The 57,671-nt window shown below is 37.3% G+C and carries 58 protein-coding genes, 1 rRNA gene, 1 pseudogene and 1 riboswitch (1 of these 61 running past the window's edge); of the genes and pseudogenes, 34 read left to right on the top strand and 26 right to left on the bottom strand.

Annotation, left to right across the window (positions count from 1 at the left end; all coding sequences use genetic code 11):
* On the top strand, positions 1 to 251 hold the end of the coding sequence (locus tag FHY45_RS17635) for a DUF368 domain-containing protein (RefSeq protein ID WP_066108029.1). It extends 550 nt beyond the left edge of the window; 251 of the gene's 801 nt are visible here — the last part of the coding sequence; its start codon lies off the left edge, out of view; it ends in the stop codon at positions 249 to 251.
* 181 nt (positions 252 to 432) lie between these two features.
* Positions 433 to 1,140: a hypothetical protein gene (locus FHY45_RS17630; RefSeq protein ID WP_066108026.1), complete on the top strand. Its 708-nt coding sequence runs from the start codon at positions 433 to 435 to the stop codon at positions 1,138 to 1,140.
* Positions 1,141 to 1,221: 81 nt separating this feature from the next.
* On the opposite strand, the gene FHY45_RS17625 is transcribed toward FHY45_RS17630, so the two are convergent.
* From FHY45_RS17625 to FHY45_RS17615, 3 genes are all read right to left on the bottom strand, one after another.
* Positions 1,222 to 1,656: a ferritin-like domain-containing protein gene (locus FHY45_RS17625; protein ID WP_066108023.1), complete on the bottom strand. Its 435-nt coding sequence runs from the start codon at positions 1,654 to 1,656 to the stop codon at positions 1,222 to 1,224.
* A gap of 156 nt (positions 1,657 to 1,812) precedes the next feature.
* Positions 1,813 to 2,298 (bottom strand): QueT transporter family protein, encoded by a 486-nt coding sequence (locus tag FHY45_RS17620; RefSeq protein WP_066108019.1) that lies wholly within the window; start codon positions 2,296 to 2,298, stop codon positions 1,813 to 1,815.
* Positions 2,299 to 2,305: 7 nt separating this feature from the next.
* A riboswitch (PreQ1 riboswitch) is annotated at positions 2,306 to 2,350 on the bottom strand.
* A 167-nt stretch (positions 2,351 to 2,517) separates the two neighbouring features.
* Positions 2,518 to 3,048: a DoxX family membrane protein gene (locus FHY45_RS17615; RefSeq protein ID WP_066108017.1), complete on the bottom strand. Its 531-nt coding sequence runs from the start codon at positions 3,046 to 3,048 to the stop codon at positions 2,518 to 2,520.
* A 374-nt stretch (positions 3,049 to 3,422) separates the two neighbouring features.
* Here FHY45_RS17615 and nadE point away from each other — a divergent pair, with 374 nt between their 5' ends.
* A complete protein-coding gene (gene nadE / locus FHY45_RS17610; RefSeq protein WP_066108014.1) occupies positions 3,423 to 4,241 on the top strand; it encodes an ammonia-dependent NAD(+) synthetase in 819 nt (272 codons plus the stop codon).
* Positions 4,242 to 4,569: 328 nt separating this feature from the next.
* The gene (locus FHY45_RS17605; RefSeq protein ID WP_139892676.1) at positions 4,570 to 7,329 is read left to right on the top strand and encodes a GTP-binding protein; all 2,760 of its coding nucleotides are present in this window, start codon (positions 4,570 to 4,572) and stop codon (positions 7,327 to 7,329) included.
* Positions 7,330 to 7,396: 67 nt separating this feature from the next.
* On the opposite strand, the gene FHY45_RS17600 is transcribed toward FHY45_RS17605, so the two are convergent.
* The gene (locus FHY45_RS17600; RefSeq protein WP_066108011.1) at positions 7,397 to 8,461 is read right to left on the bottom strand and encodes an AI-2E family transporter; all 1,065 of its coding nucleotides are present in this window, start codon (positions 8,459 to 8,461) and stop codon (positions 7,397 to 7,399) included.
* Positions 8,462 to 8,661: 200 nt separating this feature from the next.
* Positions 8,662 to 9,516, bottom strand: coding sequence for an STAS domain-containing protein (locus FHY45_RS17595; protein WP_066108008.1), 855 nt, complete (start codon positions 9,514 to 9,516; stop codon positions 8,662 to 8,664).
* Between the two features lie 247 nt (positions 9,517 to 9,763).
* Between FHY45_RS17595 and FHY45_RS17590 the strand changes: the two genes are divergently transcribed.
* From FHY45_RS17590 to FHY45_RS17580, 3 genes are all read left to right on the top strand, one after another.
* Positions 9,764 to 10,582: a basic amino acid ABC transporter substrate-binding protein gene (locus tag FHY45_RS17590; protein ID WP_066108005.1), complete on the top strand. Its 819-nt coding sequence runs from the start codon at positions 9,764 to 9,766 to the stop codon at positions 10,580 to 10,582.
* Between the two features lie 71 nt (positions 10,583 to 10,653).
* Positions 10,654 to 11,310, top strand: coding sequence for an amino acid ABC transporter permease (locus tag FHY45_RS17585; RefSeq protein WP_066108002.1), 657 nt, complete (start codon positions 10,654 to 10,656; stop codon positions 11,308 to 11,310).
* Positions 11,307 to 12,029, top strand: coding sequence for an amino acid ABC transporter ATP-binding protein (locus tag FHY45_RS17580; RefSeq protein WP_066107999.1), 723 nt, complete (start codon positions 11,307 to 11,309; stop codon positions 12,027 to 12,029). Before FHY45_RS17585 ends, FHY45_RS17580 begins: the two co-directional genes overlap by 4 nt.
* Before the next feature lie 34 nt (positions 12,030 to 12,063).
* Here FHY45_RS17580 and FHY45_RS20665 read toward each other — a convergent pair whose 3' ends face one another.
* Entirely contained in the window at positions 12,064 to 12,231 is a 168-nt protein-coding gene (locus FHY45_RS20665) for a hypothetical protein (protein WP_175354307.1), read from the bottom strand.
* A gap of 63 nt (positions 12,232 to 12,294) precedes the next feature.
* Positions 12,295 to 12,528: a hypothetical protein gene (locus FHY45_RS17575; protein WP_066107998.1), complete on the bottom strand. Its 234-nt coding sequence runs from the start codon at positions 12,526 to 12,528 to the stop codon at positions 12,295 to 12,297.
* A gap of 281 nt (positions 12,529 to 12,809) precedes the next feature.
* Between FHY45_RS17575 and cls the strand changes: the two genes are divergently transcribed.
* From cls to FHY45_RS17560, 3 genes are all read left to right on the top strand, one after another.
* Entirely contained in the window at positions 12,810 to 14,264 is a 1,455-nt protein-coding gene (gene cls / locus FHY45_RS17570; protein WP_066107992.1) for a cardiolipin synthase, read from the top strand.
* 160 nt (positions 14,265 to 14,424) lie between these two features.
* Positions 14,425 to 17,187 (top strand): ATP-binding protein, encoded by a 2,763-nt coding sequence (locus FHY45_RS17565; protein WP_066107989.1) that lies wholly within the window; start codon positions 14,425 to 14,427, stop codon positions 17,185 to 17,187.
* 21 nt (positions 17,188 to 17,208) lie between these two features.
* Entirely contained in the window at positions 17,209 to 18,051 is an 843-nt protein-coding gene (locus tag FHY45_RS17560) for a CheR family methyltransferase (RefSeq protein ID WP_257469175.1), read from the top strand.
* 829 nt (positions 18,052 to 18,880) lie between these two features.
* Here the strand turns inward: FHY45_RS17560 and FHY45_RS17550 are convergent.
* The gene (locus FHY45_RS17550; protein WP_066107983.1) at positions 18,881 to 20,023 is read right to left on the bottom strand and encodes a SpoIIE family protein phosphatase; all 1,143 of its coding nucleotides are present in this window, start codon (positions 20,021 to 20,023) and stop codon (positions 18,881 to 18,883) included.
* 202 nt (positions 20,024 to 20,225) lie between these two features.
* Positions 20,226 to 20,558: pseudogene (locus FHY45_RS17545) on the bottom strand (hypothetical protein).
* Between the two features lie 159 nt (positions 20,559 to 20,717).
* On the opposite strand from FHY45_RS17545, the gene FHY45_RS17540 reads away from it, so the two are divergent.
* From FHY45_RS17540 to FHY45_RS17530, 3 genes are read left to right on the top strand one after another with little or no spacing between them, the layout of a single operon-like run.
* Entirely contained in the window at positions 20,718 to 20,966 is a 249-nt protein-coding gene (locus tag FHY45_RS17540; RefSeq protein WP_066107980.1) for a spore coat associated protein CotJA, read from the top strand.
* Positions 20,963 to 21,226, top strand: coding sequence for a spore coat protein CotJB (locus FHY45_RS17535; RefSeq protein WP_066107978.1), 264 nt, complete (start codon positions 20,963 to 20,965; stop codon positions 21,224 to 21,226). Before FHY45_RS17540 ends, FHY45_RS17535 begins: the two co-directional genes overlap by 4 nt.
* Positions 21,227 to 21,245: 19 nt before the next feature.
* Positions 21,246 to 21,815: a manganese catalase family protein gene (locus FHY45_RS17530; RefSeq protein ID WP_139892675.1), complete on the top strand. Its 570-nt coding sequence runs from the start codon at positions 21,246 to 21,248 to the stop codon at positions 21,813 to 21,815.
* 574 nt (positions 21,816 to 22,389) lie between these two features.
* On the opposite strand, the gene qoxD is transcribed toward FHY45_RS17530, so the two are convergent.
* From qoxD to FHY45_RS17505, 5 genes are all read right to left on the bottom strand, one after another.
* The gene (gene qoxD / locus FHY45_RS17525; RefSeq protein ID WP_066108542.1) at positions 22,390 to 22,677 is read right to left on the bottom strand and encodes a cytochrome aa3 quinol oxidase subunit IV; all 288 of its coding nucleotides are present in this window, start codon (positions 22,675 to 22,677) and stop codon (positions 22,390 to 22,392) included.
* Positions 22,678 to 22,681: 4 nt separating this feature from the next.
* Positions 22,682 to 23,278: a cytochrome aa3 quinol oxidase subunit III gene (qoxC, locus tag FHY45_RS17520; RefSeq protein ID WP_139892674.1), complete on the bottom strand. Its 597-nt coding sequence runs from the start codon at positions 23,276 to 23,278 to the stop codon at positions 22,682 to 22,684.
* Positions 23,275 to 25,218, bottom strand: a complete 1,944-nt coding sequence (gene qoxB / locus FHY45_RS17515; RefSeq protein ID WP_139892673.1) for a cytochrome aa3 quinol oxidase subunit I — start codon at positions 25,216 to 25,218, stop codon at positions 23,275 to 23,277. Before qoxB ends, qoxC begins: the two co-directional genes overlap by 4 nt.
* 21 nt (positions 25,219 to 25,239) lie before the next feature.
* On the bottom strand, positions 25,240 to 26,133 hold the full coding sequence (gene qoxA / locus FHY45_RS17510; RefSeq protein ID WP_066107965.1) for a cytochrome aa3 quinol oxidase subunit II: 894 nt from the start codon (positions 26,131 to 26,133) through the stop codon (positions 25,240 to 25,242).
* A 321-nt stretch (positions 26,134 to 26,454) separates the two neighbouring features.
* A complete protein-coding gene (locus FHY45_RS17505; protein WP_066107964.1) occupies positions 26,455 to 26,598 on the bottom strand; it encodes a BA3454 family stress response protein in 144 nt (47 codons plus the stop codon).
* 303 nt (positions 26,599 to 26,901) lie between these two features.
* Here FHY45_RS17505 and FHY45_RS17500 point away from each other — a divergent pair, with 303 nt between their 5' ends.
* Positions 26,902 to 27,531 (top strand): HAD family hydrolase, encoded by a 630-nt coding sequence (locus FHY45_RS17500; RefSeq protein WP_180350013.1) that lies wholly within the window; start codon positions 26,902 to 26,904, stop codon positions 27,529 to 27,531.
* Positions 27,532 to 27,636: 105 nt separating this feature from the next.
* On the opposite strand, the gene FHY45_RS17495 is transcribed toward FHY45_RS17500, so the two are convergent.
* On the bottom strand, positions 27,637 to 27,999 hold the full coding sequence (locus FHY45_RS17495; protein WP_139892671.1) for a VOC family protein: 363 nt from the start codon (positions 27,997 to 27,999) through the stop codon (positions 27,637 to 27,639).
* A 207-nt stretch (positions 28,000 to 28,206) separates the two neighbouring features.
* Positions 28,207 to 28,524: a DUF948 domain-containing protein gene (locus FHY45_RS17490; protein WP_066107955.1), complete on the bottom strand. Its 318-nt coding sequence runs from the start codon at positions 28,522 to 28,524 to the stop codon at positions 28,207 to 28,209.
* Between the two features lie 153 nt (positions 28,525 to 28,677).
* Here FHY45_RS17490 and FHY45_RS17485 point away from each other — a divergent pair, with 153 nt between their 5' ends.
* From FHY45_RS17485 to FHY45_RS17470, 4 genes are all read left to right on the top strand, one after another.
* A complete protein-coding gene (locus FHY45_RS17485) occupies positions 28,678 to 29,247 on the top strand; it encodes a general stress protein (protein ID WP_225983649.1) in 570 nt (189 codons plus the stop codon).
* A 561-nt stretch (positions 29,248 to 29,808) separates the two neighbouring features.
* Entirely contained in the window at positions 29,809 to 30,207 is a 399-nt protein-coding gene (locus tag FHY45_RS17480; RefSeq protein WP_066108539.1) for a ferritin-like domain-containing protein, read from the top strand.
* A gap of 106 nt (positions 30,208 to 30,313) precedes the next feature.
* Complete coding sequence (locus FHY45_RS17475; protein ID WP_066107947.1) at positions 30,314 to 31,453, top strand: zinc-dependent alcohol dehydrogenase; 1,140 nt, start codon at positions 30,314 to 30,316, stop codon at positions 31,451 to 31,453.
* A gap of 198 nt (positions 31,454 to 31,651) precedes the next feature.
* Positions 31,652 to 32,131 carry a metallophosphoesterase family protein gene (locus FHY45_RS17470; protein ID WP_139892670.1) on the top strand — a complete coding sequence of 160 codons (480 nt, stop codon included), beginning with the start codon at positions 31,652 to 31,654 and terminating at the stop codon, positions 32,129 to 32,131.
* Between the two features lie 174 nt (positions 32,132 to 32,305).
* Here FHY45_RS17470 and FHY45_RS17465 read toward each other — a convergent pair whose 3' ends face one another.
* Entirely contained in the window at positions 32,306 to 33,859 is a 1,554-nt protein-coding gene (locus tag FHY45_RS17465) for an ABC-F family ATP-binding cassette domain-containing protein (RefSeq protein WP_139892669.1), read from the bottom strand.
* Between the two features lie 228 nt (positions 33,860 to 34,087).
* Between FHY45_RS17465 and FHY45_RS17460 the strand changes: the two genes are divergently transcribed.
* Positions 34,088 to 34,594, top strand: a complete 507-nt coding sequence (locus tag FHY45_RS17460; RefSeq protein WP_139892668.1) for a hypothetical protein — start codon at positions 34,088 to 34,090, stop codon at positions 34,592 to 34,594.
* An 80-nt stretch (positions 34,595 to 34,674) separates the two neighbouring features.
* On the opposite strand, the gene FHY45_RS17455 is transcribed toward FHY45_RS17460, so the two are convergent.
* Both FHY45_RS17455 and FHY45_RS17450 read right to left on the bottom strand, forming a co-directional pair.
* A complete protein-coding gene (locus tag FHY45_RS17455) occupies positions 34,675 to 34,857 on the bottom strand; it encodes a YfhD family protein (RefSeq protein ID WP_139892667.1) in 183 nt (60 codons plus the stop codon).
* Positions 34,858 to 34,943: 86 nt separating this feature from the next.
* Positions 34,944 to 35,072 (bottom strand): YfhE family protein, encoded by a 129-nt coding sequence (locus tag FHY45_RS17450; protein WP_139892666.1) that lies wholly within the window; start codon positions 35,070 to 35,072, stop codon positions 34,944 to 34,946.
* Positions 35,073 to 35,203: 131 nt separating this feature from the next.
* Here FHY45_RS17450 and recX point away from each other — a divergent pair, with 131 nt between their 5' ends.
* Both recX and FHY45_RS17440 read left to right on the top strand, forming a co-directional pair.
* Complete coding sequence (gene recX, locus FHY45_RS17445) at positions 35,204 to 36,037, top strand: recombination regulator RecX (protein WP_139892665.1); 834 nt, start codon at positions 35,204 to 35,206, stop codon at positions 36,035 to 36,037.
* A 13-nt stretch (positions 36,038 to 36,050) separates the two neighbouring features.
* On the top strand, positions 36,051 to 36,368 hold the full coding sequence (locus FHY45_RS17440; protein ID WP_066107926.1) for a YfhH family protein: 318 nt from the start codon (positions 36,051 to 36,053) through the stop codon (positions 36,366 to 36,368).
* Between the two features lie 42 nt (positions 36,369 to 36,410).
* Here FHY45_RS17440 and FHY45_RS17435 read toward each other — a convergent pair whose 3' ends face one another.
* Positions 36,411 to 36,572: a small, acid-soluble spore protein K gene (locus FHY45_RS17435; protein WP_306821562.1), complete on the bottom strand. Its 162-nt coding sequence runs from the start codon at positions 36,570 to 36,572 to the stop codon at positions 36,411 to 36,413.
* Between the two features lie 84 nt (positions 36,573 to 36,656).
* Entirely contained in the window at positions 36,657 to 37,637 is a 981-nt protein-coding gene (locus tag FHY45_RS17430; RefSeq protein WP_139892663.1) for a metal-dependent hydrolase, read from the bottom strand.
* 185 nt (positions 37,638 to 37,822) lie between these two features.
* Here FHY45_RS17430 and mutY point away from each other — a divergent pair, with 185 nt between their 5' ends.
* Positions 37,823 to 38,902: an A/G-specific adenine glycosylase gene (gene mutY, locus FHY45_RS17425; protein ID WP_139892662.1), complete on the top strand. Its 1,080-nt coding sequence runs from the start codon at positions 37,823 to 37,825 to the stop codon at positions 38,900 to 38,902.
* A gap of 73 nt (positions 38,903 to 38,975) precedes the next feature.
* On the opposite strand, the gene FHY45_RS17420 is transcribed toward mutY, so the two are convergent.
* Positions 38,976 to 39,200, bottom strand: coding sequence for a hypothetical protein (locus FHY45_RS17420; protein ID WP_066107915.1), 225 nt, complete (start codon positions 39,198 to 39,200; stop codon positions 38,976 to 38,978).
* A 138-nt stretch (positions 39,201 to 39,338) separates the two neighbouring features.
* Here FHY45_RS17420 and FHY45_RS17415 point away from each other — a divergent pair, with 138 nt between their 5' ends.
* The 4 genes from FHY45_RS17415 to FHY45_RS17400 all read left to right on the top strand — a co-directional run bounded on the left by FHY45_RS17415 (position 39,339) and on the right by FHY45_RS17400 (position 42,630).
* The gene (locus FHY45_RS17415; RefSeq protein ID WP_225983705.1) at positions 39,339 to 39,533 is read left to right on the top strand and encodes a gamma-type small acid-soluble spore protein; all 195 of its coding nucleotides are present in this window, start codon (positions 39,339 to 39,341) and stop codon (positions 39,531 to 39,533) included.
* Between the two features lie 151 nt (positions 39,534 to 39,684).
* Entirely contained in the window at positions 39,685 to 39,939 is a 255-nt protein-coding gene (locus tag FHY45_RS17410) for a YgaB family protein (RefSeq protein WP_066107909.1), read from the top strand.
* 355 nt (positions 39,940 to 40,294) lie between these two features.
* Positions 40,295 to 40,825, top strand: a complete 531-nt coding sequence (gene ntdP, locus FHY45_RS17405) for a nucleoside tri-diphosphate phosphatase (protein ID WP_066107906.1) — start codon at positions 40,295 to 40,297, stop codon at positions 40,823 to 40,825.
* A 56-nt stretch (positions 40,826 to 40,881) separates the two neighbouring features.
* Positions 40,882 to 42,630, top strand: coding sequence for an ABC transporter ATP-binding protein (locus FHY45_RS17400; protein ID WP_139892661.1), 1,749 nt, complete (start codon positions 40,882 to 40,884; stop codon positions 42,628 to 42,630).
* 331 nt (positions 42,631 to 42,961) lie between these two features.
* Here the strand turns inward: FHY45_RS17400 and FHY45_RS17395 are convergent, their stop codons facing one another.
* The 3 genes from FHY45_RS17395 to FHY45_RS17385 all read right to left on the bottom strand — a co-directional run bounded on the left by FHY45_RS17395 (position 42,962) and on the right by FHY45_RS17385 (position 50,681).
* Complete coding sequence (locus FHY45_RS17395; RefSeq protein ID WP_139892660.1) at positions 42,962 to 44,044, bottom strand: FUSC family protein; 1,083 nt, start codon at positions 44,042 to 44,044, stop codon at positions 42,962 to 42,964.
* A gap of 539 nt (positions 44,045 to 44,583) precedes the next feature.
* On the bottom strand, positions 44,584 to 49,062 hold the full coding sequence (locus FHY45_RS17390) for a glutamate synthase-related protein (RefSeq protein ID WP_139892659.1): 4,479 nt from the start codon (positions 49,060 to 49,062) through the stop codon (positions 44,584 to 44,586).
* A 326-nt stretch (positions 49,063 to 49,388) separates the two neighbouring features.
* On the bottom strand, positions 49,389 to 50,681 hold the full coding sequence (locus tag FHY45_RS17385) for a glutamate-1-semialdehyde 2,1-aminomutase (protein ID WP_139892658.1): 1,293 nt from the start codon (positions 50,679 to 50,681) through the stop codon (positions 49,389 to 49,391).
* A 164-nt stretch (positions 50,682 to 50,845) separates the two neighbouring features.
* On the opposite strand from FHY45_RS17385, the gene FHY45_RS17380 reads away from it, so the two are divergent.
* From FHY45_RS17380 to perR, 6 genes are all read left to right on the top strand, one after another.
* Complete coding sequence (locus tag FHY45_RS17380; RefSeq protein WP_139892657.1) at positions 50,846 to 51,268, top strand: potassium channel family protein; 423 nt, start codon at positions 50,846 to 50,848, stop codon at positions 51,266 to 51,268.
* Positions 51,269 to 51,329: 61 nt separating this feature from the next.
* Complete coding sequence (gene bcp / locus FHY45_RS17375; protein ID WP_139892656.1) at positions 51,330 to 51,800, top strand: thioredoxin-dependent thiol peroxidase; 471 nt, start codon at positions 51,330 to 51,332, stop codon at positions 51,798 to 51,800.
* A gap of 119 nt (positions 51,801 to 51,919) precedes the next feature.
* A complete protein-coding gene (locus tag FHY45_RS17370; protein WP_139892655.1) occupies positions 51,920 to 53,029 on the top strand; it encodes an aminopeptidase in 1,110 nt (369 codons plus the stop codon).
* 456 nt (positions 53,030 to 53,485) lie between these two features.
* Positions 53,486 to 54,442 (top strand): D-2-hydroxyacid dehydrogenase, encoded by a 957-nt coding sequence (locus FHY45_RS17365; protein WP_139892654.1) that lies wholly within the window; start codon positions 53,486 to 53,488, stop codon positions 54,440 to 54,442.
* Between the two features lies 1 nt (position 54,443).
* Positions 54,444 to 54,995 carry a cob(I)yrinic acid a,c-diamide adenosyltransferase gene (locus FHY45_RS17360; RefSeq protein WP_066107883.1) on the top strand — a complete coding sequence of 184 codons (552 nt, stop codon included), beginning with the start codon at positions 54,444 to 54,446 and terminating at the stop codon, positions 54,993 to 54,995.
* Between the two features lie 129 nt (positions 54,996 to 55,124).
* A complete protein-coding gene (gene perR / locus FHY45_RS17355; RefSeq protein ID WP_066107879.1) occupies positions 55,125 to 55,568 on the top strand; it encodes a peroxide-responsive transcriptional repressor PerR in 444 nt (147 codons plus the stop codon).
* A 57-nt stretch (positions 55,569 to 55,625) separates the two neighbouring features.
* On the opposite strand, the gene FHY45_RS17350 is transcribed toward perR, so the two are convergent.
* The gene (locus tag FHY45_RS17350) at positions 55,626 to 55,982 is read right to left on the bottom strand and encodes a YgzB family protein (protein ID WP_066107876.1); all 357 of its coding nucleotides are present in this window, start codon (positions 55,980 to 55,982) and stop codon (positions 55,626 to 55,628) included.
* Positions 55,983 to 56,123: 141 nt separating this feature from the next.
* Between FHY45_RS17350 and FHY45_RS17345 the strand changes: the two genes are divergently transcribed.
* On the top strand, positions 56,124 to 57,005 hold the full coding sequence (locus FHY45_RS17345) for a nucleotidyltransferase-like protein (RefSeq protein WP_139892653.1): 882 nt from the start codon (positions 56,124 to 56,126) through the stop codon (positions 57,003 to 57,005).
* A 348-nt stretch (positions 57,006 to 57,353) separates the two neighbouring features.
* A 16S ribosomal RNA gene (locus FHY45_RS17340) occupies positions 57,354 to 57,671 on the top strand; the annotation flags it as partial.

The raw sequence follows: 57,671 nt of genomic DNA, 5'->3' as shown, positions 1-57,671 counted from the left end.
TATCAGATTTAAACTTTACAATTATTATACTTGTAGGGGCTGGAGCAGTGGTTGGCTTTATTGTGAGCAGTAAAGCAATTAGCTTTTTACTGAGGGCATATCCACATATGACGTTTGCAGTCATAATGGGGTTGATTATTGGATCTATATTTGTAATCGTTCCTGGATTGCCAACAGGAATAGGTACTATACTGCTATGTTGTATAACTTTTGTGGCAGGTCTTTTGGTAACGAAAATTTTTACGAAGTAATAATTGACTAGAAAGTATAAGGATTGTCTCGGACAATCCTTTTTTATTTTGTTTCGACTGCACTGTTAAAACAATTATGTGGGATAGATAGGAAAAGGGCGTTTATGCTTAGAATATTAAGACATAAGCAAATGTATAGATTAACTACAATTTTACAATAAAAAGTATTGGAGGTTGAATCGTGCAAAAGGGACTGAGGTTTATATTTTTGGCATGTCTTATTATAGGAGTATCAGCATGTGGAAGCGAAAAAGAAGAGACGATAAATAAGGATAATAAAAAGAATCAAACTACAGAAGATGTAAGTACGGATAATAAAGAAGGTACCGAAGATAAAGAAACAAAAAATGGCGTGGCATCAAAAGGAGAAGAGCCATCTGTATCCTCTGAGGTGTATCAAGATCGATTTACTTCTGGCAATATGGGTGTGAAAAAGATACTATATGAAAATTTAAAAATGTATGACACTAAAAATATTGAGGACGTAATCATTACGTTAGAAGGTATACAGTATGCTGAGATAACCCCATCAGAGGAAACTAAATCAAAGTTCAAAAATTTAAATGAAAGAGACCGTATCATACTTACCATGAAAATAAAGCTTGTGAACAATTTCAAACAACCATTAATATTTAAATCCATTCGTTCTTTTTTAAGAGGGAACGATAATCAAATAACCTATCTGCCAGAAACAAATCTGGAGCCGAGCCAACAAGGAGAAATTGCTGCCGGAACATCTAGTGAAAAGCTTCATGTCTTTTTAATAGACAAGGATTTGTTCTTAATTACACGAAATTTAAAATTGGAGTTTGGGCCATTCCTAAACAGTGAAGGTAAAGATTTATTTAATGGTAAAAAGACAGAATTTGAAATCCCATTACCGAAGTAATAGCTATAAAAAGAACCGTAATTCTGCTTGTCAGAATCACGGTTCAATCCCTGTGTTAAACATGTTGCAGATTGTTAAGAATTAATCAAATCTGGAGTCACTAAGAATGCGGCCAATCTCTTCCATATGGCCTGTTTCATCGGAGATAAGATCTTCTAGTTTGACAACTAATTCAGTTAAGCCTAATTCCTCAGCTTGTTTCTTGCGTGTTTCGTAGCGATCTATTGTATCTTTTTCTGCCTGATAGGCAGATTCAAGCATTACCTTAACATCAGTGGTTTGTTTAACTTCTGCTGGTGTTACAGTTGGTGTTCCACCCAATGTACTGATTTTTTCTGCAAGATATAAAGCATGTCCCTGTTCATCGGCTATTTCACCTTCAAAGAAAGGTTTCAGTGTTTGTCTGTATAAACCAGAAACCATTGCCGCATAGCTAGAATACATGATTGATGCAGCATATTCGTTTGCTAGATCTTCATTTAAACCATCTATTAATTCTTTTAATTTTTTTTCCATTCTATAATCCACTCCTTCTATATTCTATAATTCAAATGTACCCTACTTTACTACATATTAAGCATTTTTTTTGTGGCAGGATTTTGAAATGTTCAGGGAATATTTTTACATAATAAAAAGCCTGATCCGATAAAGGACCAAGCTTGGATTATTAAGTCAGATTAATTTTGAGAAATTAATACGTTTATTGAGAGCATACATAATTGGAGCACCAATTGTCATGACTGCTAATTCTCCAGCTGCGGTTGTTGCCCATGCAAACCAGAAAGGAAGTTTCAAAACAATATTTAACTCTATAGCAATTAAGAACATGGTAAAAGTAAAAACGAATGTATTAATAGCCATCCTTGCCCAAATATTGCGGACAAATCGGAAGGTTAGAATGGTGATTGTTAATGCTAGTATGGATTGGCCAACACCAAATATTAAATCATATGCACCCATTGATGAGAAAAAGAGGTTAGAGATAAATACTCCTATCACAATCCCATACATGTATTTTTTATTAAATACAATCAAGTGATTGAACATTTCAGGTACTCGAAACTGAATGTTCGAAAATGCGATTGGCTGTACGATTATAGTGACAGCAATATATAAGGCTGCCAAAACTCCATTTACAGCAAGCGTTCTAATATTCATTTTTTTCTCTCCCTTAGTTTTTTATCGTGGGATGGTTACGAACCACGTTTAGTATTTCCGAAGACACCAAATAATCATAAGCATAATAAGATGCCTAGTCAACAAAGAATTGTAGTTGCATCATGTTCGAAACATCATCGTATAGTTATGATCGACTGGCATAAATCAATAAAAGACGCCGAGAGAAATCTCGGCGTCGTCTCTTATTTAATCGTTAGTTTAACGACTTGGAGTTAATTTTTTTGTATTGATTGGTTTTATGTCATCCTTTTTGAAGATAGTTTTACGAATCCAGGGAAGAACGTAATAGTCTCCACCGAATCGGCCGGCATTTGCACCTGCTACAAGAATAACCATTCCCAGTATGATGTAGAGCGGGTTAGTAGATACTGTTCCGCCAAATAAAAACATAAAATTCATTAATAATCCAAAGAAGGCAGCTGTAGTTGTTAAGACACCAAGCAGTAACCCAAGCCCAACTAGAAATTCTCCCCATGGAATTAAGATGTTGATTAACCCTACGTTAGGAATCGCAAATTTTTCAATGAATGAACCATAAATCGGATACAGTGCCCCTCCGTCTGGCCCAGTTACAGGATTAGCAACAATATTTCCAAGGAATCCGGATGCATCAAATGCTCCGCCTTTAATTTTCTCAAATCCATGAATCATCCATTCATAACCAAGATACAGTCTTATAATCAATAATAGTCCGGAGGCATATTTATTAGTTCGTAACCAATTCATCATTTTAAATCACTCCCATATGGATTTAACTGGCTCTAATCCGCGGTTTTTAGTTCCAGTAACTTTCTATACCTTATTTATATACCATATGCTTGATAATGTGGTGCATTATCCCTGTGTTTCTTTTTTTGTACAAAAATATGTGAACCTTTTAAGTTAATACTAAAAACAACTTTACAAACGTGATATTGTTCGTTCATTCACAAACTTTTACATAATGAACCAATTAGTGTTGTATTAGAATGAAAAATAACACTCTTAATTAAATGAGCTATTTAAAAATTTATATATAAGAGTAAAATATATTTAATGATAAAAGGTTAGAAAGAGAACATTTAAGGAAAATAATAGTATAGGTGTTTGAAGGAGGAATGGGAATGAGCTTACAATCAGTTATTATTGAAGCATTACATGTTAAACCGGAAATAAACCCTAAAGAAGAAATCAAAGACAGAGTTGGGTTCCTAAAAAGTTACTTAAAGAAGAGCGGAGCAAAAGGATTTGTTCTAGGAATCAGTGGCGGTCAGGATTCTACATTGGCAGGACGTCTGGCTCAGATGGCTGTGGAAGAACTGCGTGAGGAAGGGGTTGCGGCTAAATTTATTGCTGTCAGACTTCCATATGGAGTACAGCAAGATGAAGATGATGCTCAGCGTGCTCTGCAATTTATTAAACCAGATGAAAGTATTACTTTTAATGTCAAGTCTACTGTCGATGTCATTACAGATCAATACAAAGAAGCAACTAATGAAGCATTAACCGATTTTAATAAAGGGAATGTGAAAGCAAGGCTTCGTATGATTGCGCAATATGCCATTGGTGGACAAAATGGACTTCTGGTAATAGGTACAGACCATGCTGCTGAGGCAGTGACAGGTTTTTATACAAAATATGGAGACGGCGGAGCTGATGTTCTTCCTTTATCGGGTCTCTCTAAGCGCCAGGGCAGAGAATTGCTTAAAGAATTGGGAGCTGAGGAAAGACTTTATATGAAAGAGCCGACTGCCGATTTGCTGGATAATAAACCGCAGCAAGCTGATGAAACAGAGCTTGGCTTAAAATATGATACGATTGACGACTATTTGGAAGGCCGTAAAGTCGATGCTGAAGCTGCATTAAAAATTGAAAAACAATATTTAAAAACAGAACACAAACGTCAAATGCCTGCATCCATTCACGATAATTGGTGGAAATAACTAACCAAAAAGTAAGCCTGTGATTTTCATAATCATGGGCTTATTCTATTGTAAGGTGAAATGAATCGTGATTAAGATAACGATATACTGGTATAATTAATTGGAGAAAAATAAAAAACACGAATTGTTTTAGTTAATTTTCTGAGGGTATAGGATATAATCTATTAATATATTTATTTCAAATATGACAAATGTTCCATTTTGCTATCATATTGTATTGAAGATGAAACTTTACCGAAACCGTTTTGCAATCAAATTTTATTACACTATATAAGTTATAAACTATTCTATTGAACAAATTTGTGTGAGAGAACCAGGGAGGGGTCGTATGATGAATAATGAAAATAACTTGATTGAAAAGTCCTTATATAAAACCTTATTAACAAACGATAATGCGGCGAATCCGTTGCTTATAATAAGTGAAGAATTTTTGGCAGAACAACAAAAGGAATTGCCTGAGCTATCAACGCTTAGATTTGCTCAGGGAGAGCTTTATTTCCATTATAAAGACTATGAGACATCCATTTTTAAATGGGAAAAGGTTAGCAATGACCTGGCGCCTTGGGCTATAAAGAATATGGCGGATGCTTACTTTGCAATGGCTATGTATAAAAACGCTGAAGAGCTATATAAATCTATCGAATCAGACTCGATTATATTGAATACCGAAGTTGGATTGCAATTATTTGCTCTATATACGAAATTGGATAAAACTGAACTGGCTGATAAAACGATTAAAAAGGTAGTTAAGTTGAATCCAGATGACTCTCAAGTAACAGAAATAGCACGTTCATTCTTTGAAGAGCAACGTGATTGGAATAGTGCAGTTGAACTTGCAGTAAATGAATCCATCCGTACGGAGTCATTGCTTTGGTATGATGTTCTGCAGTCCTATATTGATCAGGGTGTAACGAAAAATATGGAACCTGGCTATTTTTACCAAGTATTACATAAACTCTATTCCATAGATAGCGGTCAATTTGAACAACTTGCAGTATCTCTTTGGAACAGCTATAAGGGCGAACCGGCATATTTGCAATGGGTTCAGGGATTTAATGATTTACTGCAGGATCTGGAACTTGTTCATCCCGAACCATGGTCAGATTTATCTTTCTTATTTAAAGAGGGTTACTTCGAGTTAATTAATGGACATAAATTATTAAAAACATTAAAGGGCTTATTACCAAGTTTATTACGTAACTGGATTCGCATAACAGATAGGAAGCATGCTCTTTTAGCTTCTTCTGCTATATTGGCATGGAACGATAATTTTCCTGGTATGATAGGTCAAATAGATATTGATCATGCAGAGAGAGTATTAATGCAGGCTGAAAATAACCGGAATGGCTTGGAGGATAGCGTTCGATTATTTGAGGAAATTGATCAATGGGCAAATCAAAATAATTTATCTGTCAGCGAAAGACAAAAATGGATTATTGATGAATTATTAGATGTAAATGTACAGCATATTATGATTGCCGGAACTAGCGGTAGCGGTAAATCTGCCTTAATTCATTCTATTTTAGGAGAAGAGTTATTTGATAAACCAACTTCATCGGCTATCATGTTTAAAAATGCCGAAGAAGAAAGCATAATGGAAGTGACAGACTCTTCGATTAATCCACTAAATTTAGAGGAACTTGAAGATAAGGTTTCAAACAGAAACTTTGTTGATAACAAGCCAAGTATCATTGAATACCATCTTCCGAGTCAATTCTTGGCCGAAAATCAAATAGCAATCATCGATACTCCCGGATTCAGTATTGCAAATAATAAAATCCAGGAAGTACGCCGTTATTTGAATATGGCAGATGGTCTTTTACTTGTATTAGATGTAAATGATCCATTTACAAACAAAGAACGCGAAATTGTTATGGCCCTTCATGAACAAGTGCCAGATCTGCCAATTCATTTCTTATTAAATAAAATGGATCTTGTTCACAATGATCAGGAGGCTATTCGTATAGTGGATGAAGCTTGGTCCAGAATCAGTCCTTACCTGCCAAATGCTACAATTTTTGCTCATTCTGCTCATTATAGAAGCAATAGGCAGCTTTCAGATTTTGCTGAATTTATTAAAATGAATCTAACAAGCAAATATAAGGAAAGCGCTCGTACTGCTAAGCTGCTTCACTTTGTACGTGAGACTATATCAAGCTTGCTGGACCAACGATTGGAAAGGGAAGAAAGCTTGATTGAATCCATTCATTGGAATGAGGACCTTTTAGCAAAACTAAATGGTGCGAAGAATCAGATGGAGGATTTGGAGAAAGAAAAAGCAGTATTGTTGCGTAAGACGTTTAAACAAAGGAAGGAAGCCATTCGCCTTGATGTGGAGGCGGCGGTACCTAAAATTCTCCGAGCCAGCAAAGATTTAATTACAGAGGACAGTGATTTCCGCAAGATTCATATAGACTTAAATGAGAAAATGAATGTACGGATTCAGGAATACCTGGAGAATACGATTTTGCCTAAGTATTTTTATTCCTTAAAGGATTGGATTACCGAAGCGGAAGTAGAGTTAAAAGAGAGTCAGGCTTATTTAAAAGAAATGGCTGAAGGCTTCAATGCCATTTATCAGGAAGAACGAATGAAAATGGAATGTGATTTCAGAGTGCTGGATGACTGGCGCAGGGATGCAAACCGAATGACGAGCGGTGTACAAATGGAGACCATTAATATACTGCTTCGCCACACACCGCAACAATTATTATTGAAGAGTGCAGGCATGTTATTCGGATCGATTGCGAATAAAAGTGTTATGTACAATAAATATACAACGTTGATTGAAACACAGGATTATACAGAGGTTGCTCAATTGATTGCAGATAAATTCCTGCTGCAATTTGATATGTTTGAAAAATCGATTACTCGAGATGTTTCAATGTTCTTTGCAGATCCGACAGAAGTAATGAATGGTGCAATGTCAGATACGAATGAGAAAATTGCTGAACATAATGGCGTACTTGAGAAGATGCGTTCTCAGCCAGAATTGTATCGTGACCCATTAAAGCTATACGAATTGCGATTACGACAATACGAATGGATTTTAATTGGCCAAAAAGAAGTTCAAACTATTTCAAGGTAAAAAAAGGTGATTCAGGATGGTGGTTAAGCCATCCTGAATCACCTTTTTTATGTGAAGTTTAGGAGCTTTAAGATGTTCGCAGTTTATAGAATTTAATGAAATTTTTAACAATAACCTTTACTACTGAATAAGTAGGTATAGCTATGAGAATTCCTATAAATCCGTATAAGGAACCCGCTACAAGCAGCAATAATATGACCGTCAGCGGGTGGATATCCAGACGTTTTCCCATTACCTGAGGTGTAACGAGATGACCCTCAAGCTGCTGGACAATGACTAATAATATCAGAACTTTAAAGGCTGTAAATGGGCTGATTAATAGACCTGATATAATCGCAGGGATGGTTCCAAGGAACGGTCCAAGGAAAGGTACAACGGTCAGTAAAGTTGCAAAAATAGCTAAAATTAATGCGTTCTCAAGCCCAATAATTAGATATCCAATATACATAAGGATGCCATCGACTATTGCAACGATAAATTGACCGACGATATAAGTGGATAAGGTTTTATCAACATCCATTAAAATTCTGTTGCCCTCGTCCTCTACATTAGCAGGGATATGCTTTAATAAAAAGGGTCTGAGTTTATGCCCATCCTTAAGAAAATAAAAAACAATAAAGGGAACAATTAAAAGTACAGTGACTATGCTCGTAACTGTCGAAAATATGGTTACAGCATGATCGGATAATACTTTAGGAAAACTATCCGCATATTCTTTCCCGTATTGAGTGAGCTTGTCTACGGAAAAATAGGTTGAGGCGGCATTCTCATTTATAATTTCCTTTGACTGGGATGTGATTGTTTCTATTCTGTCCGGTATTTTATCGATGAGTTCTTCGCTCTGAGAAACAATGACGGGCCCCAAGAAATGGACAGTAGCATAACCCATTCCGCCGATTACTGCATAAATGAGAAGTATACTGATAGTAATCGGCATATACTTACTCAAAAAATGAACGACCGGCCTCAATATATAATATAAAAGCCCAGCTATTAAAATCGGAAAAAAGATGGTTATAATCAGTTTTTGAAAAGGCCATATAAAGTAATCAATCTTCCCTAATAAATAGATAATGATTAGTATTAAAATAGTGCCGGTTGCATATTTATAAAAAGGTTTATTAAACCACATAGAGCATCCCCCAAATGTATAATCAATGTATTCACAACTATACCCATAATAAGTTTAGTTTTAATCAAATGTCTGGTAAATAGTTGGCACCACATAACCTGAGAAAACAAACAGCGATTATCATAATAATAAAGTGATAACCGCTGTTTAATATTCTAATATATTAATTTGGTGAATTTTTCATCATCGATGATGAAAAATTATTGTTCTTTAATTATAATACCTAATTTAGTAAATGCCTGATTTACGCTGCTTTCTGTTTGGATACATGAAAAATCAATTCCAAGCTGTATGCTTGTTTGTGCCACCTCGGCACGAATTCCTGTCATGATTACCTCTACACCGATTAATTTGAGTGCTTCTATCATTTGAAAAAGGCGGTGTGCTACCAAAGTATCAACGATAAAAACCCCTGATAAATCAATAATTAATTTGGAGATTTGATTGTCTGCACTTTGCTGAAGGGTACTTTCGTTTATAGCTCTGGCTCTGGTGGAATCAATATCACCCACTATCGGCAGTAATCCGATATTTTCAGTCAATTTAATCACAGGAGAACTTAACTCATTGATTAGGTTGGATTGTGAGTGGATTCGCTTTATCAATATGTTTGTATAGTTTTCTGTATAGCTATGTGTAAGTTGATCTATTGTAGAATTAAACTTTTCCTCCCAGAAAAAAATATCTTTAAAGGTAATATCCAAGCTGGTAATATCGATAAATTTTTGGGTGTACTTCCATATAACTCTTCTTAAAAGCCCGGCAGCATTAATAGAATTACTTAGAGGTGTACCGGATTCAAGGCGTACCTCTGCAATAGATAATGTGCGTTCTTTTATTATATAATCTCTCTCTTCTTCTGATTGAAACAAGCTGTTTGCTATTAAAAACAAATATTCTTTAAACTGCTTCTTTAATGCATTAATTGTATGGATAGATCCGTTAAGAGAATAATCTGCTTCAGTACTCTTCGGCATTAGTGAATACCAATCTTCAATTATTTCATCTGAATGAGTAATCAAATAATCATATAAGGCTTTTGATTTAGTTTCCATAATGACCTCTTTTCTTTACCATTCTATATTCAATATTTTGCGTGTATTATGAGAAAAACACAATTAATTAATTACTATTTTTGGAAGAAAAACATGGTTTATTTTAAAGGAATTTGTAGTTTTGACTTTTAGTGTCATAAAATACAAAAAAATCAAAATTAAATTGCGTATTCTTGTAAGCAACCTTATAATGTTATTCATAGACTTTTCTGAATATTTAAAATATAAAACAAGAGGGGGCGTCATTTTGAAAAAGAAATCATTATTTATGTTTATTATGATAGCTATTATTACTGTCATTGCAGCTTGCGGTTCGAAAGAGGAAGAGAGTGCCGGCGGTGAAGGCGGTACAGATAAGACGTTGAGAGTCGTGACTGATGCGGCATATTCACCATTTGAATTCCAGAAGGAAGGTAAATTGGTTGGTTTTGACGTTGATATTGTGAATGCTGTGGCGAAGGAAGCCGGTTTTAAAGTGAATATTGAACATGTAGGATGGGATCCATTATTTGTCGAGATTAAAAACAAAAGGGCAGCGTTTGGGATGTCAGCGATCTCAATAAATGATGAACGGAAAAAAACATATGATTTCTCTGTTCCATATTTTTTATCAACCAATAAAATTCTTGTCCCGGAAGGCAGCGATATTAAATCTGCACAGGATTTAAAAGGGAAGAAAATTGCTGTTCAGGCTGGTACGACAGGTCAATTTGCGGTTGAAAAGGTAGTAGGCAAAAATAATAAAGACATCAAGAAGTTTGAAACAACTGTACTGGCGATTATGGATATGAAAAAAGGCGGTGCAAAAGCTGTTGTAGCTGATAATGGAGTTGTCGAGGAATACGCAAAAAATAATCCTAAGGATAAGTTTGTGGTAGTTAAAGACCCAAATGCATTTGACAATGAATACTATGGCTTAATGTTTCCGAAGGACAGTAAAGATAGGGCTACCGTGGATAAAGCTTTAAAAGCAATTATAGAAAATGGAACATATACTGAGATCTATAAAAAATGGTTTGGAGTCGATCCAGATCTTGAAACATTAAAAGCTCAGCAATCGAAATAATAAAGGTGTGAGAGGACTGCGTATCACAGGTGTTGCTGTGCTACGCAATCTTTGTCTAAGGGGGAACAGATGTGGATTTCAGGTGGGATATTATTGAAATTTATGCTCCATTGTTAATGAAAGGAACACTATATACAATTGGACTCTCAATAGCTGGTATTTTAATAGGTTCGATTCTTGGGTTATTAATCGGTCTTGGTAGATTGACCAAAAGGAAATGGTTATCTATTCCCCTAAATTGCTATATTGCTTTTTTTCGTGGGACTCCAATATTTGTCCAACTCCTATTAGTTCACTTTGGTGTTGTACCAGCATTGACAGGAGAGACAAATGCCATACTCGCAACTATTCTTGCCCTCTCATTAAATTCAGCTGCATACATAGCTGAGATATTTCGAGGAGGCATTCAGTCGATTGATTCGGGACAAATGGAGGGAGCCAGGTCGCTTGGGATGTCTCATGGACAGGCTATGAGGTACGTTATTTTACCACAAGCATTTAAGCGCATTATTCCGCCTCTGGGTAATGAGTTTATTGTATTGATTAAGGAGTCATCTATAGCCGCTGTTATCGCAGCTCCAGAATTAACGTATTGGGGTAGAGCTATGGCGACTGAATATTATCGGGTGTGGGAGCCTTATTTAACATCCGCTGTGATTTATCTCATCCTTACGCTTTCTCTTAGCTTGTTATTAAATCGATTGGAAAGAAGGATGGAGACAAAATGATAGATGTTAGGAATTTGAAAAAAAACTTTGGATCCAATGAGGTATTAAAAGATATATCTATTAGGATTGAACCTCAGGAAGTTGTAGTAGTGATAGGTCCCTCTGGTTCAGGGAAATCCACCTTTCTTCGTTGTTTAAATTTACTGGAGCAAATAACGGACGGACATGTCATTATAAATGGAGTAGATCTTGCCGATAAAAAAATTGATATTAATAAGGTACGAACCAAAACAGGAATGGTATTTCAACATTTCAATTTGTTTCCTCATAAAACGGTACTGGAAAATCTAATGCTGGCACCTACCAAGGTGAAAAAGGTTCCTGATGATGAAGCAAAAAAACATTGTTTGGAGCTCCTTCGAAAGGTAGGTCTATTAGATAAGGAAAATGCTTATCCAGATTCATTGTCAGGTGGTCAGAAACAAAGGGTCGCCATTGCACGTGCATTGGCAATGGAGCCGGAAATCATGTTATTCGATGAACCAACTTCAGCACTTGATCCGGAAATGGTTGGAGAGGTCCTTGAGGTTATGAAAGAGCTTGCGCACGAAGGAATGACAATGGTGGTTGTTACACACGAAATGGGATTTGCGCGTGAGGTGGGAGATCGGGTTGTTTTTATGGATGATGGATATATCGTTGAAGAAAATGAACCGACCAGTTTATTTGAAAATCCGCAGCACAATCGAACAAAGCTGTTTTTGAGTAAAGTTTTATAATGAAAAAGGGACTGCAATAGCAGTCCCTGAGTCGTTATACACCTGTACGTTTGCGTTGGTTGTTTGGTTTCTTTGTCAGTTGGCTTTGCAATTCTTTTGTTTTTTTGACAGGTCCGTTTACATGGCTGCCGGCTTGATTTGATTGTTGCTTAGAAGCAAGTTTTTGTTTAATCGCTTCTTGAAGACTTACTTTTTTAGACATATTATAATGAACTCCTTAAATGGATTTCCTTTATAATATCCCCAATAAGCCATAACATCAAGATTAGAACTCATCCAACTTTCTACCCTTGGTTAATTTTTCGAATTCTTCCATTGATTCTGGTGTTTCATCTTTATTGCTCACATGGTAAGGGTTTTGACTTTGGTTAAATCCGGGCTGCAGGCTGCCGGTGACAACTCCCATTTTAGTAGCTTTAGAATCATTTATGATGGATTCCTGTCTGCCATCTGGATTTGGTTCTGGGTTAACGTGGATTTGATCACTGTTTCTGGGCAATAGGAACATTCCCTTCTTTTTGTGTATTCATTCTATAAGTTCCCTAAACTTCTTTTATTCATACAATTTTATGGAGTAGTCAAGGTTGTTATTTAATGCCATTAACTGAATAATAACCTCAGATTATTGGCATATTATTGGATAAATATTCAGAAGCGAAAGGCAACCTTCAAAATTAGGTTGCCTTTTGATAATTGATATAGTTCAGTAGGTTTTTTAATACTTTATCGTTATAATATTTATATTAGGTTAGATAATGTTTCGGTTGGAGTTGTAGATGAATGGGAATAACTGATAGCTATGTATGGCAATTTTTAATAGCAATCAATTTGATATTTGCTATTACTATAACCTTTTTAGAAAGGCGTAATGTCAGCGCTTCATGGGCGTGGTTAATGGTTTTGAGCTTTTTTCCAATTGGAGGCTTTATTCTGTATATTGTTCTAGGGCAGAATTTAAGTAAAAGGAAAATATTCACATGGGATAAACGGGGCTATGATTACTTAGAGCAGCGTATCGCTGAACAAAAAGAGCACATGAAAAATATGGAAGAACCATTTAATACTTCTATTACACAGAGGTATAAGGATTTAATTTTAATGAATATGAAAACAGACCATGCTGTATATACCAATGATAATGAAGTTGAAATTTTCACAGATGGCAAGGAAAAATTCAATGCCTTATTTCAGGATATTGCTAGTGCCAAAAAACATATTCATGTTTTATATTACATTATCCAAAACGATACATATGGAAACAGGCTTCTGGATGCGTTGATTGAAAAGGCTAAAGAAGGTGTAGAGATACGGCTGATTTATGACGACGCCGGTTCCAGGAGAATCTCTAAAAAGCGAATAAAGAAATTAAGAGAAGCTGGCGGAAATGCAGAAGCGTTCTTTCCTGGGAAATTACCGCTTATTAATCTCAGAATCAACTTCCGAAACCATCGGAAGCTTGTCATCATTGACAGGAAAGTAGGATATCTTGGTGGATTCAATGTAGGTGAAGAGTATTTAGGACTTGATCCGAAGTTTGGTTATTGGAGAGATACCCATTTACGGATCATCGGAGACGCTGTGAATGATTTACAGTCTCGTTTTATGCTCGATTGGGCTCAGGCTTCAGGAGATAAAATGGAATGGACGGAAGATTACTTTAAATATAGCAAGCAACACAACGAAAAAGGGGTTGGGCTTCAAATTGTTACCTCTGGGCCTGATTCTGAGAGGGAACAAATTAAAAAAAGCTATATACGTATGATTTTGGATGCAAAAGAGTATATATATCTGCAGACGCCTTATTTTATACCGGATGACAGTTTGTTGGACGCCATCAGGATTGCATCCATGTCAGGGGTGGACGTCAGAGTAATGATACCAAATAAACCAGATCATTTATTTGTTTATTGGGCCACTTATTCATACGTTGGAGAATTATTAAAGGCTGGTGCAAAGGTGTTTTTATATGAGAATGGGTTCTTGCATGCGAAAACTATGGTGATAGATGATCGATTGGCAACTGTTGGAACAGCCAATATAGATGTACGCAGTTTTCGATTGAATTTTGAAGTGAATGCAATTATATATCATGCAGACACAGCTGTTCGCCTAAGGGATACATTTGCAGATGATTTAAAACAGAGCCATGAACTTACATCAGAAATTTATAATAATCGTTCCCTTTTAATTCGGTTTAAAGAGTCTTTATCCAGATTATTGTCTCCAGTTTTATGAATAGAAGTAAATATGTACTGTTTTTAAAGACACTAGGGCGAGTTAGTGTCTTTTTGTTATGGTAATGCAGTATAATATTGGTATGTTTTTTAAAACATTCTAATCATACTCCTTATTAATAGATAGTAGAGAGTTTGGAACCAGGGGGAGGGGTACACACATGACATTTAAGCAAAAAAATTTAGTGGGTTTTGGCTCAATACTAGTGATTATAATTATATTGATGGTCATAATTGACGGTAGATTGAGCAGCTCTAGAGAAGATTTACTTGAAATAGTGGATGATCGCTACCAAAAGGTTAGTTATATTAATGATATTCAAAGAAATTTTGCGGAATCGGAGCGTACTCTTAATTTATTGGGACAGGATTCGCGTACTCCAAGTAAAGAAGAATTGAGCGCAGCCTCTGAAACAATAGATCAAAATCATATATATATCGAAGACCGTTTTAGAAAATTAGAAAGCATTGCTAATACGGAAAAAGGCGAGGCCTTGTTGGCGGAGTTCCGTGCATCATATGAGAACTATACAAAGCTAGAAACACAATTAATCACTGATATGCAAAAAGGGGTATCAAACTATGATGTCGTAAGGGCAGAAAAAGATAAAGCAAGTGATAATGTACTTGCTGTCATTGCAAATTTCGTTGATTTTCAAGAAAACCTTATGGATGACGCACTGGTGCGTGCCGACGGTAAATATGAACAAATGCAGACGATTATTATCAGTTCTCTAATCGTTACAATTGTTCTAACGTTATTTTTGGCTTATTGGGTAATCATGACCTCTTCACGGGAATTAAATAGAATTACAAAGGTGATCACTAATGTCGATCTAAGTGATACCACGACTATGCCGAGGATTGAAGTAAAAGTAGAGGATGAAATTGGCCGAATTGCATCTGCTTTTAATAGGATGTCAGCTTCATTGGAGACATTTAGTAGAAACGAAAAAGAATATACTCAGGAAATTGAGAATCAAAGCTGGGTGCAAACACAAGTTGCCGAAGTTGCGGAGATGTATCAGGGTATCTTTAAAGTTGGACAGCTTGCAGATGAATTCATTAATAAAATTACTCCAATCATGGGAGCAGAACTGGGTGCTTTTTATTTAAAAAGTGAAACTGAGGATGACCATTTTTATAAGGCTGCTTCTTATGGTGACGGAGGACGTGATGGATTTAGTTTTGGAGAAGGCGTAATCGGCCAGGCGGTTGCTAATAAAGAAGTTGTATTACTTGATGATGTTCCGGGAGATTATAAACTTATTACAACAGGGCTTGGAGAAATTAAACCCAAATCTATTGTCATTGCTCCAGTATTATACGAGAATAAAGTTATTGCTGTTTTGGAATTTGCAAGTATTAAAGGCTTTACTGATTTAGAATTAAAAACGATTAATCATATGCTTGATAATCTTGGTATGGCTATTAAGAGTGTACTGAGCCGGATGGAAGTGGAACAATTACTAAATGAATCACAGGCGATGACAGAAGAATTACAGGTTCAGGCAGAAGAATTACAAACACAATCTGAAGAACTTCAGATGCAATCAGAAGAATTACGTATGATTAATGAACAATTAGAAGAACGCAATCAGGAAGCAGAGCAGAAATCGAGGGAACTTGAGATTTCTAAAGAGGAGCTTGAGGTTAAAAATGAACAGCTCCTTCAAAGTTCAAAATACAAATCTGAGTTTCTTGCGAATATGTCTCATGAATTGAGAACGCCTCTGAATAGTATTTTAATATTATCTGAAATGCTGGCCGATAAAGAGCCTGGTGAATATACAGAGGATGAAAGAGAATTTGCAAAAGTGATCCATACATCAGGTAATGATTTAATGGCACTCATTAATGATATTTTGGATTTATCTAAAATTGAGGCTGGTAAGCTGGAAGTCTTCTTTAATGAAACCAATGTTTGTGAGGTTATTGAGAGCTTAGAACGAGTCTTTTCTCCTCAGGCAGAACAAAAAGGTCTGGAACTGGTTATTGGAAAAGAAGATGACCTGCCTTCCATTTTTTATACGGATGAACAAAGAATGCAACAAATACTAAAGAATTTATTATCCAACGCTGTGAAGTTTACGGAAAAAGGTTCGGTTACTATGAAGATGGAAAAAGTGAGAAATACTCGAGAGAAAGAACTTCTTGATGGTATTACGGAAACCGACTTCTGGATGAAAATTGTTGTAACCGATACAGGTCCTGGTATTGCAGATGATAAACAACAAATTATTTTTGAGGCCTTCCAGCAAGCAGATGGAGCAACAGCCCGTAAGTATGGCGGAACTGGATTAGGATTATCGATTTGCCGAGAATTTTCAAAGTTACTTGGCGGATATGTAACTCTAGAAAGTGAAGAGGGCAAGGGAAGTACATTTACTGTGTACTTGCCGAATCTGCCGGATGGAATGACTAATAAGAACAGTAAAGTGAACGATGACATTATTCATTTGCCAATTGCAAATGATGTAATGGAGCAAATTGCTGTTCAAAAAGAAGTAATAGATCCTGAGGAAGAAGAATTATTAATTTTGGATGTCTTTAATGGGAAAAAGGTATTAATCACGGATGATGACCATCGTAATATATTTGCTCTACAAAAAGCCCTGGAAAGTAAAGGTGTTCAAATCATTGTTGCCCAAAATGGAATCGAATGTCTTGAAATCATTAAGGAGCAAGATGATTTAGATATGATTCTTATGGACATTATGATGCCTGAACTCGACGGTTATGATACGATGAGACATATACGTGCAAATCCTGAATTTACATCGATTCCTATCATTGCATTAACAGCTAAAGCAATGAAGGGAGATCGAGAAAAATGTTTGGAAGCTGGTGCAACAGACTATATCAGCAAACCAATCAATTTAGAACAGCTATATTCAGTGATGTCTGTTTGGTTAACGAAATAGGAAGAAGGGAGCTGCATAGTGTTGGGTTATCCATCATCTATAGAAGAACGCGAGAATTTAGAAATTGATTTATTGCTAGAGGCAATCTACCGGATGACAGGGTACGATTTCCGTGGTTATATGCGTTCATCAATTGCTCGCCGCATAAAAAATCGACTGAATAAGGATCACCTGACAACTGTTTCCGAGCTTCTAGTACGAGTGATTCATGAAGAAGGGTATGTAAATAATCTTCTGAGTGACTTTTCGATTAATGTTACAGACATGTTTAGAGATCCAGATTTCTTTTATGCTTTTCGCAAGAAGATTGTTCCTAGATTGAAGGACCTCCCAGAAATACGGATATGGCATGCGGGATGTTCGACCGGTGAGGAAGTATATTCGATGGCAATCCTGTTGGAAGAAGAGGGATTGGCTGATAAAACAAAGATTTATGCGACGGATATGAATGAAAAAGTTATTGAAAAAGCTCGCCAAGGGGCATTTCCCTTAAAAAGAATGCAATCTTATACGAAGAATTATTTGCAGGCTGGCGGATTGGATGCTTTTTCTAAATATTATAAGACCGATATGCAATATGCATATTTTCGTCCATCCCTATCAAGAAATATAGTTTTTGCCCAGCATAATTTAGTGACGGATGGATCATTTAATGAATTCCATGTGATTATTTGCAGAAATGTCATCATATACTTCACATTGGAATTGCAGGCGAAAGTATTCCAACTATTTGATGAAAGTTTAAGTCCTGGCGGCTTTTTGGGGCTTGGTAACAAAGAATCCCTAAAGATCATGGAGTTGGCTGATACGTATATGGAACTAGATATTAATCAGCGGCTTTATAGGAAAAAATTATATTCATAATAGGATTTATAAAAGGAAAAGGAGATCTTCAAACTGTTCTGACACAGGTTTTTTAGTGTCAGTCGGGTTTAAGGTCCCCTTTTTATCTATATAGCAGCATATAAAAATCCTTTTATTTTGACAGCCGTGATCTTCTGCTATTGCCTTTAGTTCGATAAGAAACTTTTCCAAACGGTTTTTTCCACCGTAAAGTATTCTTCGTGGGAGCATACAGCTAATATACATTTATCGTTATGGTAAAACATAAAGTCTTCTGGTAGCTCAGGACCAATCCAATCAAAAAGGGAATTACAACGTTCTTTCAAAAATTGTCTTGTAGCATTATTCATTTTAAAATAAAAAACGTATGCTGTATCTTCAGAAAGTCTTGTGATTTCTCATTCTTTTTGTATTCTTTTTTCGATTATATGTTCTTCAATGTCGGTTACCAAATTATCAATGAGAGTAAATCTATTTATTGCTTATAATCTTTGCCCTTTATATTTTTATTTACCATTAACATATTAATCTCCCCTAAATACTATATCTGCTTATTTACTACTCTTTACCTCTCTCTTACGGGGTATTTTCGGATGAAGCACTTGATATATTTATCGATTGACATTAATAGTTGGCTTCAAAGCTTGGTGATTTAAAAACAAGTGTGTAAAAAGGTTGATGTTGTCCGTAATCATCAATTAAGCAATAACAATTCCTGTATATGGTCTTGTCATCAATCCAAAAAGAGGACATTTTGATCTTTTGTCAGATGAGAATGCTTATATCAAACAAAAGATAAAGAACAGACTCCATTAGAATCTGTTCTTTATCTTTTTAGAAAAGTTGATTTTTATCCCCTTACAAGGATGACACACATATCATCATGCTGATTTGCCTGTTTCTCCTCAGGAAGGATAACATTTAAAGGAGCCACTGCTTCTTTTTCTGACCATTGATACTTTCCTATTTCTCGCAAATGTGCCAAGGCTTTAGTTTCATCATTATCAATAGCCTCCGCCACACCGTCAGTATATATTAAAGCCTGAAAACTATCAGTATAAGGAATAGTTATTTTATTTATATGCATTTCCTCGAAAAATCCAATTGCTGTATTTCGCTGTCCCATTTCAATTAAGTCTTTCCCATCGATATAAAGGTAGCCCGGTGGATGGCCGGCATTGACATATTCAATCGTCTTTGATTTCGTATCTACCAATAAATAAATACCTGTTAAGTAGTAGGATGTTAACTTTGTTTTTTCCTCCAGTAAAGTCATACAGCGATTCAATTCGAGAATGACTTTTTCAGGATCAACCACATTCCGTACCGCTTCACGAAGGATAGAGGAGATATACATACATACTAATGATGCAGGTATGCCATGCCCCATCATATCAAACATAAATATGGCATAGCGATCCTGATCAATCTGCTGCCAATAATACATATCACCTGCGAGATTAGAGGATGGCTTATAGGACCTCGTTATTTTGATTTGATTATTTAATATGGGCTCACTTAACAAGCTTCTCTGCACCTTTGTAGCGAGATCAAGCTCATAGCTTATTTTTTCATCCTGATTTTTATGCCAATCTTTCTCCTCTTTTAAACGGAGAGCAGCGCGTATCCGAGCCAATAGCTCTACCTTATTAATAGGCTTCATTAGATAATCTGATCCACCGGCATCCAGTGCTTCCGCGAGTTTATGGGTATCACCTAATGCGGTCACAAAAATAACAGGTATATCTTTATATTCCTCCGTTGCAGTGATTCGCCTGCAGGCTTCGATTCCATCAATTTCTGGCATCATAATATCCAAAAGAATTAAATTAAAGGAGCTTCTGCCGTGATTTTTACTTAAATCTTCTTCTAAAATATGAATCATTTCATTTGCTGATTTAGCCAGCTTAATAGACCTGTATCCTGCCTGCTTTAAGATGGTCTCAATTACAAATAAATTCACTTTATTATCATCTACCACAAGTATTGACATACTTTCTTTCACCCATCTTCTAAAATACTAAATCTTATATTAATTATGGTATGTCACTTTAACTTAAAATACAAATAGTTGAAACTAGGGAGTAAATGGTTAGGTTATTACACTATTAAAAATGATAAATTAAAGTCTGCAATTAAAGAATGAATAGAAAAAAGGACTTATCGCCAATGGATAGGATTCTATTCAAAAATAATTATGTCACCGGTGTTAATTTTTTGTTTTTTTTCAATAAACCCATTAATCCTGCTATCAGTAAAAGGATTCCCGGAAGTATATAGAAAGCCGAAGTGCAAATAAATCCACCAATAGCCGCAATAAGCATAAAGGAGCTTCCTAATTTAGGGTTGCTTTTGACAACAACTAATCCAATGATCGCAAGAATAGAACAGTTAACCATCCAAGATTGATGGTTGTACAGAATCTAAACCCCAACAAATAATGCTATACCAGCTGCGAAAATCCCCAAAATACCATCAAGTAAACCAAGAAAAAATTCTGTAGTTCTGCTCTTTTTGGAAACCTCCATTTTTTACCCACTACCTGATATTCTGAAATATTATTTGAAAGAATTAGATTGTTGATTTTTTTGGATACTGAAAACTCTGTTAAACAATTAAATGTACTAAATCAGTTTGTATGCTCATAGCCTGAAAGGAAAATGAATTTTAAAAAGGATGGTGTAGCTATGACTGAGCAAAATCGGCCTGAAAAATCGCACATGAAATCTTATACACCTTTTCACAGTCGATTTGATCCGTGCAGACCAATTGGTAAGAAGTATTATTCTACTCCTCCTAATCTATTTCTCGGATTTCAACCGCCTAATTTGCCTCAATTTTCACCAAAGGAGGCATTATTCAAGGGCACACTCTGGCCTGTATTTTATGACTTTTATGAAAACCCCTATGAACATAAAAGGAGGGATTCTCAGTGAAGCCCCAATTACCTGATGAATATTATCAGCTATTAGAGGAAATTCAGGCAATCGACTTTGCTTTAGTGGAGCTAACCCTTTATTTAGATACTCATCCCAATGATTTAGAAGCCATGCAGCAATTTAACGAATTCTCTCATCAGAGCAGGCAGCTTAAACAGCAGTTCGAAAAGAAATTCGGCCCACTTCAACAATTTGGTAATAGTTATACAGATGCCAATTGGAGTTGGGGAACTACTCCGTGGCCTTGGCAAATATAAAAGATGAGGTGATTAAAGAATGTGGTTTTATGAAAAGAAATTGCAATACCCTGTTAGAGTCAGTACCTGTAACCCGACTTTAGCCAAATATTTAATTGAACAGTATGGAGGGGCAGATGGAGAGTTAGCAGCCGCTCTTAGATACCTGAATCAACGATATACCATTCCTGATAAAGTGGTAGGCTTGCTAAATGACATAGGCACAGAAGAATTCGCGCATTTGGAAATGATTGCCACGATGGTATATAAACTCACAAAAGATGCTACTCCAGAGCAGATGAGAGACGCTGGTTTGGCAGACCACTATGTTGATCATGATTCTGCTCTTTTTTACCATAATGCAGCAGGTGTACCATTTACAACTGCATACATTCAGACAAAGGGAGATCCTATCGCAGATTTATATGAAGATATTGCCGCTGAGGAAAAAGCAAGGGCTACCTACCAATGGATTATCAATATGTCAGATGATCCAGATTTAAATGATGGCTTACGATTTTTAAGAGAAAGAGAAATCGTTCATTCTCAGCGATTCCGTGAGGCAGTACAAATTATTACAGATGATAGGGAAAAGAAGAAGATATTTTAAACGATTTATCAATAATAAAAAAACCTGTGTTGGCTGTACAACACAGGTTTTTCTTGAGGCCAACAGGATGTTGGTCACAAAGACGTTGCCACACGACGTGGCGTCTTTAGTCTTTGTTCCTTAATACAGTCGCCTCAGCCTTTTAGTCAATCCAGCTTCAACGGCTAGAAGCTCAGGACATAAGCATGACCACTTCGGGAGGAAAAAGCGCCTCCCTACGTGCCCCTGTCTTATGCTCCTCACGGGCCAACAGGATGTTGGTCATGAAGACGTTGCCACATGACGTGGCGATTTTAGTCTTCGTTCATTAATCGAGCCCTTCAGCCTTTTAGTTAATCCAGCTTTAACTCCTAGTCCCTCGAGTCATAAGGATAGCCACTGCGGGAGGTTAGGGCGCCTCCCTGCGTGCCTTTCCTTATGCTTGTCGGGCCTGACCAGTCGTCTCAGCCTTTTTAATCAATCTAGCTTCAGGGCCTAGGAGTTCGGGACATAAGCATAGCCTCTGCGGGGGAGGAACGTCCCCTACGAGCCTCTGTCTTATGCTCCTCACTCCTGACCAAGGCCCTTCAGCTTTTTAGTGGGCGTGGCCCCAAATCATGGTTAGGATGGTTCCGAAGATGACTGCGTGTGCGACGAATAGAGCATAGATAATGTTTAGATAGATTGTTCTCTTTTCTTTAGATTCATTAACATGCATGAATAAAAAGAGTTGTACAGCTGTTTGAATAATGGCGGTTATGGATAGGATCACCATTCCGGCCGTAAAGGAAATATCATAAAAGGCTACGGATAGCGCAATGATGGTTAGAATTAATGATATGACATAACCCAAAACATGTTTAAGTGGAAATAGTTGTTTTATCATCCTATATCAACTCCTTCAAATAAACGAAGCTAAAGATGAGAATCCAGATTACGTCAAGGAAATGCCAGTATAGGGAATAGATAAAAGATTTATTGGCTGTTTCTGCCGTAAATCCTTCTCGTATGACTTGAATTAGTATACATAATCCCCAGAATAACCCGAATGTTACGTGGGCTCCATGCGTACCGAGCAGCATGAATAAGCTTGATAAAAATCCGCTTGTTTGCATGGTTGCGCCTTCTTCGATATAGGTCATAAATTCAAAAATCTCTACACCTAGGAAGACAAGACCAAGCAGCATGGTAATAATAAAAAATGTAATCATCGGTTTTTTCAAATTAAGTCTCATACTATGAATAGCTAGCCCGCAAGTAAAGCTACTTGTTAAAAGGACAATCGTTTCAATAATGACGCCTTTAATTTCAAAAATTTCTTTTGCTGTAGGACCATCGCCCGTACCATTAAAGAGGGTATAATAGGTTGCGAATAACATAGAAAACAATGCAATCTCAGCTCCAAGGAATAACCAGAAACCAAAGATTCTTAATTGATTTTGTTCTGTACTGTATTCCAGTGGAAGGGAAGAGTCTATCTTCATAGTTTTTCACCTCGCAGTACTTTTTCAGTTCCTTCTATTTCCTCTACAGAAACATAATAGCCAGGATCTCGTTCAAAGGATTTAGCAGCCATTGTGATAAATACACCAATCCCAAATATAATAGCTGGAATCCACCAACTGAATACTAGGCAAAAACCAGAGAGAAAGAAGAATATACCCATAATGGCTGGTTTTCCTGTATTGCTTGGCATGTGAATAGGCTTTATTTCATCTTCGTAAAGCGGTTCATTATTAATTTTGGAATACCATAAAGGGTCGACGTCCTTAACGTTTGGCATAACCGCAAAATTATAGAATGGTGCCGGACTTGGAATTGACCATTCCAATGTACGTGCATCCCATGGATCCGCATGTTTGTCACGAGGACTTTTGAATGCACTATAGATGATATTATAGATAATTAATCCAAAGCCGATTGCTAACCCTACGGCTCCAATACTTGCAGTGAGATTCAGTGGGCCATAGCCTGTCGCTTCAGAATAGGTATACATCCGGCGCGCCATACCATCCAGACCTAAATAGAATAGAGGCAGGAATGTTACATTAAAGAATATCGCAATCAGCCAAAAACTAATTTTTCCGATTTTTTCATTTAAGCGGAAACCGAAAACTTTCGGGAACCAATAATAAGTACCTGCAACCATTCCAAAGACAGTACCCGGAATTAATACATAATGGAAATGGGCGACTAGGAACATTGTATTATGGTACTGGTAATCCGCACTTGACATTGCGAGCATAACGCCCGTTACACCACCGATTGTAAAAATCGGTATAAAGGCCAGCGAGAATAGCATGGCTGTAGGGAATACAATTTTCCCTTTTCGTAGAGTAAACAGCCAGTTGAAAATCTTAATACCGGTTGGTACAGAAATAGCCATCGTAGCAATCGCAAATATGCTATTAACCGTTGCATTGTGGCCCATTGTATAGAAGTGATGGGTCCATACAAGGAATGATAGCAATGAGATGGCAATCATACTGTAGACCATTGATTTATAGCCGTATAGATTTTTACGTGCGAAAGTAGAAATGACATCGCTGAAAATACCGAAAGCTGGCAATATAACAATGTATACTTCAGGATGTCCCCAAATCCAAAAGTTGTTTGCCCAAAGCATATCCATACCGCCATTGGTGATTGAGAAAAATTGTGTTCCAAAAAGTCGGTCAAACATCATTTGTGCAAGTGACACAGTAAATGTCGGGAACGCAAACAAAATAATGATACATGTGATTAATGCAGACCAAGTGAACATTGGCATTTTCCAAATAGACATACCCGGAGCTCTCATTTTGATAATGGTTACGATAAAATTAATGCCCGTCATCAATGTACCAAGACCGGATAATTGAAGAGCAATTGCATAATAATTGTGTCCGACAGTCGGACTGAATTCATTACTTGCCAAAGGGAAGTAGGCACTCCAACCTGCATCTGGAGATCCGCCAATAACAAACGATAGATTGTAAAGCATAGCTCCGACAAAGAATAACCAAAAGCTGATAGCGTTGAGTGCCGGAAAGGCAACGTCACGAGCTCCAATTTGTAAAGGAACAACGATATTCATGACTCCCAATACAAATGGCATAGCCATAAAAAGAATCATAATAACTCCGTGAGTAGAGAAAACTTCATTGTAATGCTGTGACTCCAGGAATGTCATATTTGGAGTTGCAAGCTGCAAACGCAGCATTAATGCGTCAACGCCACCGCGAAATAACATAAGGAACGCAGCAAGGATATACATGATCCCAATACGTTTGTGGTCTACTGTAGTTAACCATTCACGCCACAGCCATCCATATCTTTTGGTATAGGTCAGATAGATAATGATTGCCAACATGGCAACAACAATGCTAACCATAGCACCATAGATAAGCGGATCGCCTGTAACAAAGAATTCATCCCATTTCATGGTCTAATCCCCTTTCCTGATTTATTCATGATTATGTTCGTTCGTTTCTGTATCTGTTCCATCTGTAGCATCATCATTGCTTTCATGGAATGGCCATACAGGAGCCGGACTGAAATCAAGGTGTGTGGAAGAGTAAGTGGCTCTGCCCATTACTTCCATATCAAGCAGTTTGTTAAATTCCTTCTCAGTTAAAGGTTCGGCAGTTTTTTGGACCTCATCTACCCAGCTATCAAATTCTTCTGGAGACATGGCTAATGTTTCGAACTCCATTTGTGCAAAGCCTTCTCCACTAAAGTTGGCGTTTCTTCCAAAATAGGAACCTGGTTCGTCTGCAACGATTCGTAATGTAGTTACCATATCGCTCATTGCGTATTTTTGACCTGCCAGCTGGGGAACCCAAAAGCTAGTGATTGGTCCAAAAGAATATAAACGGAATTCAATCTCCCGATCTGTTGGAATGTTGACATAATTGACTGTTTCAATTCCTTCTTCGGGATAGCTGAAATGCCATTTCCAGTTGGAAGAAGATGCATAAATCACTAAAGGCTCTTCGTCTTCATATCCAGCTGGTGTACTTTCCACTTGAAAAGTGGTGATGACCGTAACAACTGAAAGTACGACTACTATAATGATAGGGATGGCAGTCCATATAATTTCAAGCCACTTATTTCCTTTTTCATATGGCGGTACATAGTCTACGGGCTGTTTAGATGCTCGATATTTCACAATCATATAGATAAAAAGAGCGTAAACAACCACTAAAATAAAAGCCATCACGATCATAGAAAAAATAATCGTATCGGATTGAATTTTTGCTTGTGGCCCTTTTGGATTCAGTACCATTAAAGGGTTACAACCTGCCAGTGCGAATATAGCAGCAAAAGACATACTGAATAAAGTCCATTTCTTCTTCATGATAGTCTCCTTTCTTGAAAATTATTTATATTATATAAATAAAGTATTATACTATTATGATAAAATTTAAAATAATGAAAATTCAACTGATAACCCTCGTTTTTAATAAGTTTTTATATGAATTTTTGATATGAAATAGAAGTTATATAGAATATTATATTTTTTTGATATAGTGATGGGAAAGAGAGGGTTAAAAGGTAGGTTTTGGCCTTGGAGTGTTTAAGTGAATGCTGATTCCGATAAAGAATAAATGGGTAAATATAAAAAGAACAAAAAAATAAGCTACCAATCGGGAATCGGTAGCTCGGATAATTGAGTCAATTATTTAGTTTCCGGTGTCCATTGCTTACGGACTTGTTCATAGGCTAACTGTCTGATTTCTGATTCATCAGTGTCTCTTGGTGCAAGGACATTTGTTTGATAGTTTTTCCCCATGAAATCTATTAATACTGTAACATTTACCATATAAATCTACTCCTTTTGTTCGTTTAATCAATAGTTAATAGACGCATTAAATGCATCATTTTTGTTCATCTAAAATTGGTTTTCCAAGGTTTTAGAGTAAAAGTGAAGTGATGTTTTTCTAATGGACGGTATGTTGTTGAGAGGATGAATGTACTATTCCCGTTTTTTGAAAAATATAAACTTAGCAATTGGCAATTGGAATAAATTGAGAGGTTAAAGGAATTATATAATAAAATTGGCAATAATTCCATATGTTTTTTGTTTATAAATAAAAATAAAAATAAAAAAATTGGAGGGATTTTTTTGTCTGTATTGTTATTTGATCTCGATGGTACATTAGTTGAGACAACGAGATTAAGTATACCTATTATTCAAGCGGAAATCAAGAATTATCCACACCTAAAGGTCCCTAATCCTAAAAAGATTCAATCTGCGTTTGGTTTACCTCATAAAGAGTTTTGGGAGCTTTTAACACCTGATGCCACCGAACAGGAAGTAAGAATGATTTCTGAGCGTTCAGAGAAAGAATTACTAGAAAGCTTAAAAACTGAAAATGTACTGCTTCCCTATGCCAGAGAAGTGTTAACTGAACTAAAAAGAAGAGGGCATATTTTATCAACAGCAAGTAATTGTTCAACTGCATATTTAAATGAAATACTAAATTCACAGCAAATTAAAGATTTATTTTATGAGCCTTTGTGTATTGAAAGGGTCGGCGGCCGTAAGAAAAAGGATATTTTGTTAGCGCACTTTCAACATTTAAATAAATCTGATGCTTTTATGATAGGAGATCGTTCGTCTGACATTGAGGCGGCAAAAGCGCATCATGTACCAGCTATAGCTTGTCACTTTGGATATGCTGAGGATGGTGAACTGGAGGATGCGGATTACCATATTTATTGTTTGAAAGATTTATTAGAGATATTCAACTAAACATATATAAATAAAGGGCAGTTTATTACAATACAATTTGCAGTATACATTCGATACGAAAAGCTTAAGTGACTTGACTTTAAGCTTTTCGTATATTAAAACTCATCATAATTCTTGAATCAGTTCTATCCTGTTCCCAAACGGATCTCTAAATTCAAATCGTTCAAAGCCTGGTATGGGTATACCCTTTATTAGTTGAATGTTTTGTTCATGTAACACCTGTTCCCAATATGATAAATCCTCGACTTGATAGGCTAAATGAGCCTTTGTTTTTAATCGGTCAATTCCATCTTCCGTACCTACATGTACATCCTGATCTCCAACCGATACCCAAAATCCCCCACGTCCCCTTAGTGAAGCAGGCTTTTCTTTTTCAACCAGACCGAGAATCCTACAATAAAAATGTTTCCCTTCTGTTTCATATCCTTTTGGAATGGTAATCTGAGCATGGTGTAATCCCAAAATCATAAAATCGTCCCCCTTTTGCAATAAACTTTTCACCTTTCATTTTATATCTTCAATTACGAGCTTGGAAATTCGGAGTCATTATCGTTTCTGATAAGCTTTACTTCATGTTTTATAGGTCTTGCCTTCCTAATCTAAAAATAATAAAAAACGCATTGAAATTCGGATGGAATTCAAATGCGTTTCATGGTCAATCTAATATGAGCTTTTTTATTTATTTGAGATTAGTTTTGCCACAGGTGTACTTTTCCATAATCTTTTTGCAGAAGGGAGAATTCCTTTTGCCTGATTGATGGGATAATTAATGGCGCTTTTTTTATATTCAACATCACTCATGATTGCTTGTTGCTTTCCTGTTAAACGATCTGTTTCATGTTTAATGCTATCCGTTTGTTGTTGTATTCGCGTAACAGTTGCTTGTATCTCATTAATTGTAGGTGTTGATTCTTTGAACGTTCGAAAAGCATATATACCGAGATATACAATTGATCCAACGATAATAGCTAAACTAATCCAAACGATGATCATGCACAGTCCTCCTTTGAAATATTCCCTTATCATAACTATATCTTACCCATTATTGAGCGTTTAGTAACTAATGACTTAGAAAGAAAAAGGATTAATAAGTGCTTAAGCGGGTATTGAACCCATATATTAACTTTTAGAGAGGGGATGATGGGAATGGATAAAAAAGTAATTGGTGTTTATGATAATGGTCAGGATGCTGTACGGGAAGTGGAAAGATTACAGAAGCAAGGGTATCAAAAAGAAGATATTTCCGTAGTAGTGAAGGACAAAGAAAAGGCAGATAAAATCACATCTAAGACTAATACAAATGTTGACAGTGGTCTTGCAGCTGGGGCAACTACAGGTGGAATCTTAGGAGGATTAACAGGATTATTGGCAGGTGTCGGTGCACTGATAATCCCTGGTATTGGGCCAATTGTTGCAGCAGGGCCGATTGCTACAACATTGGGAGGAATTGCAGCAGGCGCTGGAGCTGGTGGATTGACCGGTGCGCTGGTTGGATTGGGTATTCCTAAAGATACAGCTGATAAATATGCTACTGATGTAGAAAAGGGGAAGATTCTTATATTAGTCGACTCCGAATCACAAAAGAAATATGCAGCTCGCGATACGTATGAAAGATCTGATGATCCATTAGTGGGAGCACAGCGCGAAGTGAAAGTAACAATAAATCCAGCCACGGGTGGAGATCCCAATTTAAGAGGAAAAGATAGTTATAAATAATATATCTATAAGTGGAAGTCATCGATTCCTTGATGGCTTCTTTCTTTTTATGCATTGAAAAACGAACCAAGCATCTGCCTGATTCGTTTTAAAATAATTTTGAAATGTAAGTAACAACTTCTCATTTATTAGTATTCGTTTATGTGTGTGATGTAAATTGCCGCGGTTATCTATTCCACTTGGACGTTTTTACTTAGACGATATAAGCCCTACCTCTCTTATATCCTTACGGCTCCGAAGCCGTTCCAGTGTGAATAAGTGTTCCGAAAAACATAAATTGCAGAATGCCATATTTATTTACATATCTATGTGTAAGTCACTACTTTAAAATTATATCTTCTAAGTATATACTTTATAATTTCGTTTGTCAAATATGTTTTTTACAGAACGACGTCCGAAGATAACCACGATACTTGTTTAATCGCTATTTCTCATATACCCAAATAAAAATGATAAAAAACCTGTAGGTTATCTTACTTAGGTAGAAATTGTTCAAAGGAAACACGCATAGGATAGGTCATAAGGAAAAATGGGGAGGTTACATAATTGAGACAACAATCGATGAATGATTTAGTGAAACAAACCCAAAGGGCTATTAATGGAGAGTACAGTGCTATACAGTGTTATGAAAAATTAGCCCGACTAGCACCAACAGAAGATGAACGGCAGCGAATATTGGAAATCAGAGAGGATGAGATTAAACATTTTAAACAACTGGTACTACTATATACAGGCATAACAGGGAGAGATCCAAAGCCAAAACAGACAGAACCTTGTGAGGATGATTATTTACGGGGGCTTGAAGCGGCTTTAAAAGATGAGCAGCGTACCGTGGATTTTTATCTTTCAGTTGCAGACGGAACCATTAATTTAGCGGCAAAGAAGTTGTTTAATCGTGCAGCTAAGGATGAACAACAGCATGCAGTATGGTTTCTTTATTATTATATGAAGAATAAATGAAAAGGGCTAAATTGGAATTAGAACACATAATTTAAAAATGTCCTGCATAAGAGTCCTCCTATTCGGGAATAAGGTAACTGTACTAAACTGAATGGGAGGATGAAATATGAAAGCAGTCACATACCAAGGGGCCAAAAAAATTGAGGTTAAAGAGGTTGAAGATCCGAAGCTTGAAAAGAATGATGATATAATCGTCAGAATTACTTCTACGGCCATATGTGGTTCTGATCTTCATATCTATCAAGGGAATATGCCGATTAGAGAAGGATATATAATTGGACATGAACCAATGGGAATCGTAGAAGAAGTCGGTCCTGAGGTGACAAAAGTCAAAAAAGGCGACCGGGTAGTTATCCCTTTCAACGTATCCTGCGGGCAATGCTATTACTGTCAGCATGAGATGGAAAGTCAATGTGATCATACCGAATCCAATCCACATCAGGATACAGGCGGATATTTTGGATATACAGAGCGATATGGGAATCATCCCGGCGGACAAGCAGAATATTTAAAGGTTCCATTTGCGAACTATATGCCGTTTGTCATACCGGAATCCTGTGAATTAGAGGATGAGTCATTATTATTTATGTCTGATGTTTTGCCTACAGCTCTTTGGAGTGTGGAGCATGCGGGGGTAAAACCGGATGATACTGTGGTCGTACTTGGCTGTGGCCCAATTGGTTTAATGACACAAAAATTTGCTTATATGGCTGGTGCTAAAAGGGTTATAGCTGTTGATCACTTGGATTATCGATTAAAACAAGCTGAGAAAATGAATAAAGTAGAGACGATTAATCTTAATAATTATGATGATACAGGGAGCTATATAAAAGAAATTACACAGGGTGGAGCTGATGTGGTCATCGATTGTGTTGGAATGGATGGTAAGAAATCAGCTATTGAAAAAATTGAGCAAAAACTAAAATTGCAGGGAGGAACGTTAAGTGCTATTCAAATTGCCACGAAGGCGATAAGGAAATTTGGTACTTTGCAGCTTACCGGTGTTTACGGATCTGTTTATAATATGTTCCCGCTAGAGAAATTTTTTTCACGCAATATTACGATGAAGATGGGACAAGCTCCTGTTGTTCATTATATGCCTCGATTATATAAAATGATTGAAGAAGGAAAGCTCGACCCTACTGAAATTGTAACTCATAAGTTACCACTTCTGGACGCAGCGAAAGGGTATTCGTTATTTAATGAACATGAAGATAATTGTACGAAGGTTATATTAAAACCATAACTAAGATAAAACAAAGCATTCCTCCAGCAGTAATAGAATGCTTTGTTTTATTTTAAGGTATAATTTTACATAAAAAGGGAGACTGACATGAAAATTGGAGTGATTGCTGATATTCACGGGAATGAGCCTGCCTTAAAAGCGGTACTATCTAAGCTTGATTGAAGGAGGGATATTGAACATATCTATTGTCTGGGAGATATGATTGGAATCGGACCGAATACCAATGACGTTTTGGATATTCTATTTACAAGAAATGATGTATCCATGATTACGGGAAACCATGATGAAGCGGTTTTAGCACTTCTAAAAGGAGAGGAACATCCACAAAGCCACTCCCATGTAAAAGAGCATCATCAATGGATAGCAGAGAGGATGGATAAGCAATTCATCCGGAAGTTGGAAGGGTTGCCTAGGGCAATCAATTTAACTGTCGAAGGGAATTCAATTTTGTTTATTCATTATCAGATTGAGCCAACGAAGCTAAATGACCATATAAGCCAAGACCCTTTTAGCAGAATTGTTGAACCAAGTCTTAAGAATATAAGGACTTTATTTAAAGGATGGGAAGAAAAGTTAATCTGTTTTGGTCATCATCATCCACTTCATTTCTTCAGAAGTGAACGTACTGTCTTTCTAAATCCAGGCTCTTTAGGTTGCAATTCAAAGCCTACTGCCTAGATATAGCGGGAGACAAGGTGGTTATCTCTAACGAAGATGCTACCTATGATAACTAATTCCTTGCCTATGCCAAGGCTAAGGCAGGGGGTAAAGAGTATAAAGTAAATAAAAAACCCGTTAACCAGGATGTAAATATCCAAAGCTAACGGGTGTTTAAGGTATAGCGTCGTTACATTAAAATACTTTAGTTGTCCAAGATTCACAGTTCCAAACATCTGTAGCTATGTCCTGATAGAAGTCAGGTTCATGGCTGATCAGTAGAATACTTCCCTTAAAGGCCTTTAATGCGCGTTTTAATTCTTCTTTAGCATCCACATCAAGGTGGTTGGTTGGTTCATCGAGAACAAGTAAATTGTTTTCACGATTGATTAGTTTACATAAACGAACCTTCGCTTTTTCTCCACCGCTAAGTACTTCAACTTTACTTTCAATATGCTTGGTAGTAAGGCCGCACTTCGCCAGAGCAGCACGAATTTCTGCCTGATTATAGGAAGGGAACTCCTGCCAAATTTCTTCGATACAGGTATTATTGGATGTTTGTTTTACTTCTTGTTCAAAATATCCCATATACAAATGTTCGCCAAGCTCAACCTGGCCAGAGATTGGTTTAATTTCACCGAGAATACTTCTGAGCAAGGTAGTTTTTCCAATCCCATTGGCACCGACGAAAGCAATTTTTTGTCCACGCTCCATACGTAAATTTAATGGTCTGGATAGAGGCTCATTATACCCAATGACAAGATCCTTTGTTTCGAATATAAGTTTACCGGATGTACGTGCTTCGCGGAAATGGAATTCTGGTTTCGGTTTTTCTTTCGCCAGTTCAATGATATCCATTTTTTCAAGCTTTTTCTGACGGGACATGGCCATGTTTCGAGTAGATACACGAGCTTTATTACGTGCAACGAAATCCTTGAGGCCGGCAATCTCTTGTTGCTGTCTTTTATAGGCGGCTTCAAGCTGTTGCTTTTTCACCTCATACACTTTCATAAAATCATCATAATTTCCAACATAACGGGTCAATTCCTGGTTCTCCATATGATAAACAAGATTGATAACACTGTTTAAGAATGGAATATCATGTGAAATTAAAATAAAGGCATTTTCATAATTTTGAAGATAACGTTTGAGCCACTCGATATGCTGCTCGTCAAGATAGTTGGTCGGCTCATCTAAAAGTAATATATCGGGTTTTTCAAGTAATAATTTTGCGAGAAGGACTTTTGTACGCTGGCCACCGCTTAAGTCCTGAACATCGCGCTCAAGCCCAATTTCATCGAGGCCCAATCCTCTTGCTATTTCCTCAACCTTTGCATCAATGACATAAAAGTCGTTGTTAGTGAGGACGTCCTGCAGTACACCTGATTCCTCAAGTAAGACTTCTAATTCCTCAGGAGAAGCTTCCCCCATCTTAGCAAAAATTTCGTTCATTTCATTTTCCATATCAAAAAGATACTGAAATGCTGTTTTCAGTACATCGCGTATGGTCATACCTTTTTCAAGAACAGCATGCTGGTCAAGGTAACCAGTACGAACTTTCTTAGACCATTCAACTTTCCCCTCATCAGGCTCCAGCTGTCCGGTTACAATATTCATAAATGTAGACTTTCCTTCCCCATTTGCTCCGACAAGGCCAATATGTTCGCCTTTTAATAAGCGGAAGGAAACTTTGTTAAAAATGGCTCGGTCACCAAAGCCATGGCTTAAATCTTTAACGGATAATATCATTTATCTATACTCCTGCCTCTTAATTGTTTGTAATTAATGGGTCTATACGCATTTAATAGTACAATATTTCACGATAAAAGCATAGATAATCAATTGATTAACAGTAATTGTAAAATTAATGGGTTCATACTTAGAAGGGGCAGTATTTACGAATGCTCACATAAGTTGTATGATGTTTAATGCAACAATTAGAATAATTCGAAAATAGCGAAAAGAGGGTAAGAGAGTATGAAAAAGGGATTGTGGTTATGCAGTATTATGGCCTTGATGCTTGTTATCGTCATGGGTTGTTCATCAAAAGAAGAGACAAAAGAGGAAGTGGGCACTAAAGAATCAGCGGATGTAAAAAGTGACTTATTAGATTTCTATCTTTCCATAGTGAATGTGATTAATGGAAGTGATCGTGATTTAAATACCTATGAGGGAGCAGAGAATCCTTCTGTCTTAACAGAGGAAGATAAACAAAAAGCTGCTGCTTCAGCAAATTCTGTTGTGGATGCTTTGGAAGATGTGAAAGTTCCTGATAGTTTAGAAAAATATAGCAAGGATTTTGAAAAGGCTATAAAGACTATTTCTGATTCATATAGAGAAAAAGGAATTCAATTGTCCGGTACAGCTGAACCCAATATGGATAAAGCAAATGAGCACTTTAATGCTGGAAGTGAAAAAGTTAACGATATTTTTAAAGCAGAGGATCTTATCGCGCCTAATTTAGCTGCTGAAGTAAATGGTTAATAAACGCAGGCACCCAGTCGATTGTTTAATCGGTTGTTTTTTTGATTCGCTTGGGAGTGAAAATTCCCAAGCGAATCAGTTTATTTCCTGGATTTAGCGCGTGCATCAGCTGCTTTTGATCTGGCTTGTGCAACGAGATCATCATGATCAGCTAATGCCTCAGAAAATTCTACATCTAATCCGTCAGATTTTATGGAAGGCGGCGTGTTTCCACTTGCCATCCTGTTTCTGCCGTGAAGTAAGTTATGGTTATATCTGCCCATTTTTGATTACCTCCCAAATGAAGAATATCTTCCTGATTAGATTGCAACAAAATCCAAGCCATTATTCTGGTAAATAAAAGGTTAGTTTATGGACGAATTCCTTTAGATCCTGTAAACCCAGCCGCTCGATCTGCTGCTTTAAATTCCCTTTTGTAACGAACTTCTTGAGTAGAGGTCAGGCGATTTTTCATTTGATCTCGCTTTTTCTTATCCATGAACATTCTCCTTTTCAAAGTAGTGTCATTCCTATAATTTCCATAATTAAATGTTTTAATTCATTTTCTAAAATCAAAGAAAGGACTAAGATAAGGATATATGCTACATTAAAAGAGGAGGCGAGCTAACGATGCCACTTATCTCAAAAATTGAACAACAAAAAAAGAATAAAAATCGTTTTAATATATACATAACAGAAGAAGGACAGCCTGAAAGATACGCATTTAGTGTGGATGATGACTTACTTGTCCGCATGCGGCTATCGAAGGGGATGGAAGTCGATGAATTATCCATTATGGAAATTCAGTACCGTGACCATATCCAAAAAGCATTTCAGTCTGCTGTCAATTATCTATCTTATCGTATTCGTTCAGAGCATGAGGTTATTTCCTATTTGAGTGAAAAGGAATGGGAACAGGCGGTTATTGATGAAGTAATTCATAAACTGCGTGAGTATAGATATGTTGACGATGAGGAATATGCGAATGCATTTGTACGAACCCAAATGAATGTCAGTAAAAAAGGACCTGATGTCATCCGGACAGAGCTGCTCAATAAGGGAATCTCAGAAAAGGATCAGCAGACTGCATTAAGTCAGTATACGAATGATTTGCAAAGAGAAAATGCTGAAGAATGGGCCAGTAAGACATTAAAAAAAAGTAAGGGTTCCATGAAAGAAGCAAAACAGAAAACAATCCAATTTCTTGTACGGAAGGGTTTTTCAATGAGCCTGGCCAAATTGGTGACTGAAGAGTTAGCGGTTGATGATAAGAATGCTGAATGGGAAAGTCTTGTAAAAACAGCGACTAAATTTCACAGAAAGTATGCTCAACTGGATGACTATTCGTATAGTCAAAAAATGAAAACAGCTCTATTTAGAAAAGGTTTTGATATGGACTTAATTTCTCGTTTTGTAGAACTGGGCAAAGAGCGAATTGATAACGGAGATTTTGAATTGTACTGAGAGGGGTAAAGAAATGCAGGAGAAAAAATTCAGTGAGATGTCAGAGCATGAGCTTAGACAAACAATCGCAGATTTAAATGAAAAAGCAAGAAAGGCTGAGCAGCTTGGGATGGTTAATGAGTTTGCCGTACATAAAAGGAGAGCCGTTATGGCAAAGGCTTATACATTAGACCCGGCTGATATTATAGTCGGTGAAATGTATGGTATAGATGGAGCGCCTGGAGAATATTTTAAGGTGGAGTATTTAAAAGGTGTGTTTGCCTGGGGGTATCGTCTTCAACAAAATGAAGAAGAAGGGCTGCCTATTTCCTTGCTAATGAAATTAAAATAAAACGAGAAAAAAAGAGCTTTCTGTAGAAAGCTCTTTTTGAATTTATTTAGAATCCCGTTCTCCAGAGGCATGCATTCGCTCCTGTGGACGAGTATTTGTAGTGCCATCTGCTCGTTTTGAAGCATACTCTGGTTTGGCTCGGGGTTCCCCATTAAATTTATTATCATGCTCATAAGGAAAGCCTTTTGCTTTATTTCTCAAGATTCTCTCACCTTTCATTCTGGGATGATGGATGCCTTATTAGTATTCTAAAATGGCTCCCACCCATTCATGAGAAAGCTTTCCTGATTATCCAGTAATCATATTTAGTTTCTTTTGAAGCTTTTCTTCTGTAAAAACCCAGCCAGTAAATGAGTTGATAATAGTTAAATCATCATCTAAATGAACGACAGCCACAAAGGGATATCGTCCTCTGCTCCGATAACGTAAATCAATGAATCGGACAATGTGCATTCCCTCCTGATAGTCCATTTCCCATCGGTATACCGGAGAAAAAGATACAAAGGCAGAGAGATTCACATCCTTTAGAGCAGCATCCAGAATTGGACTTTCCGGTAAAGGAATACGATCAAATGTATCGTAAAATTGTATTTCACGATTTTCAGCTACCCCAACATAATATTTATCAGGCGTTGTAACAGCTACCTTCCAGCGGTGATAACGCATGGTTGGGGAAAGCGTAATTCGCCGAGCGTCAGGGATTTGTAAACGAATTCGAGCTTTTAAGCTTCTAGATTCTGTAATCCGAGCGATATAATAACCGATAATAATTACATACATTATTAAGAATATAGTTCCTGGATTAAAGCCGAATGTCCATAAAATAAGACCTACAATATGAATTCCAAAGATAAAGGGATCAAATGTATTAATAATCCCGAGCGCGACCCATCTTGAGGACAGGGGGCTTAGAGCCTGTGTACCATAGGCATTAAATATATCTACAAATACATGCAAAAATACAGCGAAAAAGGTCCACAACCATAAATGTAAGGTATTCGCTTCAGGAATAATAAGGGCAATAAGAGCCGTAATTAATATAGGCCAGAGAATTACAAATGGTATGGAATGTGTCCTTCCGCGATGATTGCGTATATATACTGCATTATTTTTCATTTTTAGAACTGTATCTATATCAGGTGCCTGGGAACCAAGGATTGTACCGATCATAACGGCCGTTGCTGTTCCTGTGTGGGAGGCGACCTCAGGATCCAAGGTGGCTAACCCGCCAAGTGCTATACCCATTACAAGATGAGTACCGGTATCCATAATACATCCTCCTTTTCTACTGACTTATAAAGGAAACCACTATTTTTATCCAATATTAATTACTTTTCATACCAGTCATGTTGTTTTAAAATGAAGGGAATCAAAAAATCATGGGTAAACCTACTCAGTATGATTACTTAATTTATTCCCTATTCCATTAATTTTTAACATAAACAGGAGGAAACGTGAAGACACTTGTAAGTTGCAATATAGAACAATTCAGAAAAGATCTTATAGATTGGTTTATTCAGGAACAAAGACAGCTCCCATGGCGATTAAATAAAGATCCCTATCGTGTCTGGGTTTCTGAAATTATGCTTCAGCAAACTCGTGTTGATACTGTTATTCCTTATTACGAACGTTTTATGGAATGGTTTCCGACGCTTGATGATTTTGCTGATGCTGATGAGGAAAAATATTTAAAAGCATGGGAAGGTCTAGGCTACTATTCTCGGGTTCGTAATTTGCATAGTGCAGTTAAAGAGGTAAAGGAAAACTACGGCGGAATTGTGCCAAACACTCCTGAAGAAATTAAAAAATTAAAAGGTGTCGGTCCATACACTGCCGGTGCAATATTAAGCATTGCTTATGGTGTTCCGGAGCCTGCAGTTGATGGAAATGTCATGAGAGTCATTTCCAGGATATTAGAAATATATGATGACATAGCAAAGCCTGCCACCCGCAAACTATTTGAGTCAGCTGTACGTGAATTAATTGATCCCGAACATACGTCAGAATTTAATCAGGCATTGATGGAACTTGGCGCTCTTATATGTGTTCCCGGTAAACCTGCATGCTTATTATGTCCGGTAAGAGAGCACTGCTGGGCATTTGATAAAGGAATCCAACAGGAGCTTCCGGTAAAAACGAAAGCTAAAAAGACCAAAATTGTTCATTTATCGGCAATTGTGATAAACGATGAAAGTGGAAGAATCCTGATTAGGAAGCGGCCGGAGACAGGTCTTCTCGCAGGGTTGTGGGAATTCCCAAGCTATGAAACAACAGGAGATGTGAAAGAACTTAAAGAAATGATTGCGGAACAGAATCAAGTTGAATTAAATCAATTAACTCCAATCGGTCATATCAATCATGTATTTTCACATTTGACATGGGAAATTGATATCTATACAGCCACTGTGAATAATTTGGAGAACTTTAAAAGCAATACACATAAATTAGCATATGTGAAAGATCATGATTTTCAACAGTATGCTTTACCTGTATCTCATCAAAAAATTTATGAAACATATGTATTTAATGGTTAAAAAATAACCCGGCATCAGCTACCTGCGAAAAGATAACAATCTTCAGGTATAGCTGATGCCGGTTCTATTTTAATTAATCGTAGGAAACACGCGTTCCTTTTGTCCAGGTTGCTTCCTGTCTCTTCAGGCCGCCTCTTCTTTCAATTTCCTCAATAATTTCTCTTTGAATGGTATGTCCCTCTATATTTAAATAGGGCATAATCTGCTGAAATGAATGATGGTAAAATTCCAGTTCATCTTCCTTCCATTCACTTTTAGGAATCATGGATAACTCTGACATATCTCTTCCTACAAACATAATAAAGCCTCCTCTTTTCCTGTTTTAAATTTCTATATAGGATGCACTTATATAGTGAAGCAAAAACAAGGAAAAAAATAGAAACACTCTTTTTGTATATGAAAACCTCTGTTGGATACATTAATAGGTGTGGAGGTGATATTAATGGCTAACAACAGTTCAAAAACAAATGCAAATCAAGTGAGACAACAAAACGCACAATCTGCAGGTCAAAGCCAAGGTCAATTTGGTTCTGAATTTGCAAGTGAAACTGATGTGCAATCTGTGAAACAAGCAAACGCGAAAGCAGAGAAAAACAAAGCTAAAAACTCCGGTAACTCCGGACAACAATAATGTAAAACCTTTAATTAAAGCACTTGCCCGTAGCGGGCGAGTGCTTTTTAACGGCTCGACAAAACCTCTTAGAAGGCTACAGAAAAAGTCAAAGGTATTTTCTGCTTATTAGAGAAATGTATTATTATACTGATTTTGGGTGGTGTAGAGCATGAAGAGTTTTGAAGAGTTAGTTAATGAACAAATGGTCATTATGGATAAGCTTTTACATATGCAAACAGAACTTGACCGTTATATGGAGCTAGAGGAGGAACTGAGGAATCGAAAGAATGATGAAGATTTACTATGTGTCCAGGACGATATAAGTGAGATGAAAAGAGAATTAGATACAATCCAAACGATATTTATGCAATTAACAGAAAAAGTGATTGAAAGCTATCAGTCAAAATCTGCCCCGAAACTATAAAATATAAATACAATTCTTCATTATTTAGGGCATCTCTATAGGTGTTCTTTTATTTTTATTCTCCGCTTCTGTTTCCTTCATTCATTATGACTCATGTTTGTAAACGATTAATTTTGGTTATAGGATTAATATTTCACTCTAAAAAAGAGCTGGTTAATGGCGATTTGTTTAACAATTTATAGCTTATCCGCTTTTCATGGTGGCTCTTTGTTTTAAAATTGTATGTGAATCGTTATAATAATAGAAGAATACGGAAAAAAGCATCTTAATTTAACGGTTAATATATTGTCAATTTGAACACAGAGACGGTATATAAGTGCCCTGCCCTATAGGGAGAGAAAGTAGGTAATACAACGTGCGAGTACCGAGAGAAGGAGAAGAAATCCAAATACACAGTTACAAACATAATGGACATATACACCGGGTTTGGCAAGAGACGACCATATTAAAGGGTACCCAATTTATTGTAATTGGTTGCAATGATCGGACTCTTGTAACCGAATCTGATGGTAGGACATGGCTCACAAGAGAGCCAGCTATTACCTACTTTCACTCACAGTATTGGTTTAATATCATCGGCATGCTTCGTGATGACGGTATTTACTACTACTGTAATTTAAGTTCTCCATTTGTATTTGATGGGGAAGCGGTTAAATATATCGATTATGATCTTGATATAAAGGTATATCCCGATATGACATATAACCTGTTAGATGAAGATGAGTACGAAGAGCATAAACTTCAAATGGGTTATCCGAATGTCATTGACCATATTCTCAGGAGAAATGTGGAAAAGCTGATTAGTATGATTCGAGCGAAAAAAGGGCCGTTTTCTCAGGAGTTCGTTCATAATTGGTATAACCGATATTTAACAATTAAAAGTTGAAAAGAAGCCTGTCTCTTTTATGGACAGGTTTTTATGCTTGATGGGAGAGACATTTGATGAATAGTATAAAAAGATATATGAGGTTTGTAAGGCCTTATAAGTGGCAAATCATTGTGACAATCCTAATCGGGATAGTTAAATTTGCGATTCCTTTGCTGACTCCTGCCTTATTGGCATATGTGATTGATGATATAATCGGTGCCAATGCTTTGCAAAAAGGAGAGCAATTAAGGAAGCTTTATATGTTAATGGCAATCATGTTTTTCATTTTTGTGGTAGTTCGGCCTCCAGTAGAATATTACCGTCAATATTTTGCCCAATGGACAGCAAGTAAAATCTTATTTGATATCCGCGATAAAATGTTCAGTCATATACAAAAGTTAAGCTTTAAATATTACTCTAATGCAAAAGCAGGAGAAATTATCTCCAGAGTGATTAATGATGTTGAAGAAACTAAGAATTTTGTTATAACCGGCCTTATGAATGTTTGGTTGGATCTAGTTACAATTTTAATAGCAGTTGGAATTATGCTTACCTTTGACGTAAAATTGACCATTGTATCGTTGCTTCTGTTACCGCTCTACTCATTCTCCATTAAATATTTCTTTGGTAAATTAAGAGAATTAACCCGAGATAGATCACAGGCGCTTGCTCAAGTACAGGGCTATTTGCATGAACGTGTACAAGGGATGTCCGTGATTAAGAGCTTTGCGATTGAAGATCATGAGCAAAAGCAATTTAATAAAGTGAATGGAAACTTCTTAAAAAAAGCGTTAGCTCACACAAGCTGGAACGCTAAATCGTTTGCAGCAGTCAATACAATTACAGATATTGCTCCTCTAGTTGTCATCCTATTTGCCGGATACCAGGTCATTAATGGGAATATGACATTAGGGACTATGGTTGCCTTTGTCGGCTATATCGATTTATTGTATGGACCTTTGCGTAGATTGATGAACTCATCTACCACATTAACGCAATCACTGGCATCAATGGACCGTGTGTTTGAATTTTTGGATGTTCCGTATGATATTGAGGACAAGCCTGATGCACGTCCATGTAAAGATGTACAAGGGACCATTACGTTTGATCATGTATCATTCTCTTATGGAGAAGATGAGACTCAGGCACTGAAGGATATTAATCTTGAAGTGAAAAGGGGAGAAACAATTGCGCTTGTCGGGATGAGCGGAGGAGGTAAATCTACTCTGGTTAGCTTGATTCCACGATTTTATGATGTGACACAAGGGCGTATACTATTGGACGGAGTGGATATCCGAGATGTTCAGGTACGCTCACTTCGGGACAATATTGGAATGGTGATGCAAGACAGTATTTTATTTAGTGAATCGGTTCGTGAAAATATTTTACTGGGTAGGCCAGATGCGACAGATAAAGAAATCTATGAAGCTGCCAAAGCAGCAAATGCTCATGATTTTATCTGCAAATTACCAAGTGGATATGAGACAAAAGTAGGCGAGAGGGGCGTCAAATTATCAGGAGGTCAAAAGCAGCGTATTTCTATTGCACGTGTGTTTTTGAAGAATCCATCCATTATTGTGTTGGATGAAGCAACCTCTGCTCTTGATTTGGAAAGTGAGCATCTTATTCAGGAAGCACTTGAAAAGCTCTCCCGTGACCGTACTACATTTATAGTGGCTCACAGATTATCTACCATTACACATGCTGATCGAATTGTTATGGTTGAACATGGCCGTATAATAGAAGTGGGAACACACCAAGAATTAATGGCTAAACAAGGAGCTTATTATAGACTCTTTCAGGTTCAACAGTTGGATGCCTAACGGCTCGTTGGAAACTGATCGCTTGCGGGCTAACGAAATTGGATAAAAATATATTTACAGGTTACACAGGAGGTTTCTTCAAATTGAGGAACCTCCTTTTTGAATTTCATGTAAGGTGCTGTCATCAAGAATGCAAGAACAAATAAGCTTTTATGAGAGAAGTGATTAGTGGATAGATGAAAAGTGATCCAGTAAGGTTTTATAGAAGGAGAGGAAATGGGAGAAATGAAGAATGTAGGTGAAATAAAGATTAACAAGCAGGTTTTTACTTAATAAGAAAGGGCATCCTAAAGCCTTTTTACTGGCTTTGGAATACCCTTTAAACGATTTTTTATAATTGATCATCATCATTTATCTTGATCGATTTGTTCTCTGATTTGTGATAAGAGTGAAAACTGTTAACAAGCATTTCTAGATGCTCTAAGTAGTCACCATATTCAAGCATAGATGAAATTAGTGTAACCATATGGTAGTGGACGGGAGAATCCTCGTCTGTATTTAATCGAAAACCTTTAACAATATCAATCAGCAATTGTTTGTTATAAGTGTCCGTAGATTCCTCAAGCATTAGTCCCGGCTTTACTTTACCTATAAATTTCAGATGAATATGTTCATGTTTTCTCAACAACAAATCCAGTTGATGATGAACCTGGATTTGAAAATCCTCAGGCATTTGATGGAATTCGTTTTCAAAGCGATGTAATCTTTTTAAGATATCCAATGATCGTTTGTTTGTTGCTATCATATAACGGTAGATTACGAGTTTACGGGATTTGGCAACCGTATTTTTCCTGAAAGTTTCACGCTCTTCTTTATATAGAGCGTACAAGCTATCGGCCTTTGTGACATTCTCTTTAATACGATTAATGTCCTTTTTCATCATAATATGTTCAGTTGAGCTTCTAGAACCAATTCTGATCCATTGTAGAATATCGTCTGTGGTTGTGCTAATTCGTTTATAAAGCTTTGTCTCATACTTTGGAGGAAGAAAGACAAGGTTAACAATAAACGCTGATAGAATACCGATTAAAATGGCAGCAACTCTCCAAAAGGCGAATTCAGTAAAATTACCGTCTTGTTGCTCCATAATCAAGATTAAAGTTACAAGCGAAATTGTCAGTTGATTTTCATTTTTCAGCTGTAAGTTGATTACAATTGTTATAATGGCTGCCAAACCAATTAATAAGGGATCATTACCAAATAATAATACAAACGATATCGCGATTAGAAATCCGATAATATTCGCTTGTATTTGATCAATTAATGTCCTGTACGAACGGTATATGGTAGGCTGAACGGCAAATACAGCCGAAATCCCGGCTAGTACGGGAGCCGGTATATTAAATGCTGTCGCAACATAGATGGCTATCACAATGGCTATTCCCGTTTTAAAGACTCGGGCACCAACCTTCATAAATAATACCTCTTCCTTTTATTCATAGTTGTTTACGAATATTTATCTATTTTTATCTCGAACATGACTGTACTATACAGGGTTTCGTCTTCATGTTCAAGATATACAGGCAAAATACTTCTTTTGTTTACTTTCCCCTTTAGACTAAAAGGCATGCATTGAATACGATTTTTTCAAGATTCATCAGGTATACGCTATATGGAGAGAAGGAATATATAGATTTTTCAATGAAAGGTTTATGTGTTCATAAAATATAAAAAAGAATTGAGAACGGCTTAATAGAAAATTAAGAAATGAAAAGAAAAGAGGCCGCCGCTTTAATAAAGCGAAACGGTCTCTTGAGGTTCGAAAATAATGTATCATCCTGATATAAATTGATATATGGCCCATAACTGACCACCAGTCGCCTCAGCTTTACTCGTGTATTCTAGCTTCAACTCCTAGCCCCTCGAGTCATAAGGAATAGTCACTACGGGAGAAAAGCACTCCCTACGTGCCTCTTCTCTTATGCTTGTCGGGTCTGGGCAGTCGTTTCAGCCTTATTCTGTAGATACAGATGGGTCGGCTTGGGTTTTAACTGGGACGATTTGGAGGAAGTGCTGGCTTGGGTTGCCTAGCAATTGGGCCAGTTCTTCCGCTTCAGCCTGTTGACCATTTTCTCTAAGAATAGTTGTATAGCGTGTAAGTAGTTCAGTTACATCATTTATACCTGTTTCATTTAATTTTTCAACAGAGACGAGGGCTCCTTTTGCAATTCTGCGTTGGAGCGCATCTTTTGTAAGGCCTCGTTCAGGCAAATGACGTTGATAAATGACACCGCCTGTCATTCCTGCGCAAATCCATGGACCTGGGTCTCCAAGAACAAGTCCTCGGCCGTTTGTCATATATTCGAAGGCAAAGCCCTTAATATTTGAATAAACGCCAATGTTTCCATGTTCTTGTACAGGAATATCCCGTTTTAAAGAACCTCCGACAATCATGTCAGCACCAGACAGACGGATACCTGCGCGCGCATCAGCGTCACCCTGAGCAATTAATAGACCTTTTTGTGCACCATATCCAAAGCCTTTTCCGACGGAACCATTATAGAATTTGTCATCCTTGCCGATTCCTTTAAGAATTGCAATTGTTCCTCCAAATGAGGTTTTGCCGGTGCCATCCTGAGAACCGCCATCAACTGTTATCGTAATGCCTTCTGTATTGTATGCACCAAGTCCATTTCCAGGTATGGAACCTTTATAGGTTAGATTAACAGGATCCATTTTGACATAGGAACCATCTAATCTGCCTCTTACCCGGTGGCAGGAAACACGGCTTCCAAGTACGCGCTGAATAGAATTGATATTTTTAAATTGTCTGGATTGAAGCAGATCATTTACACTTGCATCCAGATATTCTGCACCGACTGCGGCCATTTGGACGATTAATTCGTCCTTTGTAGCAGCAGCTTCGAGATGTGTGATTTGGCCAAGCTCAATCGTTTTAAGTAAGTATTTTAAATCCAGCATTTCTTTTCCTTTTGTTTGTACTAATAAATCGGAACGCCCGACAGCTTCCTGGAGATTTGTGATTCCAAGTTCAGCCGCAAGTGTTTTTAATTCATTGCCAAAAGCACTGAATAGGTTGATGATTCCCTGGACGGCTAAATCAAATTGTCTAGGAACAAATCTCCTTAAGCCATGTTCCTTTGCTTCCACTTCAGAATCAATTTGAGTAGCAATCCCTACATGGCATGTATCCAGGTGGCAGCCTCGACATGTTGTACAGCCAATAGCAATCATAGAGAGGGTTCCAAAACCTACACGGTTTGCTCCAAGTAGCATAACCTTCAGTACATCCTTTGCACTTTTGAGGCCACCGTCAGCCCAAAGCTCAACATCCTGTCTTAGACCAGCTTCAAGCAAGGCATTGTGAGCAGCTTTAACACCAATCTCCACTGGTAATCCAACGTTTTGAAGGGCATGGATACGAGCGGCTCCGGTACCACCGTCAAATCCACTTAGCGTGATAATATCAGCTCCAGCTTTTGCTATCCCGACAGCAATTGTCCCGATATTTGGAACAACAGGTACTTTAACAGCCACCCTTGCCTGATCATTGGCTGTCTTTAACTCATGGATCATTTGAGCTAAATCTTCAATAGAATAAATATCATGGTTGTTTGAAGGTGATATTAAATCGGATCCAATCGTTGCATTACGTGCTTCGGCAATTTTTGATGTTACTTTGGATCCAGGAAGATGACCGCCTTCACCCGGTTTAGCGCCCTGTCCGATTTTGATTTCAAGTAAATTAGAGGAATTCAGCAATTCCGCATTTACACCAAAACGACCGGAGGCAATTTGCTGACCGCGAGTTCGCGGGTATTTACCAAGCATATCTTTAATTTCTCCGCCTTCACCATTCATGCTAATCATATTAAGGCGATCGGCACCTTCTGCATATGCGCGAAAGGCTGTTTCATTTTGTGAGCCGAACGACATTGATGCAATTACAAATGGTAGACTGTGATCGCCAACACCAATATTCACTGTTTCTGGATCAACTTTTTGTTCGGTTTTCTTGAAATCTGTTAAATGGCGAATAGTTGTGGGATTTTGTTCTTCCTGTTCAGAGATTTTTTCTCCAAAGGCCTGATAATCTCCAGTTGAAGCCACCTCACCAATTGCTTTCCAGATTCGCGGGAACAGATGAAAGGTCTTGCCAACACGTTCTTTTTCATTGGCATAATCAATTGCACGCTGTTTCGCATCTTCCTTCAATTTATCAAAATTATAGATTAATTGATTGGATCCAAAGAAGTTCACGATTTGAAGGATGTCTGCTATTTCTTCCTGTAGTCCAATCGAAGAGAATAGTCGTCCATATCCGCGAAGTTCATGAATTCCAAGTGTTGAAATGACCTTTTCTAATCCTTTAGATAAAGAGTTATATAAATTATTTACTGGTTTCGACTGCTCATCTGATACGGTACGGAACATATAATATGGATTAATCAAATTAGCTCCTAATCCGTAAATCACCACAATGTCATGCAAGTTACGAATGGCAGCAGAGCGAACTAAAATGGAACAGTCTCTTCGTTTTTCTGCTTTTACTAATGCTCTATCGACTGCTGCGACTACAAGGGCAGGATCCAACCATAATTGCTCAGCCTGATGGGATAGTTCATCATCTAGGCAAAGTAATCCACAGCCGTCAGTAACAAAGGTAAGAGCCTCTTTACTGATACGATCTAGAGCTTCCTTAATCGTTTCACCCTCCGTGAATGTCATAGATATCGTTTTCAATTCTTCTGTATCCATAAATAATTGGTGAATTTGTTCATAAGAAGGTTGTTTTGCAAACTGTGCACAAGTGTGTCCAGCTTTTCCTTCAGCTAATAGAGGCGTTAATAGCTCAATCACTGTGTTTACAGATTTTTCATCTGTAAACAGAGAAGGGCGTTTACCGATAATGGTTCGGGTCGAAAAATGTTCCATTTCTCGGTCGCGATCTATCGCAGGGTTTGTAACAACTGCAACACTTTCTTTAATAAAGTCTGCAATATTCTTACGCTCAGGATTGAGTGCTGCCAGTGGAGCATCGTGACCAAGTGAACGAATTGGTTCTGCACCTTTTTCAGCCATTTGTTCAATTAGTTGAATATGGTCACGTTCCCATCCGAAAGCTTTATATTGTCCGTTTTGGATTTTGTCCTCTTCCTGTGCAAAAGTATGCTCTTTTACATCAGGAGGATTTAAGCGATTACGAGATTCTGTAAAGTTAAGTCTCTTGTTAAATCTTTTGAATACTTCTTCCTGATAAGTGATATATTCATATAGTTCTATTGAATCGCCATTCCACTTTAATCCGACCTTTTCTCCTGGACCAATTGGTTTAGGATTGGCTACATATTCTGTTGGTGAAATAACACCTGGTTCAGAGCCAAACAAATAAGAGGTTGAAGTTTCCATCATCCATAAAGGACGTAGACCAAGTGCATCTACAGAGAAAGCAGCTTCATTGCCGTGGCGGGAAATGATTCCTGCCGGACCTTGAGCGAAATGGCCCCAGCTTTCACGCAAATACGTATATAGATCCTGAAGATGATCAGGATATTCCTTCATTTCATTAATGATTGGAGGGAAGACAATATCAAGTGCTTCAAATAGAGAATACCCCTCACGGTAGATGAATGTTTCCAATGTACGACTTAAATCCTGTGAGTCACTGCCGCCGTTTACTAATGGAACACCAACCATTTGCGCTTCATCGCGTAATTTGGCGATTGTATTGATTTCACCATTATGTCCAAGGACGCTAAATGGTTGTACGCGAAAAAAGCTGGATAGTGTATTAGTGCAATAGCGGTTATGTCCAAGTGTCATCGTTGATGCGACGAGTGGACTTGCAAGGTCTGGATAGTACTTAGGTAGAATATCGCCGGCTCCCATCACTTTGTAGATGGCATGATATTGGCTAAGCGAAGATACGTGGATGTGGTCATTTTTTTCAATTGTAATTGTGAGATCAAATAACAGAGATGAAAGGTCAGTTTGTTTTAAATCTTCTTTTGCTATAAAAGCAACTTGAAGAAATACAGGGTTTTCCTGTAATGCTATTGGTCCCAATGCATCGGTGGAATAAGCTTCATCAGATACATAAATTTCTTTTAAGTCTTTTTCGTTTGCCAGTTTGATTATTTCCTCAATAGTTTGTTGTTTCTCAGCCTCACGTTTAATAAAAAAGTGGCCCACTACAAAATGGTTATGATCCGCAAGGTCTGTATCAGCACCAGAGTTCTTTAGCTTCTCCTTCCATAATTGACGGGGGATATCTATGTGAATGCCGACACCATCGCCTTCGCCGTTAATAAAACCGGCCCGATGGTTCATGGTAACCAGGGCATCAATACACGCAAAAATATTATCACGGGTAGGTATTTTTTTCTTTTCAATACATGCAATAATTCCGCAAGCATCATGTTCTGATTCGTGGTAATTCATAAACGTACTAGGATTCCATCTTTTGTTCATACGTTGGGCAACTATAAGCTTGCGCCTATTCGATGCCGGTTCACCTCCTGCTTTAAACTTGTGGTTTTTTAGATTACTTTGGAAAACGAACGAGGAAGGAAATACAGTTTTGAGGGTAATAAATAATCAATACTAGTATGATTTATATTATCATTAGAATTTTCAGAAATCAATTAAATATACATTTTAGTTTTTTTGGAAAATAAACATTATCTGGTTATTAAAATCAAAATATCTTAATGTAAACGCTTTCAACAACGTTAAAACATCAATTCTACCGTGATTAGTAGAATTGATGGTATGCATAAATATTCAAAAAAATGTATTTATAATAATTTGAATGCTTGATTTACAGCTTTAATAGTAGTTTCTATGTCTTCTTCTGTATGGGCTGTTGTTAAGAACCAGGCTTCATATTTTGATGGAGCCAAGTTAATCCCTTGTTCCAGCATAAGCTTAAAGAATCGGCCGAACACTTCGCCATTCGTAGCTTCAGCTTGAGCATAGTTACTGATATCTTCCTTAGCATCAGTAAAATAAACCGTTAATGCACCTTTTAATCGATTTACTTTAATAGAAACATGATGGTCTTCCGCTGCCTGAAGGATTCCTTGTTCCAGCATCGCCCCAAGTTGATCTAGTCGTTCATATACTCCTTCTTCCTTCAATACTTCAAGGCAAGCAATACCAGCTAGCATGGAAGCGGGATTTCCGGCCATCGTCCCTGCTTGATAGGCTGGGCCGAGGGGTGCGACTGTTTCCATAATCTCTTTTTTGCCACCGTAAGCACCAATCGGTAAGCCGCCGCCGATGATTTTTCCGAGCGCCGTCATATCAGGCTCAACACCAAGAAGGTTTTGTGCACCACCGTACATAAAACGGAAGGCTGTAATTACCTCATCATAGATAACAAGTGCCCCTGCTGCATGAGTAATGTCATTAATTGCTTCAAGAAAACCAGGGTTTGGTTCAACAATCCCGAAATTACCGACAATCGGTTCAACTAAAACGGCCGCGATTTCATTTCCCCATTTATTGATTGCTTCCTTATAGGCATCTATATCATTGAACGGCACTGTAATGACTTCCTGAGCAATGCTTTTTGGTACACCGGCGGAATCGGGAGTTCCAAGTGTGGAAGGGCCTGATCCGGCAGCGACTAAAACAAGATCGGAATGTCCGTGATAACAGCCAGCGAACTTAATAATTTTATCCCGTCCTGTATACGCTCGTGCTACACGAATCGTGGTCATAACCGATTCAGTTCCGGAATTTGTAAACCGTACTTTGTCCATGGATGGGATGGCTTCCTTAAGCATCTTGGCAAATTTAACTTCAAAAGGAGTAGGTGTTCCATAAAGAACGCCGTTTTCAGCTGCCTTTGTAATTGCTTTGGTAATATACGGATGGGCATGCCCGGTAATTATAGGTCCGTAAGCGGCAAGATAATCAATATATCGATTGCCGTCAACATCCCAAAAATACGCGCCTTTTGCTCTTTCCATTGCAACTGGAGAACCCCCTCCAACAGCTTTGTATGATCTAGATGGTGAATTGACACCGCCGACGATGTGCTGCATAGCTTCAGCATGCAAACTTTCAGATTGAGCGTGGTTCATTTTATTTCTCCTCCTTCGTATGTAACTGCTTCATTTTAGCACTGGAATTCTTTGTTTGTACAACATGGTCACCTAAGCAATGGATTCGTGTACAAGCAATCATAGGTATGCCTGTAAGAGCGTATATATTACAAATGCGGTTGTAATAAAAAGGGGTGCTACCTTTGTTTTATATTATCCTTGCTGCGGTTGTTATCACGTTACTAATGAGTTTGAGAGGATTATTGATGCCAACAGACCCAACCCGGGCTGAACGGATATCACTCGATTATCTTTATTGGATCATTACGGTGTACTTCACTTTTTTAATAGGTTTCGGAATCCTATACGTATTGGTTGAAATGAAATTTGGAACGCTTATTCATTTGAATGGTTTACCTATTGAGGGAGGTTTGTTTCAAAAGCTTGCCTCTTCCTTCTATTTCAGTACTATGACTCTTCTCTCGGTAGGGTATGGAGATATGGTACCTGTAGGATTTGGCAGATGGATTGCATCAATGGAAGCTTTAATTGGATATGCGTTACCGGCAGCTTTTGTCGTAAGGACTGCCATAGACTTTGAACATGCAAAAACAACCCGAAATTAGGTATAGTAATAATAGAACGAGCTGTTCTTAACTATTTTTATCTAACAGGGGAGTGAACTTTATGAGTAGTATAGTTGGTGAGAAGGCGCAGGATTTTAAGCTTCAGGCAAGTAATGGAAAAGAGGTTACATTAGCTGATTTTAAGGGGAAAAATGTAGTTCTCTATTTTTATCCAAAGGATATGACACCGGGATGCACGACTGAAGCATGTGACTTCAAGGAAAATCACACATCATTTGCAGAATTGGATACAATTATTGTTGGCGTTAGTCCAGATCCGGTTGAAAAGCATGAAAAATTTAAAACGAAATATGATCTTCCTTTTATCTTGTTGTCAGACCCAGAACATACATTGTCAAAAGCGTATGGAGTATGGGTATTAAAAAACAATTTTGGAAATGAATATATGGGTACGGAACGTTCTACATTCGTTATCAACAAAGAGGGTATAGTGGTAAAAGAGTGGCGTAAGGTGAGAGTGAAAGGGCATGTGGAAGATGCCTTAGCATTTATTAAAAATGAATTATCATAATTTAGATCGTGAGCAGGCATGAAATAATGCCTGCTTTCTTTATAAATAAAAAGCTCTCTGAAGGAAAAATATGTATATTAATAGTAGGTGTTTAATAAAGAGAACAGGGGAGATGACGTATGAAAGATCCACGAATTAAAAAAATGGCAAGACAACTGCTAACCCATTCTGTCCGGTTAGAGAAGGGGCAAAAAGTGTTGATTGAAGGTCACTACATAACGAAACCTTTGTTGGTAGAACTTGTCAATCAAACGTATGAGCTAGGAGCATACCCATTTGTACAAATGCTCGATGATGAGATTCAAAAATATATGGCAAAAGGGTATAGCCGGGAACAGTTGGAAATCATGGCTAATTGGGATTTGAAAAAATTTGAAGACATGGATGCTGTCATTATTGTGATCGGAGAAGAGAATGATGCGGAATTTGCTGAGATTCCGTCAGAGAAATTTCAGCTGAGCGGAGAAGTAATGAAGCCAGTCGTTGATTACTATATTAATAATTGCCGTTGGGTATTATTGAACTATCCGACTAAATCACTTGCTCAAAAAGCAGGGATGAGCACAAGTCAATTTGAAGATTTTCTGCTTGATGTTTGTACAATTGATTATGCCAAAATGCAGAAGGCAATGGAGCCATTGAAATCTCTAATGGAGCAAACAGATCAGGTCAGAATCACGTCACCGGGAACAGATCTTTCTTTTTCTATAAAGGGAATTCCGGCAGTGATGTGTTTCGGAGAAAGAAATTTACCTGATGGAGAAGTATATACAGCCCCCGTTAAAAATAGTGTAAACGGAACGATTACCTTTAATACGCCTTGTCCTTATCAAGGGACTACCTTAAGAGATGTCAGTTTAACGTTTAAAGATGGAAAAATAATTGATGCAAGAGCGGATCAAGCGGATAAAATCAATAAAATATTTGATATAGATGAAGGTGCCCGTTATATTGGAGAATTTGCCTTAGGCGTAAACCCGTTAATAACAAATCCAATGGGAGATATTTTATTCGATGAGAAAATCTGTGGAAGCCTGCATTTCACACCGGGATTAGCCTATAAAGCAGCCGACAATGGAAATATATCATCTATTCACTGGGACATGGTGCTTATCCAGCGAACTGAATTTGGCGGAGGAGAAATCTATTTTGATGGTCAATTGATTCGAAAGGATGGATTATTTGTACTACCGGAGTTAAAAGGATTAAATCCTGAATCACTTTTATAGTGATTGTTTTTAAAATCTATGGCAAAAGACCAAGCATAACAAGCTATTTTGAATAAGATAGAATCAGGGAATACCTCCTCATACAACTATTTGAAGGACAGCCGGAACTGGCTGTCCGTTTTTTTATTTAGTTTCTGCTTTTATGTGAGCTAGCTTAAAACGCTCGAGACATAAGTGGAGTTGCTGCGGATGCCAACAGGATATAGGTCACAAAGGCGTTGTCGCAGGACGTGGCGAATTTAGTCTTGGTTCATTGAACTAAGCCGTTTCAGCTTTTTATGTAATCCGGCTTCGACTCCTAGCTCCTCGAGACATAAGTGTAGGCATTACGAGAGGAAAGAACGCCTCCCTTCTTGCCTCCTCTTATGCTTTTCGAAGCTGAACAGTCGTCTCAGCACTTCATACTGGTAAAAGATGTTATTATGTTAGTGATGTGTGGATGAAGGGGGTATATGGATGAAGGTTGTTTCTGCAATTTATCCTCCGGGGGAAATTAGGAAACGTTTGATTGAGTCATACAAAGAGCATGAGTTTCATTTTTGTAAAGGTATCAAAAATGCAGGTTCTGTTATTAAGGATATGGATGTGCTCATAACATATGGAGAAGATGTGGATGAGGAAACAATCGACCAGGCGTTACGCTTGAAATGGATTAGTGTAATGTCAGCTGGGATTGAAAAATTGCCTTTCGAAAAAATTAGAGAAAGAAATATCCTGGTAACAAATGCGAGAGGGATTCATGCGATACCTATGGCAGAGTACGCCATGGGGATGATGCTTTCATATATAAAGCAATTCCCGATCATGGCAGAGAATAAAGATAAACGTATATGGGACAAGAGGCTACCTTTCGGTGAGCTGAATGGGAAAAATCTTCTTATATTAGGTACTGGCGCAATTGGAGAAGAGATAGCTAGATTAGGAAAAGCCTTTCGGATGAAAACGATTGGGATGAATCGCAGCGGGGTTTCCGCCAGTTCATATTTTGATGATATTATTACGATGTCTCAAATTGAGGGTGCTCTCCCGAATGCAGATTTTATTATATCTGTACTACCTAGTACATCAGAAACTAAGGACCTCTTGAAATACAAACATTTTGAAATGATGAAAAATATAGCTATGTTTATCAATATTGGTCGTGGAGATTTAATTAAAGAAGACACGATACATGAGGTGTTAGAAAATCAAGTTATAGGTCATATGGTGCTTGATGTTTTTCCGAATGAACCGTTAAATGAAGATAATAAGCTATGGTTATATCCTAATTTGACTATCACACCGCATATTTCTAGCGTTTCAAAAAATTACTTGCCACGCGCATTTGATATATTTGAGCAGAATTTTCAGCGGTTTGTTAATCATAAGGATGATAACTATGTGAATAAAATTGATGTAGGAAAGGGGTATTAGAATGAAAATTTATACAAAAACCGGAGATAAGGGTCAAACCTCTCTTGTTTATGGTACGCGTGTATCCAAAACTGACCAACGTGTAGAGGCGTATGGAACATGTGATGAAGGGAATTCTATGATTGGACTTGGGATAAGCTATTTAAATGATGTAGAGTTCTCAGGGAAAGATAAGTTATTAGAGGAGTTCCATAAAATACAAACTGATTTATTTCACGTTGGTGCAGAACTAGCTACTCCATACGGCAAAAAAGTTGGCTGGGTTATAAAAGAAGAGTCGATTGATGAATTGGAAGCCTATATTGATGAACTTAATGAGGAATTACCTCCATTCAAGAATTTTATACTTCCAGGTGGACACCCAGCTGGAGCAGCTTTTCATGTGGCGAGAACAGTGATACGTAGAGCTGAACGAAATTCAGTTGCTCTCGGAGAAGAGGTAAATCCTTTAGTTATAAAATATTTGAATAGGTTATCCGATTTCTTGTTTATTGTTGCCAGATATGTAAACTATAAATTAGGAAAAATGGAACCAACTTTACATAATTCTTGAGACAAGAGTTTCCAACACCCTGGATATAATATATCTGAATGAGGTGCTGGAAATATTGACAACTCAACCAATCATCAAGTAAACTTATTGTAACAATTACAAAGTGAGAATAATATAAAAAAGGAGTGCATGACGGTGTCTCAACCACAACTTAAAGAAGCGTTAGATACTTTGAAACAAACTGGTGTCCGCATGACTCCGCAACGTCATGCCATACTCGAGTATATAATAACTGCCCATGCGCATCCAACAGCTGATGATATATATAAGGCGTTGGAAGGCAAGTTTCCTAATATGAGCGTAGCGACAGTATATAATAATTTACGTGTGTTTAAAGAGGTTGGCTTAGTAAAAGAGTTGACGTACGGAGACTCATCCAGTCGATTTGATTTTGTGTCATCAGATCACTATCATATAATTTGTGAAAAGTGCGGAAAAATAGTTGATTTTCATTATCCAGGTCTTGATGAAGTGGAACATCTTGCATCACATGTTGCGGGATTTAAAGTAACACATCACCGAATGGAGATTTATGGTGATTGTCCGGAATGTTCTGCTAAAGAAGTTCATTAAACCAGATAGGGAAGTTAAATAAAAAGAAAAAGCTGGACGTTTGCCAGCTTTTTCTTTTTATTTATTTTTTAACTTTTTCTTATTGTAATCCTCGTTAAATTCTTTACCTTCCAAGTCTTTATCAAGTGTTAATGGTTCTTTACAGTACATACACATATCCACTCTGCCTAATATTTTTGTATATTTATTACAATTTGGACAAACAACTTGAACAGCTTTTGTGGAGAGCATACCTATCCAGAAATAGACGGCCATACTTGCAAAAATAGCTAATAGCCCGAGTACCATAAAAATAGTCATAACCAGTGGTGAGTTTCTAAAGAAAATACCTCCGTACATTATGATAAAGCCTATAAAAATTAAGCTGAGTGCAAATGTTCGTATTTTATTTATCTTACTTGAATACTTTGCCACCGTTTTTCCCCCTTTTATCTTCTATAATATACCATAATATCCAAAGAATTTAATAACAATAGATATTAAAATAGTGGCAGGAGTCTGTCGAATATTGTTGAATAGATAAGGAGAGCGAATTAAATTGTGGAGGAATGGAACATGGAGGATATCCTAAGACCCGTTTATCAAGAAAGAGCCAGCAACCCGGATACAAAAGGAGTTTTATTAATTGAGAAGAACTCTCCTGAGAGTTCAATTACAGATACATTTGATTATATTTTATTAATCATTACAGATAGTAAGGATAAGCAACCGGTCTTTATTAAACATTATGCTTACGAAAATAAAAAAGCAGCACTCCACATGGTAACAGATGAAAAGTTAAACGAGTGGAGGTTATTAGGATCCAATAAAAAAATTATTGATTGGATATACCATGGGAAAATTGTTTTTGACCGTAATGATTATCTTGCCTCATTAAAAAGAGAATTAAATGAATTCCCTTTCTATGGAAGGAAAGTAAAAAAAGGTATAGAGTTTGCGCGTTTAATTAGAAGTTATATGGAAGGTAAAGAATTGTTTGATCAAGGGAACTCTCTAGATGCGTATAATCAAATAATCCATGCACTCCACCACCTTGCAAGATTAGAGATCATTGAAAAAGGGTTTCACCCAGAAGTAACTGTATGGAATCAGGTGAAGCAAATTGGTCCTGATATTTATAAATTATATGAAGAGCTGGTTTTTAGCGAAGAAAGTCTTAATCAAAGACTAGAACTTCTTTTCCTTGTTAGTGACTTTTTTATTCATACAAGAACAGAATCCGGGTCTGGGCATATATTAGAAATTATAGGTGAAAGAGGAGAAGAGTACTGGTCATTTGATGAGCTGTATGGACATCAAGAGTTATGCTATTACGGAGAGGACTTAAGGATATTAATTGAGTACTTGATTGATCGTGGCTATATTGATGTTGTACTAGAAAACACTAAGGGAGCAAAGCTTTTTCATAGGTTTTATAAAATTCATAAAGAAATTTAAAAAATTATATTGACCAAATGATTTTAGGGTGGTATATTAATAAACGTCGCCGCTGAGGTAAACAAAACGAAGCGAGACGGCAAAGAAAAAATGAAAAAAGTTGTTGACTTACGATTCTAACGATGATAAGATAAGAAAGTCGCTCTTTTACAAACGAGCTAGAAATGTTAGTAAATTACATTAAAAGAAATGCTTGACAACAAAAAGTTATCTTGATATAATGTGAAAGTCGCTAACACGACAGATTGTTCTTTGAAAACTAAACAAAACGAAACGCCAAGCAAGTCTAAAAACAAGAGATTTTTAAAATCTCGTCAATTTGCTTTAAAATTTAGCTAGATCAAACATCTTTCGGAGAGTTTGATCCTGGCTCAGGACGAACGCTGGCGGCGTGCCTAATACATGCAAGTCGAGCGAATCTGAGGGAGCTTGCTCCCAACGATTAGCGGCGGACGGGTGAGTAACACGTGGGCAACCTGCCCCTAAGATTGGGATAACTCCGGGAAACCGGTGCTAATACCGAATAGTTTCCAACACCTCATGGTGTTGGAAGGAAAGTTGGCTTCGGCTAACACTTAGGGATGGGCCCGCGGCGCATTAGCTAGTTGGTGAGGTAACGGCTCACCAAGGCAACGATGCGTAGCCGACCTGAGAGGGTGATCGGCC

Source organism: Bacillus sp. D386 (assembly GCF_006346415.1).
The sequence above is the reverse complement of the archived record's forward strand: the minus strand, read 5'-3'. Positions and strand labels throughout refer to the sequence as shown.

What these genes read in the sequence shown, in the direction of transcription:
- FHY45_RS17625 (WP_066108023.1), bottom strand. Translation starts at nt 1,656, where the DNA reads ATGGAAAAAAAATTAAAAGAATTAATAGATGGTTTAAATGAAGATCTA.
- FHY45_RS17620 (WP_066108019.1), bottom strand. Translation starts at nt 2,298, where the DNA reads ATGAATATTAGAACGCTTGCTGTAAATGGAGTTTTGGCAGCCTTATAT.
- FHY45_RS17615 (WP_066108017.1), bottom strand. Translation starts at nt 3,048, where the DNA reads ATGATGAATTGGTTACGAACTAATAAATATGCCTCCGGACTATTATTG.
- nadE (WP_066108014.1), top strand. Translation starts at nt 3,423, where the DNA reads ATGAGCTTACAATCAGTTATTATTGAAGCATTACATGTTAAACCGGAA.
- FHY45_RS17605 (WP_139892676.1), top strand. Translation starts at nt 4,570, where the DNA reads ATGATGAATAATGAAAATAACTTGATTGAAAAGTCCTTATATAAAACC.
- FHY45_RS17600 (WP_066108011.1), bottom strand. Translation starts at nt 8,461, where the DNA reads ATGTGGTTTAATAAACCTTTTTATAAATATGCAACCGGCACTATTTTA.
- FHY45_RS17595 (WP_066108008.1), bottom strand. Translation starts at nt 9,516, where the DNA reads ATGGAAACTAAATCAAAAGCCTTATATGATTATTTGATTACTCATTCA.
- FHY45_RS17580 (WP_066107999.1), top strand. Translation starts at nt 11,307, where the DNA reads ATGATAGATGTTAGGAATTTGAAAAAAAACTTTGGATCCAATGAGGTA.
- FHY45_RS20665 (WP_175354307.1), bottom strand. Translation starts at nt 12,231, where the DNA reads ATGTCTAAAAAAGTAAGTCTTCAAGAAGCGATTAAACAAAAACTTGCT.
- cls (WP_066107992.1), top strand. Translation starts at nt 12,810, where the DNA reads ATGGGAATAACTGATAGCTATGTATGGCAATTTTTAATAGCAATCAAT.
- FHY45_RS17565 (WP_066107989.1), top strand. Translation starts at nt 14,425, where the DNA reads ATGACATTTAAGCAAAAAAATTTAGTGGGTTTTGGCTCAATACTAGTG.
- FHY45_RS17550 (WP_066107983.1), bottom strand. Translation starts at nt 20,023, where the DNA reads ATGTCAATACTTGTGGTAGATGATAATAAAGTGAATTTATTTGTAATT.
- FHY45_RS17540 (WP_066107980.1), top strand. Translation starts at nt 20,718, where the DNA reads ATGACTGAGCAAAATCGGCCTGAAAAATCGCACATGAAATCTTATACA.
- FHY45_RS17530 (WP_139892675.1), top strand. Translation starts at nt 21,246, where the DNA reads ATGTGGTTTTATGAAAAGAAATTGCAATACCCTGTTAGAGTCAGTACC.
- qoxC (WP_139892674.1), bottom strand. Translation starts at nt 23,278, where the DNA reads ATGAAGATAGACTCTTCCCTTCCACTGGAATACAGTACAGAACAAAAT.
- qoxB (WP_139892673.1), bottom strand. Translation starts at nt 25,218, where the DNA reads ATGAAATGGGATGAATTCTTTGTTACAGGCGATCCGCTTATCTATGGT.
- qoxA (WP_066107965.1), bottom strand. Translation starts at nt 26,133, where the DNA reads ATGAAGAAGAAATGGACTTTATTCAGTATGTCTTTTGCTGCTATATTC.
- FHY45_RS17505 (WP_066107964.1), bottom strand. Translation starts at nt 26,598, where the DNA reads ATGGTAAATGTTACAGTATTAATAGATTTCATGGGGAAAAACTATCAA.
- FHY45_RS17495 (WP_139892671.1), bottom strand. Translation starts at nt 27,999, where the DNA reads ATGATTTTGGGATTACACCATGCTCAGATTACCATTCCAAAAGGATAT.
- FHY45_RS17490 (WP_066107955.1), bottom strand. Translation starts at nt 28,524, where the DNA reads ATGATCATCGTTTGGATTAGTTTAGCTATTATCGTTGGATCAATTGTA.
- FHY45_RS17485 (WP_225983649.1), top strand. Translation starts at nt 28,678, where the DNA reads ATGGATAAAAAAGTAATTGGTGTTTATGATAATGGTCAGGATGCTGTA.
- FHY45_RS17480 (WP_066108539.1), top strand. Translation starts at nt 29,809, where the DNA reads ATGAATGATTTAGTGAAACAAACCCAAAGGGCTATTAATGGAGAGTAC.
- FHY45_RS17475 (WP_066107947.1), top strand. Translation starts at nt 30,314, where the DNA reads ATGAAAGCAGTCACATACCAAGGGGCCAAAAAAATTGAGGTTAAAGAG.
- FHY45_RS17470 (WP_139892670.1), top strand. Translation starts at nt 31,652, where the DNA reads ATGATTGGAATCGGACCGAATACCAATGACGTTTTGGATATTCTATTT.
- FHY45_RS17465 (WP_139892669.1), bottom strand. Translation starts at nt 33,859, where the DNA reads ATGATATTATCCGTTAAAGATTTAAGCCATGGCTTTGGTGACCGAGCC.
- FHY45_RS17460 (WP_139892668.1), top strand. Translation starts at nt 34,088, where the DNA reads ATGAAAAAGGGATTGTGGTTATGCAGTATTATGGCCTTGATGCTTGTT.
- FHY45_RS17455 (WP_139892667.1), bottom strand. Translation starts at nt 34,857, where the DNA reads ATGGGCAGATATAACCATAACTTACTTCACGGCAGAAACAGGATGGCA.
- FHY45_RS17450 (WP_139892666.1), bottom strand. Translation starts at nt 35,072, where the DNA reads ATGGATAAGAAAAAGCGAGATCAAATGAAAAATCGCCTGACCTCTACT.
- recX (WP_139892665.1), top strand. Translation starts at nt 35,204, where the DNA reads ATGCCACTTATCTCAAAAATTGAACAACAAAAAAAGAATAAAAATCGT.
- FHY45_RS17440 (WP_066107926.1), top strand. Translation starts at nt 36,051, where the DNA reads ATGCAGGAGAAAAAATTCAGTGAGATGTCAGAGCATGAGCTTAGACAA.
- FHY45_RS17430 (WP_139892663.1), bottom strand. Translation starts at nt 37,637, where the DNA reads ATGGATACCGGTACTCATCTTGTAATGGGTATAGCACTTGGCGGGTTA.
- FHY45_RS17420 (WP_066107915.1), bottom strand. Translation starts at nt 39,200, where the DNA reads ATGTTTGTAGGAAGAGATATGTCAGAGTTATCCATGATTCCTAAAAGT.
- FHY45_RS17410 (WP_066107909.1), top strand. Translation starts at nt 39,685, where the DNA reads ATGAAGAGTTTTGAAGAGTTAGTTAATGAACAAATGGTCATTATGGAT.
- FHY45_RS17400 (WP_139892661.1), top strand. Translation starts at nt 40,882, where the DNA reads ATGAATAGTATAAAAAGATATATGAGGTTTGTAAGGCCTTATAAGTGG.
- FHY45_RS17395 (WP_139892660.1), bottom strand. Translation starts at nt 44,044, where the DNA reads ATGAAGGTTGGTGCCCGAGTCTTTAAAACGGGAATAGCCATTGTGATA.
- FHY45_RS17390 (WP_139892659.1), bottom strand. Translation starts at nt 49,062, where the DNA reads ATGAACAAAAGATGGAATCCTAGTACGTTTATGAATTACCACGAATCA.
- FHY45_RS17385 (WP_139892658.1), bottom strand. Translation starts at nt 50,681, where the DNA reads ATGAACCACGCTCAATCTGAAAGTTTGCATGCTGAAGCTATGCAGCAC.
- bcp (WP_139892656.1), top strand. Translation starts at nt 51,330, where the DNA reads ATGAGTAGTATAGTTGGTGAGAAGGCGCAGGATTTTAAGCTTCAGGCA.
- FHY45_RS17370 (WP_139892655.1), top strand. Translation starts at nt 51,920, where the DNA reads ATGAAAGATCCACGAATTAAAAAAATGGCAAGACAACTGCTAACCCAT.
- FHY45_RS17365 (WP_139892654.1), top strand. Translation starts at nt 53,486, where the DNA reads ATGAAGGTTGTTTCTGCAATTTATCCTCCGGGGGAAATTAGGAAACGT.
- FHY45_RS17360 (WP_066107883.1), top strand. Translation starts at nt 54,444, where the DNA reads ATGAAAATTTATACAAAAACCGGAGATAAGGGTCAAACCTCTCTTGTT.
- perR (WP_066107879.1), top strand. Translation starts at nt 55,125, where the DNA reads ATGACGGTGTCTCAACCACAACTTAAAGAAGCGTTAGATACTTTGAAA.
- FHY45_RS17345 (WP_139892653.1), top strand. Translation starts at nt 56,124, where the DNA reads ATGGAGGATATCCTAAGACCCGTTTATCAAGAAAGAGCCAGCAACCCG.